41 protein-coding genes and 3 tRNA genes (2 of these 44 only partly in view) are annotated in these 57,671 nt (G+C 47.7%); 29 read left to right on the plus strand and 15 right to left on the minus strand.

Going from position 1 to position 57,671, the window contains the following annotated elements; translation table 11 throughout:
- On the plus strand, nt 1-1,270 hold the 3' portion of the coding sequence (brnQ, locus tag ACN0R8_RS00280) for a branched-chain amino acid transport system II carrier protein (protein ID WP_417593932.1). Its footprint begins 26 nt before the window's first position; 1,270 of the gene's 1,296 nt are visible here — the last part of the coding sequence; its start codon lies off the left edge, out of view; it ends in the stop codon at nt 1,268-1,270.
- A gap of 179 nt (nt 1,271-1,449) precedes the next feature.
- Nucleotides 1,450-2,670 carry a YbfB/YjiJ family MFS transporter gene (locus ACN0R8_RS00285; protein ID WP_417593934.1) on the plus strand — a complete coding sequence of 407 codons (1,221 nt, stop codon included), beginning with the start codon at nt 1,450-1,452 and terminating at the stop codon, nt 2,668-2,670.
- A gap of 48 nt (nt 2,671-2,718) precedes the next feature.
- On the opposite strand, the gene ACN0R8_RS00290 is transcribed toward ACN0R8_RS00285, so the two are convergent.
- Nucleotides 2,719-3,102, minus strand: coding sequence for a hypothetical protein (locus ACN0R8_RS00290; RefSeq protein WP_417593936.1), 384 nt, complete (start codon nt 3,100-3,102; stop codon nt 2,719-2,721).
- 71 nt (nt 3,103-3,173) lie between these two features.
- On the opposite strand from ACN0R8_RS00290, the gene ACN0R8_RS00295 reads away from it, so the two are divergent.
- The 3 genes from ACN0R8_RS00295 (at nt 3,174) to ACN0R8_RS00305 (ending at nt 7,351) form a co-directional block, all read left to right on the plus strand.
- Complete coding sequence (locus ACN0R8_RS00295; RefSeq protein WP_417593938.1) at nt 3,174-5,255, plus strand: 7TM diverse intracellular signaling domain-containing protein; 2,082 nt, start codon at nt 3,174-3,176, stop codon at nt 5,253-5,255.
- A 62-nt stretch (nt 5,256-5,317) separates the two neighbouring features.
- Nucleotides 5,318-6,058 (plus strand): response regulator transcription factor, encoded by a 741-nt coding sequence (locus ACN0R8_RS00300; protein WP_417593940.1) that lies wholly within the window; start codon nt 5,318-5,320, stop codon nt 6,056-6,058.
- Nucleotides 6,059-6,289: 231 nt separating this feature from the next.
- Nucleotides 6,290-7,351, plus strand: a complete 1,062-nt coding sequence (locus ACN0R8_RS00305) for an NAD(P)H-dependent flavin oxidoreductase (protein WP_417593942.1) — start codon at nt 6,290-6,292, stop codon at nt 7,349-7,351.
- 71 nt (nt 7,352-7,422) lie between these two features.
- On the opposite strand, the gene ACN0R8_RS00310 is transcribed toward ACN0R8_RS00305, so the two are convergent.
- Nucleotides 7,423-7,818 carry a thiol-disulfide oxidoreductase DCC family protein gene (locus tag ACN0R8_RS00310; protein ID WP_417593944.1) on the minus strand — a complete coding sequence of 132 codons (396 nt, stop codon included), beginning with the start codon at nt 7,816-7,818 and terminating at the stop codon, nt 7,423-7,425.
- Nucleotides 7,819-8,160: 342 nt separating this feature from the next.
- Between ACN0R8_RS00310 and ACN0R8_RS00315 the strand changes: the two genes are divergently transcribed.
- Complete coding sequence (locus tag ACN0R8_RS00315; protein ID WP_417593946.1) at nt 8,161-9,129, plus strand: DMT family transporter; 969 nt, start codon at nt 8,161-8,163, stop codon at nt 9,127-9,129.
- Between the two features lie 82 nt (nt 9,130-9,211).
- Here the strand turns inward: ACN0R8_RS00315 and ACN0R8_RS00320 are convergent, their stop codons facing one another.
- Nucleotides 9,212-9,697 carry an Lrp/AsnC family transcriptional regulator gene (locus tag ACN0R8_RS00320; protein ID WP_417593948.1) on the minus strand — a complete coding sequence of 162 codons (486 nt, stop codon included), beginning with the start codon at nt 9,695-9,697 and terminating at the stop codon, nt 9,212-9,214.
- A 284-nt stretch (nt 9,698-9,981) separates the two neighbouring features.
- Between ACN0R8_RS00320 and ACN0R8_RS00325 the strand changes: the two genes are divergently transcribed.
- From ACN0R8_RS00325 to ACN0R8_RS00340, 4 genes are all read left to right on the plus strand, one after another.
- Nucleotides 9,982-12,573 (plus strand): putative bifunctional diguanylate cyclase/phosphodiesterase, encoded by a 2,592-nt coding sequence (locus tag ACN0R8_RS00325; RefSeq protein WP_417593950.1) that lies wholly within the window; start codon nt 9,982-9,984, stop codon nt 12,571-12,573.
- A 91-nt stretch (nt 12,574-12,664) separates the two neighbouring features.
- Nucleotides 12,665-14,491 (plus strand): putative bifunctional diguanylate cyclase/phosphodiesterase, encoded by a 1,827-nt coding sequence (locus ACN0R8_RS00330; RefSeq protein ID WP_417593952.1) that lies wholly within the window; start codon nt 12,665-12,667, stop codon nt 14,489-14,491.
- 308 nt (nt 14,492-14,799) lie between these two features.
- On the plus strand, nt 14,800-15,300 hold the full coding sequence (locus ACN0R8_RS00335; protein WP_417593954.1) for a hypothetical protein: 501 nt from the start codon (nt 14,800-14,802) through the stop codon (nt 15,298-15,300).
- Between the two features lie 103 nt (nt 15,301-15,403).
- On the plus strand, nt 15,404-15,940 hold the full coding sequence (locus ACN0R8_RS00340; protein ID WP_417593956.1) for a YaeQ family protein: 537 nt from the start codon (nt 15,404-15,406) through the stop codon (nt 15,938-15,940).
- A gap of 100 nt (nt 15,941-16,040) precedes the next feature.
- Here ACN0R8_RS00340 and ACN0R8_RS00345 read toward each other — a convergent pair whose 3' ends face one another.
- Nucleotides 16,041-17,219: a pyridoxal phosphate-dependent aminotransferase gene (locus ACN0R8_RS00345; RefSeq protein WP_417593958.1), complete on the minus strand. Its 1,179-nt coding sequence runs from the start codon at nt 17,217-17,219 to the stop codon at nt 16,041-16,043.
- 273 nt (nt 17,220-17,492) lie between these two features.
- On the opposite strand from ACN0R8_RS00345, the gene uvrB reads away from it, so the two are divergent.
- The gene (gene uvrB / locus ACN0R8_RS00350) at nt 17,493-19,517 is read left to right on the plus strand and encodes an excinuclease ABC subunit UvrB (protein ID WP_417593960.1); all 2,025 of its coding nucleotides are present in this window, start codon (nt 17,493-17,495) and stop codon (nt 19,515-19,517) included.
- 87 nt (nt 19,518-19,604) lie between these two features.
- On the opposite strand, the gene smrA is transcribed toward uvrB, so the two are convergent.
- A complete protein-coding gene (gene smrA / locus ACN0R8_RS00355; RefSeq protein ID WP_417593962.1) occupies nt 19,605-20,213 on the minus strand; it encodes a DNA endonuclease SmrA in 609 nt (202 codons plus the stop codon).
- Between the two features lie 234 nt (nt 20,214-20,447).
- On the opposite strand from smrA, the gene ACN0R8_RS00360 reads away from it, so the two are divergent.
- Nucleotides 20,448-24,242: an ATP-binding protein gene (locus ACN0R8_RS00360; RefSeq protein WP_417593964.1), complete on the plus strand. Its 3,795-nt coding sequence runs from the start codon at nt 20,448-20,450 to the stop codon at nt 24,240-24,242.
- 27 nt (nt 24,243-24,269) lie between these two features.
- Here the strand turns inward: ACN0R8_RS00360 and ACN0R8_RS00365 are convergent, their stop codons facing one another.
- Nucleotides 24,270-24,515 (minus strand): hypothetical protein, encoded by a 246-nt coding sequence (locus tag ACN0R8_RS00365; protein ID WP_417593966.1) that lies wholly within the window; start codon nt 24,513-24,515, stop codon nt 24,270-24,272.
- Nucleotides 24,516-24,783: 268 nt separating this feature from the next.
- On the opposite strand from ACN0R8_RS00365, the gene ACN0R8_RS00370 reads away from it, so the two are divergent.
- On the plus strand, nt 24,784-26,349 hold the full coding sequence (locus ACN0R8_RS00370) for a methyl-accepting chemotaxis protein (protein WP_417593968.1): 1,566 nt from the start codon (nt 24,784-24,786) through the stop codon (nt 26,347-26,349).
- A gap of 163 nt (nt 26,350-26,512) precedes the next feature.
- Nucleotides 26,513-26,866 (plus strand): hypothetical protein, encoded by a 354-nt coding sequence (locus ACN0R8_RS00375; RefSeq protein ID WP_417593970.1) that lies wholly within the window; start codon nt 26,513-26,515, stop codon nt 26,864-26,866.
- Nucleotides 26,867-27,022: 156 nt separating this feature from the next.
- On the opposite strand, the gene ACN0R8_RS00380 is transcribed toward ACN0R8_RS00375, so the two are convergent.
- A complete protein-coding gene (locus ACN0R8_RS00380; RefSeq protein WP_417593972.1) occupies nt 27,023-27,520 on the minus strand; it encodes a YchJ family protein in 498 nt (165 codons plus the stop codon).
- Nucleotides 27,521-27,594: 74 nt separating this feature from the next.
- Here ACN0R8_RS00380 and msrA point away from each other — a divergent pair, with 74 nt between their 5' ends.
- From msrA to ACN0R8_RS00420, 8 genes are all read left to right on the plus strand, one after another.
- Nucleotides 27,595-28,251: a peptide-methionine (S)-S-oxide reductase MsrA gene (msrA, locus tag ACN0R8_RS00385; protein ID WP_417593974.1), complete on the plus strand. Its 657-nt coding sequence runs from the start codon at nt 27,595-27,597 to the stop codon at nt 28,249-28,251.
- A gap of 90 nt (nt 28,252-28,341) precedes the next feature.
- Complete coding sequence (locus ACN0R8_RS00390; RefSeq protein ID WP_417593976.1) at nt 28,342-29,895, plus strand: sigma-54-dependent transcriptional regulator; 1,554 nt, start codon at nt 28,342-28,344, stop codon at nt 29,893-29,895.
- A gap of 165 nt (nt 29,896-30,060) precedes the next feature.
- Nucleotides 30,061-30,705, plus strand: a complete 645-nt coding sequence (gene uvrY / locus ACN0R8_RS00395) for a UvrY/SirA/GacA family response regulator transcription factor (RefSeq protein WP_417593978.1) — start codon at nt 30,061-30,063, stop codon at nt 30,703-30,705.
- A gap of 4 nt (nt 30,706-30,709) precedes the next feature.
- Nucleotides 30,710-32,533: an excinuclease ABC subunit UvrC gene (gene uvrC, locus ACN0R8_RS00400; RefSeq protein WP_417593980.1), complete on the plus strand. Its 1,824-nt coding sequence runs from the start codon at nt 30,710-30,712 to the stop codon at nt 32,531-32,533.
- An 8-nt stretch (nt 32,534-32,541) separates the two neighbouring features.
- Nucleotides 32,542-33,090: a CDP-diacylglycerol--glycerol-3-phosphate 3-phosphatidyltransferase gene (gene pgsA / locus ACN0R8_RS00405; protein WP_417593982.1), complete on the plus strand. Its 549-nt coding sequence runs from the start codon at nt 32,542-32,544 to the stop codon at nt 33,088-33,090.
- 113 nt (nt 33,091-33,203) lie between these two features.
- Nucleotides 33,204-33,279, plus strand: a tRNA-Gly gene (locus ACN0R8_RS00410).
- Between the two features lie 13 nt (nt 33,280-33,292).
- Nucleotides 33,293-33,366, plus strand: a tRNA-Cys gene (locus tag ACN0R8_RS00415).
- A 32-nt stretch (nt 33,367-33,398) separates the two neighbouring features.
- A tRNA-Leu gene (locus ACN0R8_RS00420) sits at nt 33,399-33,485 on the plus strand.
- A gap of 362 nt (nt 33,486-33,847) precedes the next feature.
- Here the strand turns inward: ACN0R8_RS00420 and ACN0R8_RS00425 are convergent.
- From ACN0R8_RS00425 to ACN0R8_RS00460, 8 genes are all read right to left on the minus strand, one after another.
- A complete protein-coding gene (locus ACN0R8_RS00425) occupies nt 33,848-34,972 on the minus strand; it encodes a beta-ketoacyl-ACP synthase III (protein WP_417593984.1) in 1,125 nt (374 codons plus the stop codon).
- A gap of 276 nt (nt 34,973-35,248) precedes the next feature.
- Nucleotides 35,249-35,641 (minus strand): Na+/H+ antiporter subunit G, encoded by a 393-nt coding sequence (locus ACN0R8_RS00430; protein ID WP_417593986.1) that lies wholly within the window; start codon nt 35,639-35,641, stop codon nt 35,249-35,251.
- A 71-nt stretch (nt 35,642-35,712) separates the two neighbouring features.
- On the minus strand, nt 35,713-35,982 hold the full coding sequence (locus ACN0R8_RS00435; RefSeq protein ID WP_417593988.1) for a K+/H+ antiporter subunit F: 270 nt from the start codon (nt 35,980-35,982) through the stop codon (nt 35,713-35,715).
- Nucleotides 35,976-36,479, minus strand: coding sequence for a Na+/H+ antiporter subunit E (locus ACN0R8_RS00440; RefSeq protein WP_417593990.1), 504 nt, complete (start codon nt 36,477-36,479; stop codon nt 35,976-35,978). Before ACN0R8_RS00440 ends, ACN0R8_RS00435 begins: the two co-directional genes overlap by 7 nt.
- Nucleotides 36,479-38,005 carry a monovalent cation/H+ antiporter subunit D gene (locus ACN0R8_RS00445; RefSeq protein WP_417595165.1) on the minus strand — a complete coding sequence of 509 codons (1,527 nt, stop codon included), beginning with the start codon at nt 38,003-38,005 and terminating at the stop codon, nt 36,479-36,481. Before ACN0R8_RS00445 ends, ACN0R8_RS00440 begins: the two co-directional genes overlap by 1 nt.
- Entirely contained in the window at nt 38,005-38,370 is a 366-nt protein-coding gene (locus tag ACN0R8_RS00450) for a Na+/H+ antiporter subunit C (protein WP_078319849.1), read from the minus strand. Before ACN0R8_RS00450 ends, ACN0R8_RS00445 begins: the two co-directional genes overlap by 1 nt.
- 2 nt (nt 38,371-38,372) lie before the next feature.
- On the minus strand, nt 38,373-41,171 hold the full coding sequence (locus tag ACN0R8_RS00455) for a monovalent cation/H+ antiporter subunit A (protein WP_417595166.1): 2,799 nt from the start codon (nt 41,169-41,171) through the stop codon (nt 38,373-38,375).
- 256 nt (nt 41,172-41,427) lie between these two features.
- Nucleotides 41,428-43,338, minus strand: coding sequence for a PhoX family protein (locus ACN0R8_RS00460; protein WP_417593992.1), 1,911 nt, complete (start codon nt 43,336-43,338; stop codon nt 41,428-41,430).
- 301 nt (nt 43,339-43,639) lie between these two features.
- On the opposite strand from ACN0R8_RS00460, the gene ACN0R8_RS00465 reads away from it, so the two are divergent.
- The 7 genes from ACN0R8_RS00465 to ACN0R8_RS00495 all read left to right on the plus strand — a co-directional run.
- Complete coding sequence (locus tag ACN0R8_RS00465) at nt 43,640-47,587, plus strand: PAS domain S-box protein (protein ID WP_417593994.1); 3,948 nt, start codon at nt 43,640-43,642, stop codon at nt 47,585-47,587.
- Nucleotides 47,588-47,700: 113 nt separating this feature from the next.
- Nucleotides 47,701-51,360 carry an EAL domain-containing protein gene (locus ACN0R8_RS00470; protein ID WP_417593996.1) on the plus strand — a complete coding sequence of 1,220 codons (3,660 nt, stop codon included), beginning with the start codon at nt 47,701-47,703 and terminating at the stop codon, nt 51,358-51,360.
- A 632-nt stretch (nt 51,361-51,992) separates the two neighbouring features.
- Nucleotides 51,993-52,673, plus strand: coding sequence for a methyl-accepting chemotaxis protein (locus ACN0R8_RS00475; protein ID WP_417595168.1), 681 nt, complete (start codon nt 51,993-51,995; stop codon nt 52,671-52,673).
- A gap of 27 nt (nt 52,674-52,700) precedes the next feature.
- The gene (locus ACN0R8_RS00480) at nt 52,701-53,066 is read left to right on the plus strand and encodes a response regulator (RefSeq protein ID WP_078319855.1); all 366 of its coding nucleotides are present in this window, start codon (nt 52,701-52,703) and stop codon (nt 53,064-53,066) included.
- A 33-nt stretch (nt 53,067-53,099) separates the two neighbouring features.
- The gene (locus ACN0R8_RS00485; protein ID WP_417593998.1) at nt 53,100-55,451 is read left to right on the plus strand and encodes a chemotaxis protein CheW; all 2,352 of its coding nucleotides are present in this window, start codon (nt 53,100-53,102) and stop codon (nt 55,449-55,451) included.
- A 10-nt stretch (nt 55,452-55,461) separates the two neighbouring features.
- A complete protein-coding gene (locus ACN0R8_RS00490; RefSeq protein WP_417594000.1) occupies nt 55,462-55,974 on the plus strand; it encodes a chemotaxis protein CheW in 513 nt (170 codons plus the stop codon).
- 54 nt (nt 55,975-56,028) lie between these two features.
- A protein-coding gene (locus ACN0R8_RS00495; RefSeq protein WP_417594002.1) for a methyl-accepting chemotaxis protein crosses the window boundary here: on the plus strand, nt 56,029-57,671 show its 5' portion. The gene runs 1,090 nt beyond the window's last position; the window shows 1,643 of its 2,733 coding nt (coding positions 1-1,643); the start codon lies at nt 56,029-56,031; its stop codon lies beyond the right edge, outside the window.

The raw sequence follows: 57,671 nt of genomic DNA on the forward strand, positions 1-57,671 counted from the left end.
TGTGCTTGGTTTAGGTTTTATGACTTTCGCCTTCTTTTTGGGGGCGGGTAATATTATTTTCCCGACGATGGCGGGTATGTTAGCGGGGGAGCAGGCGGTATCTACTATGCTTGGTTTTCTGCTGACGGCGGTAGGGCTGCCTCTGCTGGGGTTATTTGCGGTGGCGAAAGCAGGTGGTGGTATTTCTGATATGACCCGAATGTTGCACCCGGCAATCGGTGTTTTTATCTCGGTGGCTATTTTTATCATTATTGGCCCTCTTATTGCCGCACCTCGTACGGGGCTGGTGGCGTTCGAGCTGGGTGTTAAACCTTTTGGTGAAAATCCGGTTATCAGTCAGTTTGCTTATTCACTGATGTTCTTTGCGCTGGCTACGGTTTTGGCGTTGTTCCCCGGTAAGCTGATGGACTCTGTGGGTAAAATTCTGACTCCGCTTCTGATTGTGTTACTTGTAGCTTTGTCGGTTGCGGTCTTGACGGCGTCGGGTGGACAGGTACTACCAACGGATGCGGCGTATCTGGAAGCGCCTTTTGCAAAAGGGATATTGGATGGTTACAGCACCATGGATGCGCTGGCCTCCATTATGTTCGGTATGTTGATTGTTGACCTATTGAATAAAAAAGGGGTTAGGGATCGTTCGCGCCAGTATCGCTACTTGGTGATTGCAGCTTTGATCGCTGCGGGAGGACTGGCTTTTGTTTATGTCTCTCTTTTCTTTTTAGGTGCAGGTTTTGGCGTGCCGGGTGCAACTTCCGGTGGCGTTATTTTGACTACTTTTGTTGAACAGCAGTTTGGTACTCTGGGGCTGGTTGTTCTTTCCGGCGTGATTACACTGGCTTGTATGACGACAGCAGTGGGCTTGCTAAGTGCCTGCTCAGATTACTTTTCTCAGCTGACACCTATCCCTTATGCTGGATACGTGATTATCAATGCTGTTTTCTGCATCATGATGGCAAACCTTGAGCTCGGTGTGCTGATCGAGTTGAGTATTCCGGTTCTGGTTTCTGTTTATCCAATTGCCGTGGCTTTGATGTTATTCAGTGTTTTCTCTGGCTTTATTGGCTACAAAAAGCCTGCTCTGGCCTTAACGCTGTCGGTATCATTGTTTTTTGGGGTTTTGGAAGGTCTGAAAGCCGCAGGTGTAAACCTGCCGGATATGAGTTTTATGCCACTTTATAAATTGGGTCTTGCCTGGGTGCTGCCAACGATTCTGGTATTAGCGTTCTTTATGCTGGTAGGACGTGTAAAGCCACAAACTGCAGCATCCTGATGCAGAGTACCTAAAGCACTTTACCCTGATATAAATAGAATCAGACGAAAGCCTACGGATTAATTTCCGTGGGCTTTTTTTGTGTTCTCACTTTGAGATTGAAGACATCAGTTTAATTCATTTCTATTGATGCGTTTATTCGCTTATTGTGATTTCTCTAATAATAAGAGGAATTTATGATGAGTCAGCAGCCAGGGTTAAAGATCAGGCGTCTACAGGTTTTATTAGCCGGGGTCTTCAGTCAGGTTATCTGTATTGGTATTGCCCGTTTTTCTTATACCCCTTTGCTACCGGTCATGCAGGAGCAGAGTTGGTTGGGAGATATTGAAGGAGGCTGGCTGGCGGCTGTGAACTATGCCGGATATATGGCCGGGGCTCTGCTGGCTGCTTCACTGAGTGATCTTAATGTGAAGGACAGGCTATATCGAATCGGTTTGGTTTTAGCTGTTGTTACTACACTGCTGATGGCGGTGACAGAAAATTTCTGGCTCTGGGCTTTGCTGCGCTTTCTCTCCGGTCTGAGTAGTGCTGGTTCGATGTTGATCGCGTCTGCATTGATTCTGAACTGGCTGATTCGCCATGGACATCGCTCTGAACTGGGTATCCATTTTGCCGGTGTTGGTATTGGTATTATGGTAGCGGCTCTCTTTGTTGAGCTGATGCTGCAGCTGGGGCAAAACTGGCAGCAGCAATGGTTGTGGTTTGGTAGTCTGGCAATTGTTCTTGCTTTTCCTGCATGGCGCTGGCTGCCCCGACCTGCTTCTGTCAATGTTTCAGGGAGCAGTACACCGATAAAAGATATGCCTCCTACCCGAAAGTTTATGTGGTTGATGCTAACGGCTTACTTCTGCGCAGGTTATGGTTATGTGATCAGCGCAACTTTCATTGTTACCATTGTTGAGCGTATTCCTGCCCTCAGTGGCATGGGGGCAATGACGTTTGCTGTGGTAGGACTGGCAGCGGCTCCTGCGGTAATGAACTGGGATCTGATTGCCCGACGGATTGGTTATCTTAACGCTTTGCTAATGGCGTACAGTCTGCAGATTGTCGGTATTATTTTGCCAACGTTCTTCCACTCCCTTGAAGTCGCTCTGTTTAGTGCGCTTCTGTTTGGTGGCACCTTTATTGGTTGTGTGAGTCTGGTTTTGACCATGGCCGGACGGCTTTATCCATCAAAGCCCGCCAAACTGATGGGTAAAATGACGATCTCATATGGGGCTGCTCAGATGATTGCACCTGCTCTGACCGGTATTCTGGCAGAAAAAACAGGGCATTATGATCTTGGGCTCTGGCTGGCGGGTGGTTTTGTAGCGGTGGGCACCGTGCTTATTTTCTGGCTGAAAATGACGGACCCTACCGCTCAGGCATTAGACGATGAGGGCAAGCTGCAAACGGCATAGGCCGTTTGCAGGTTTGTCTTTGGGTTGATAGTTCTTTGCTTGAAAAAATCAGGTAATTAAGGCTTTTAATATCATGCGTATTCTTGGGGCTGCATTTTCCGGGGCGTTTCTGCCTATGCTCTCGGCCAGCTCACGTTGCTCATCTGCTGATAGAGATTGGCGGCATTCCTGAAGCCATTGTATGCCAATATACCTTTCGTGAAGGCAGTCATAGGCAACCGCAAGATAGGGAAGGGCCTGAGGGTTTTTGTTGCTCATCCAAAGATCCAGGGCGCTTTCTTTCAGAAACCAGAACTGGCCGTCTCTTAGCAGTTGGTTTAAATAGCCTGCGATGATCATAGTTTTCTCGTTATATCTGATGTGGGTTCTTACATTCTGGTAAAGGCCTGTTAACTTGTCACGTAGCAGAAACTGACCGATTCTGACTGGCATTTTTATTCCATAGTGTCGCTTCGTTAAAGCTGCTAGCATTTCACTTCTTTATAATGCGCAGGATGTCTACTTTGCTTTCGTTATTAGTATCCGGGTTGCGGCTTATCGGTCTGTATTTTGTTTCCCTATCGGTATTTTTAATTATGCTGCTCGGGGTTACTTCAACTCAGGCTGATGCATCGGTTGCTGCTGGTGAAGTAGATGCAAAATTTGGTTGGCTTGATGATCCTTCAGGAGATTTATCGCTTCAGCAGGCTATTAACCGGTTTGAACACAATGGCTTTAAGCCTATTGGTGGCTCTTTAAGTCGGGGCTATACACTGTCTGATTCCTGGCTAAGCCTTACGTTGACAGCCTCTGAGCTGAGCGATTTTGACTATCTGTGGATGGAGCCATCGCAGCTGAATGAAGTCGATGTGTACTACCAGGCAGGGGTTAATGCTTCAGAGGCTCGAAGCTATCAGAAGTTATCTCTGGGGGATCATGGCGATGGGGCTGAAAAGCCCTATCTTCATTTCCGTATGCTATTCCCGTTAAAAAGCATTCGTTCGTATTTGCAGTACCCGGGCTTTCAGGCCCTGGGTGAATACCAGGTCTTTATCCGGGTCAGAACGAATAGTGCTCATACATTAAATGGTCGTTTGCTGACGGATTCGGCAATGGTCAGGAATAGTAATCTTTATCTTTTTTTCTATGCGGGATTCACTACGGTCACATTTATTTTGGCCGCATTCTCTATCTTTGTTGCTTACCGGTTGAGAGATCGGGTTTATTTTTGGTATGCCCTTTATCTGGTCACTATTATGGTGGTTTATCTGCCGATCAGTGGTGTCCTTTTTGTCGTCTTTGAGCATGCACCGCCGTACCTGTCTGACCTTTTTAGCGGCGCCGGAACAGGCCTCAGCTTTTTTTGCTTCAGTGTGTTGAGCCTGTATCTGCTGGCCAATGGCCGCCCTGTTCATCCATGGCTTAAGTTATACCTGCAGTTTACCGCCGCTGCAGGGCTTGTTCAGGCGCTACTGTCCCCTTTTGATGCTTATGTTTATGTTGCAGAGTTCGTTGCTCTGAATGCTGTAGCTTTTTCTTTCATTCTGCTGATAAGTTTTGGTGTGCGTGTAAGAAATGGTTCGACTGGTGATCGCTTTGTATTTCTGGCTCTTTTTCTCTCTGTGGTCGGTATTGTTATCAACTTCAGTCGATTGCTCGGCTGGATACCGGAAAATATTTTTACTATCCACGCGTTTCAGTTCTCTTCTTTACTGCACATGCTGTTACTTAACCAGGCTTTTGCTGAACGGGTTATGTCTGCCGAGAAGGACGCCGTGAAATCTGCCCAGTTATCTGAGTTACGCGCTAAGGATATGGCAGCAGGTATGAATCAGGAGCTGATAAAGGTACTGGATCAGGAGAAAATCCTTCGGCTTGAGCAGGAACGCTTTATCGATATGATCTCCCATGAGTACAGGACGCCTCTTTCAATTTTGAAAACCAATTTAGAAATTTTGGAGTTGAAAGAAAAACCTGACTGGACCGGTCGTCATAATCTGCATGTGATGCAGCAGGCTACAGAGCGGTTGCAGGAGGTTTTTGATAAGACGATTAAAGGTGCCAGCTGGAAGCAGGCATTGGAGCGCCTGCATGAGCATAAAGAACTGGTCTCTCTGATGGATCACTTTATGGATGAAGCTCATTTGATGTGGAGCGATATTCGTATCCAATATGATGCTCACGTTTCTCAAGTCTGGTACAAGAGTCTGGACACCTCTCTGATGAAAACGGTTGTGCTGAACCTGATTGATAATGCGCGGAAATATAGCTCAGACCCTTTTGCTATTCGTGTCATGCTGAGAGTATCACCGGATGAGAGTGCGCTGGTATTCAGTGTCAGAAATCCGGTGGCAGAGTCAGCAAGCCATCAGGATGTTGAGCTGACCAAGAAATACATCCGTGGTGCGAACAGTGCAGGGACCAGTGGTCTTGGACTAGGTCTGAATCTGGTAGAACAAATTGTGGCGGAACAAGGCGACCGGCTGGAGCTTGTTGAGACAGATAAGCTATTTGAAGCCCGGGTTTATCTGGAAGCGGAGATGGATCCGAATGAAAACTTGTCATCATTTGAAAATGGCAAAAAAAAGTCAGGCCCTGATAGCTAATGCTCAAAGGGTTGTGAATATTAACGTGTACAGCGCAGTCGTATTGTAAGGAGTGGGTGAGAGTGAAGGCTTTAAATGGATTATCTCAGCCGGTCTCTGTTGTTTTGGTTGAGGATGATCAGTCCCTGAGGGACAGTCTTGTGGAATATCTTGAGCTTAAAGGACTGACTGTTGAGGGTACAGGTACGGCGGCAGGGTTTTATAGTCTGTTGGAGCGGCGGAGCTTTCAGGTCGCGATTATTGATCTCGGTCTGCCGGACGCTTCAGGGGAAGCCTTGGTGGATTTTGCCCGTAGCAGCAGTGACATGTCTTTAATTGTTATTACAGCGAATGATGGTCTGAATTCAAGAGTAAGTTGTTACCGGGCGGGGGCGGACCTGTTTATGGGGAAGCCGGTTCAGGGGTGCGAGCTTGCCGCTGCAATTCTGAGTCTGGCTGAGCGCCAGGTCAGTCGTGTTACTTCTGAGTCAGGCGCGCCGACAGTCTCGGCGGGTTGGCAGTTGAACAGTAGGAGCTGGTCCTTGGTGACGCCTGCTTCGGAAGAGATTGATTGTACGGTGAAGGAGTATCGGCTGCTGTATATGCTGGCAGAAACACCTTCTGAACCGGTGCGGCGTCCCAAGCTGTTACAGACCCTGTACGGTCGCGATGATGAAAGTGCTCAGCGTGCACTGGATACGCTTGTGCGGCGGTTGCGGAAGAAAATTCAGCGTTATCATGATGATGAATCGATTCCGATCCGAACCGTTTACAGTGTAGGGTATCTCTTTGCAGACCAGATCGTGGTTAACGCAGTCCAGTAGCCGGTTACCCGGTGACTGAAGGCTGCATTCCAGAGCCTATACCGGTAGGGATGTCATCCGTTCCAAATGCCATTCTGCTTGTTTGACCGGTAGTCTTTGCGCCAGACTAGCAGGGTTTTAAGCTGTGAAAAATGTTCGGGCAGCTCAAATTACTGAATGCTGGGCCGATAGCAGTACCTGAAAAATTCTGGCTCACCCCTGGGATGGTAAATACTAATGGAGGAGTTGTTTATGCCGACGTCCGTTCTGCAGCCCTCGGCTGCTTTTTTACAGAAAATGCTTCGTTTTCCATTATGGCAAGCCCCTATGGCGGGATCTCAGGACAGTGTATTAGCGATTGCTGTGAGTGATGCTGGCGGTTTAGGGGCGATTCCATGCGCTATGCTCTCTCCAGAACAGGTTCGTAGTGCATTGGCTCTGGTGAAGGAGAAAACAAAGCGGCCTGTTAATGTGAATTTCTTTTGCCATAACCCACCTGAATCCAATGAGACAGAGCAGGCTGCCTGGCTGGAAGCACTGCAGCCTTATTACGCTGAAATGGGGCTTGATCCTTTAGCCGTACCAGCAGGCTCTGGCCGTCAGCCTTTTTCAGAGGCTTACCTTGAGGCGATCAGACCCTATCAACCCGAGGTGGTCAGTTTTCATTTTGGGTTACCGGATCAGGCGTTAATCGCAGAGATTAAAGCCTGGGGCGGATTGATTGCTTCCACCGCAACCACGGTTGAAGAGGGTATATGGCTTCAGGAGAGGGGGGCTGATTTTGTGATTGCTCAGGGTCTGGAGGCCGGGGGGCATCGGGGACACTTTCTTACAGCAGACCTTGAGTGTCAGTTACCGGTACGGTTTTTGGTGACGGAGTTGGTGTCGAAGGTTGACCTGCCGATGATTGCTGCCGGTGGGATCGCCACTGGGGATGATATCGCTGAGCTGCTGAGCCTTGGCGCTTCTGCGGTACAGTTAGGGACGGCCTTTTTATTGACACCGGAAGCCAAAACCACAGATTTACACCGTCAGGCGCTGAAAAGTGATCTGGTTGATAAGACTTCTGTTACCAACCTGTTTTCCGGAAGACCGGCCCGGGGTATGGTGAACCGTCTGATGGAAGAGCTGGGGCCAATCTCACCTCAGGCTCCGGCATTTCCCCTGGCTTCCCAGGCGATTGCACCCTTGCGGGCAGCGGCAGAGCAACAGGGGCGATGGGATTTCTCACCTCTATGGTGCGGAGAGTCTGCAGGTAAATGCCGTGAGCTTCCTGTGGCAGAGTTAATTCATTGGTTAACGGCTAAGTTATAATCCGATACCTAAGAACTGATCGCCAGCTTTGGGCTAATTAAAGCCGGCGATCAGGTTTCGAATAGGACGAGCTACCGAGTACATTGTGGGCAGTCTTTCTTCTGTAGTCTTGGGCGTATTTTAGCAAATGAGTGATATAGCCGGTCAAAAACGGGTTTAAGAAATGGCCAGCCGGTAGGTGCCATAAGCCAGCCAAGCCCGATCTCTTGATAAATGCGCCGGGAAGCATCCATGGCCGTCCACCAATTTCCTTCATTGTCCTGCAGGTGCAGCTCAGCCATTAGCTGTTTAGTCTGCTTACCCGTTGGGCCTGGGTCAAAACCATCCTGACTGATATCAACAAACGCCAGTGATAAGTCTTTACGCCGACAGCGAGCCTGTAACCAGCGAACCTCTTTTCTACATAGCGGGCAAGCGCCGTCATAGTAGAGTGTCAGTTTTTTATCCGTGAGCTTTTTTTTACTCATTGTTTCTACCTGCTCTGCCTGTTGGTGGAAAATGGACTGTATTCTGTTCCTGTTTTACGCAAATGCCTTTCGACCGGTTTTTTGCACTTCTTGGCTACAGAGTTTTGATCTGTTGAGGCTATAGAGTTTACGTGTCTAGGGTATGGAGTTTTACGTGTCCAGGGTGTGGAGTGGTTTGCCAGCTTTTACCTGCTGATGTGGTTTTTATCGTTAAGTAAAAGGTTTTTTTAGGTGTATTATTTTAATATTGGTTTTATTTGACATGATTTTAGTCATTATTGCTTATTATCTTTAGCGACAATAGATGATCAAAATAACAACATTAACGCTAGAGTAGTGATCATGTCTTCTGATGTATTAACAAACACTGACCGTCCAGGCGTTTCTGGCCGATCTGTGCTGGAGGTGGAATCCCTCAATATGCCTTCTGCCCAGAAAGTACTGGGTCTATTAGCCGCCCTGATGATGGTTTTTGTCTGGTCGGGCTATTTTCTCTCCCTGCGGGCCGGAGCTGTCACTCCGGTCAGTACCTACGAAATTGCGTTGCTGCGTTTTGGTTTACCGGGATTAATCCTGCTACCGGTTTTTATCCGTAATTTTAAAGCTATTTGTCAGGTGCCCAGGCTGTATCTGGTTGGAATGCTGGTGGGTGGCGGATTGCCCTTTTTCTGGCTGGGTGCCATGGGGATGCAGGTCGGGCAGGTGGCTGAAGGCAGTACTCTGATCCCTGGGGTAGCCCCGCTATTTGTGACGATGATGGCGGTTCTGGTTTTCAATCAGCCCCTATCCGGATGGCGTCTTGGTGGTTTGTTACTGATTTTTGCCGGTGTTGTGGCATTTATTGGTAATTCAGTAACTGGTGATACGCACGTTGGGGCGGTGGTTCTTTTTCTGGCAGCCAGCTTTTTATGGGCTTTGTTTGCACTGTCAATTCGTCAATGTGGGCTTTCACCCCTAGTGGCCGCATCTGTGGTAGCGGTGCCAACAGGGTTGTTGCTTCTGATTGTGGGGGCTGTGATGCAGCCTGAGCTGGGTTGGTTTGACCTGTCGCTGAACCAGCAGCTTGGCCAAATTTTGGCTCAGGGCCTAGGTGCAGGGTTGGCATCCGGTTTATTATTTGCCTTTGCCATCAGTCGTTTGGGGGCTGAAGTAACTTCGGCAATTGGGTCTCTAACACCGGTAGCTGCTTCGGCTATTGCCTATGTCTGGTTTGGGGAGCAGGTTACACTGGTAATTGTTGCGGGGATCGCGTTGATTAGTCTGGGTGTGATTCTGGCCAGTGGGCTTGTAAAAGGGCGTATGACTGAATAACTTAAATGCTGATAATACAGCTTCTGGCTCGAAGCTGTATTATGGGGTTCCATGCGTCCTTTTGCTTATGGAAGCCGGATATTCATCTGAGATGTTTTAACGGTAACTCGGTGCATGTTTTAACCTGACGGAGCACAAAGCTGGTCCGAATGCTGGCAACGCCTTCGATACGGTTCAGCTCATTGAGTAGAAAATGTTCGTAGTAGGCCATATCCGGCATCACGACCTTGAGCATAAAGTCGGCATCACTGCCGGTAATCAGGGCGCACTCCAGTACTTCATCATAGTTTAGAATCTTCCTTTCAAATGCCTCCAGTCGTTCCGGTAGCTGACTGGCCAGGCATATCTGTACATAGATGGTCATATCCAGCCCCAGAGCACTCTGGCTAAGCAGTGTGACCTGCCGACTGATGATGCCAGCATCTTCCAGTAGTTTGACTCTTCTGGCGCAGGGTGACGGTGATAAGCCTACCTGTTCTGCCAGCTCCAGATTGCTGATATTGGCATTTTTCTGCAGGACTTCAAGAATTCTACGGTCGATCCGGTCAAACTGTTTCGTTTTGTGCATGATTAATGATCTTATTATTGTTTGTGTGGCAGTGCGCGAGACCTGGAGATCTGCTGTCTAGTTAGTTTTTATTGTTATAGGAGGTGGATTCTATAGGCTTTTCACTTGGTTTTCTTTTTTTTCGCTGGATTCATCTGGTTTTTGGATTTTCTATAACTAATTTGGGTTTTCTATAACTAATAGTAGAGGGTCGTATAAAGGTTTGAGCTGTATCATCAGCGGATGTGATATCTCCTGTTTTAATGGGTGCCCTTCTTTCGGGTCCGTTGTTTGAGAGCACGTGAATGCCTTTACACCAAAAAATTATCCGCTTTGCCAGAACCCTGCGTGGTTATGTACTGATCTCTATTATGGCGGTGTCCATTGTAGTCTTTCTCAGTGTCACTTTGACGGCTACCCTGCTTTATGAAGATGTCATTCATCGTCAGTCTGCCCAGACATCTGAGAGTATTGCCCAGAGTACTTTCAATAGTATGTTTCAGGTGATGCGCCAGGGCTGGACTCGTCAAGAACTGGAGGTTTTTCTCTCAGAAACCAAGGCCGCTTATGCCAATACACCTTTTGATATTGAAATTTATCGGGGGAGTAAAGTAGAAGCATTATTTGGTGTCATTGATCAACCGAATCCTGATGCTGCGATTCAGCAGGTTTTTCAGGATGGCTTGCATCATCTGAGCCAGACCGATCATACAACTCGCCGCCTTTTTCCATTGAAAGCCCGCACTGAATGCCTGCAGTGTCACCGCAATGCAAAACCGGGTGATGTGCTGGGTGTTATTGATATTCAGCAGGATATGAGCCCGATACGTGATGGTATTCGCCAGGGCTATATCACTCTTTTTATTATCGCCGCCATGGTGATTATGTTTGCTGCTCTGGGGATCTCTGCCTCAATCTCGGTACGTATCAAGCAGTCGATGGAGCGCTTCAAACATCAGCTGAAAGATGTGAATTCGGTAAAAGATTTTCGGGCGCTGGATACGAAAAAAGTTGATTTCTTTTTTGATGAATTTAATCAGGCGTTTTTCCATGTTAGCTCTCTGATGGAAAAGCTGAAAGATGTGGCCGTTGACAAGGATATTCTGGAGTTCGAGATCCGGCTGCTCAGTAAGTTTATTATTACTTCTGAGGTCGTTCGCGACTGGCGTGATTTCATTAAAGACCTGCTGGTCGATATTAATACCATTATTGAAGCGCATACTTTGGTCACTATTTTTCAGGTAGATGATGAAGGCTATGAGCTTGAAGTGTTCTGGTATCAGGATGTTACCGAAGCAACCCGAACGGCCTTTGAAGTGTTTCTACGCACGAATATTGAAAGTGATGAACACTTCCATAAAGGGGCTGTGATTCTGAGTATTGCTCATCACGTCGCTCACCCTGAACCTGAAACTCTGGATCTAAAACCTATTACACCAGAGGATATTGAACTACAGACTAAATCTTTGCTGCTGGAAGCACCTAAGATTGGTGGTGTTGTAGGGATTGGTGTGCAATCAGATCTGGCTCGGGACCCAATTCGTCATATTGTTATTGATGGCATTCTGACAACTCTGCTGAATTTGGTGGGTTCGGTTAAAGCGATCTATAAATACACACAGGATCTGGAGTTCTACGCTACCCGTGACCCTTTGACCAGTTTGCATAACCAACGAATGTTTAAGGAGCTTCTTGGGTACGAAGTGGGTCGGGCCAGCCGTCATAAAGAGAGCTTTGCGCTTTTAATGCTTGATCTGGATAACTTTAAGACGGTGAATGACAGATTTGGGCATGCCTATGGTGATCAGTTTCTGCAGGCTTTTGCCAGAGTATTGGAGCATTCTGTACGTCCGGGCGATTTTCTGTCTCGCTACGGCGGTGATGAATTCACGATTATTCTGCCGGAAGCGAGTCAGGAACAGGCTTTCTCCGTTGCTCAGCGAATAAAGCATGCTATTGATCAGATGCATCTGAAATCCCCTGATGGTCAGCCGATGCGCGCAACCGGTTCCATGGGGATTGCGGTCTATCCGGATCATGCGAGCAACCCAAGAGATCTGTTTTTGCTTGCCGATAACATGATGTATAAGGCAAAACGTCTTGGCCGTAACAGTATCGCTGTACCGGATGACGATGAGGTTGCTGAGGTTTACAAAGAGGCCGGTGCCAAAAATATAATGGTACTGAATGCACTGGAGGAGGAACGCATTGTTCCTTATTTCCAGCCTATCGTGGACTCGGAAACAGGTGATGTCGAGATTCACGAATTACTTATGCGAATTGAAATGGATCATCGTATTGTTCCCGCCGGTGAGTTTATTGATATTGCAGAGGGAATTGGTGTAGTCCATAAAATGGACTATATGCTGATTGAGAAAGCTTTTGATCAGGTGCTTGAGCAGGGCTACACCGGAAAGCTATTTGTGAACCTGTCGCCAAAGTCATTGATTGTCAGTGAATTTATTGGGCGTATTCGCCAGTTAGCTCAGGATAAGAACATTGCTTCTGATCGAATTGTTTTCGAGCTAACTGAGCGGGAAACGGTCAGCAACCTGAATCTGCTGGAAAAGTTTGTACTGGATCTGAAACTGGAGGGTTTCAATTTTGCCATTGATGATTTCGGTTCTGGTTTCTCCTCGTTTCACTATATCAAGCACTTTCCAATCGATGTTATCAAGATTGAAGGTGAGTTTATTCGTAATATGCTTCATGACGACAAATATATGGCCTTTGTTAAAAGTATTGTGACGCTGGCTCAGAATCTGGGTATCAAAACGATTGCTGAGTTTATTGAGGATGAGGACATTATGGATAAGGTTCGTGAGCTGGGAATCGATTATGGACAAGGGTTCTATCTGGGGCGTCCTGCGGGACATTTTGTCTTCGGTCAGAATTGAAATATTGATGTGATTTCTATGGCCTCCTGCTAGCTGCAGGCTATAGTTCACACGGTGTTTTTCCTTTGTGGGGACGTAAATAGGTGATCGGATGACGGAATACAATGGATTAAGCCGGGATGAGCTGGAACTGGAGCTCAGAAAACATATGGAAGAGGCGAAGAAAATCCGGGTTCATCTGGAGAGTGAGATCCGTCGTCACAGAGATACTTCGGCTCAGCTTAACCTGATCAGTCGGGTTGTTGAGAAGGCTCATTTTTCGGTCATGATTACCGACGCCGAACAGCGCCTTGTGTATGTCAACGCCGCTTATACCCGGCTTACAGGTCTAAAAGCAGAAGATGTAATTGGCCATACACCTAAGGTTAACCAGTCTGGGCGCCATGCCAAAGAATTTTATCAGAAACTCTGGGATGAACTGTACCGTAAAGGGGTTTGGCGAGGTGAGGTCTGGGATCGGCGGCCTGATGGCAGTTTCTTCATGAAATACCTATCCATTGAAGCGCTCAGAGATGAAGTCGGAGCGGTTACTCACTACTTTGCTATTTTCAGTGACCTTTCTGAACAAAAGCGTACAGAAGAAGAGCTGGAGCGGCTGACACATTATGATCCTCTGACAGAGTTACCAAATCGCATACTTTTCCGTAATCGCCTTGGACACGAATTTAATATTTCAAACCGCCATCAGTCCCGTACAGGGCTTTTGGTATTAAACCTTGATCGTTTTCGTATGATCAATGATGCCTTTGGTTTTGCTCTGGGGGATGAGCTACTGGTGCAGGTGGCAGCACGACTTCGAAGTCGGGTACGTTCGACCGACCTGCTGGCACGACAGGAAGATCGTTCAGAGAGAGACTCGGATCTGATTTCTCGCATTGGAGGTGACGATTTCAGTTTTATTCTTAGTGAACTGAGAGCATCGGAAGATGCAAATGTTGTTGCACGGCGTTTACTCGCTGCATTCGAAGAGCCTTTTGATGCCTATGGCGAAGAGGTTTTTCTCTCCGGTAGTATAGGAATTGCGGTTTATCCTGATAATGCTAAAAGTGAAGACGGGTTAATGCAGTGTGCTGAGGCCGCATTGAATCTTGTTAAAGCGGAAGGTAAAGGTGGCTATCGATTTTTTTCTGATGAGTTAAACCGTAGTAGTGCTGAGCGGGTTCGTCTTGAAGCGCGTTTGCATCGGGCCGTTACAAACGAAGAATTTACTCTACATTATCAGCCTAAACTTGATCTCAAAACCGGTAAAGTCATGGGGGTGGAAGCTCTATTACGCTGGCCTCAGGAGGATGGTAGTACGGTATCTCCTGAAAGCTTTATTCCTCTGACAGAAGATACAGGGCTGATCAACCCTATTGGGCAGTGGATCATCATTCAGGCAATGCAGGATGCCTGTCGTATTAATCAGCAAACAGGGCTTCAGCTGCAGGTGGCCATTAATTTGTCTGTTCGTCAGTTTCTTAACCCCGGAGTCGTGGGTTTGGTAGCTGAGGCGCTTCGGCATACCGGTATTGATCCGGCATTAGTAGAGTTTGAAATTACGGAAAGCATGCTGATTGATAAAGTAGAGGATGCTCGGCAATCTATGCATAACCTGCGTAATCTGGGCGTTCAGTTAGCGATTGATGATTTTGGTACTGGTTTTTCATCGATGTCCTATCTGAAAGAGTTTCCGGTCAATACCATGAAGATTGATCGTTCGTTTATTATGTCTCTGGACCATGGCGCAGAGGGGCTGGCGATTGTGACGGCTCTGGTTTCTTTAGGTAAGGCGATGGGGTTAGGGGTTGTTGCAGAAGGTGTTGAAAATAAAACCCAGATGGATTTACTGTCAGAATCAGGCTGTGACTTTGGTCAGGGGTTTTATATAGATAGGCCTATGCCTATTGATAAGTTGATTGCCAGTATTGGGCAATAGTTTTACTCTGGATCTGATATGCTCAGATTCAGCGTTAGTTTGTTATTGATCTGTTACTCCTGCGTGCCCCCAACCTTTTTTTTGTCTTTTTATTGTATTACCAAAGCACCCCACCTTTACCGGTTACCCGGTTTTCTTGTTATGGACGGTATAATATTCATAAGAGCTGATAATTGTCTGAGATACCGCAAGGTATTGTAAATAAAGATAATGTATATTTTATTGGTTTCTTCTGTGTTATCTGAAATGTGCAGGAAATCCTTCTCCAGTAGGGAGTATCTCTGGTACATAACTAAGGAGTGTGTGTTATGAAGGAGTATATTGGTTTTGGTATTGTTGTTTTCTCACTGATTTTCGCCATAAGTGCTGCACTGATGGCTTGGCGTCTGAAGCGAAGGCTGGATGCGGCGAATTCAGTGCTTGTTCTGGAGAAGAGTCGTCGTGATGAGCGGCGCAAGACCTATCAGGACGTGATTGCTCAGCTTGAGCAGGCAATGTCTTCTGTTAGTAATGGCACGCCGGAGCTTGCGAACCTATTTAATGACCTTTCCCCTAAACTTCATCTTCACGCATCTGAGGAGGTTAACTCCAGCTTTGTGGAGGTGTGTCTTTTATTGGAGAACTGGACTGCGATGAAAGATGATGTCGATAAAACAGTGAGTAGCCTGCAGGAAAACCCTGATCAGGAGGTATTGGAACGGCGCCTTTCTGAGCAGAAAAAACAGGCTCTGGATGCTTATCAGCTATTCAAACATAAGTTTAATAGATTGGGGGCGATGATGCGCAAGGAAATGAGCCAAGCGCTATAAATAGAGTTCTCAGATTGCAGGTTTGTTGTTGTGGCTTGAGCTTTCTTGCTCATCACCGTATATTCCGCACCCATATTCTATTACCTGCTTCTAAGGATGCCTAATGGCTCTGAAATCAACAGTTTATAAAGCAGCAGTTAATCTTGCTGATATGGATCGGAATGTTTATCTCGATCAGTCACTGACTTTGGCGCAACATCCTTCTGAAACCGACGAGCGAATGATGTTGCGCATCCTTGCCTGGAGTCTGAATGCGACGGAAGGTCTTGAGTTTACCAAGGGCCTTTGTGTGGATGATGAACCTGAGGTTTGGAAGAAAAATTATTCTGATGAGATTGAACTTTGGATCGAACTGGGATGCCCGGACGAGAAGTGGTTACGCAAAGCGTCTGCGCGCTCAAAAGAAGTGATTCTTTATACCTATGGTGATAATGCCGCTCCCATCTGGTGGCAGCAGAATAAGAGTAAATTGGCGCGCTTTGAAAACCTGCAGGTGTGGAATATCCAGGATACAGCTATTGAGCAGTTGGCCGGGTTGATCGCCCGTACCATGCAAATTCAGGTGACGATTCAGGATGGCACTGCTTGGTTTTCCTGTGGCGAGCAGAGTGTCGAGGTGCGTCCTGAACGCTGGAACTAGGGCGAGAGGCTTTCTGGTATAAGCATAGAAAGTGCTAACAAAAAACCGGGTCCAGCCCGGTTTTTTGTTTTGTTATGCACCATCGGCAATGATCTTTTCGCTAGCTTAACTCTTTTGCCAGCCGTGCCATAGAATCTTCAAGATTGGCGTTGCTGGTTGCAAATGAGATACGCATACAGTCGCTGGTTCCAAAAGCAGACCCTGGAACCAGAGCAACACCGGCTTTTTCAAGCATCGCTTCAGCAAATTCAACATCATCGGCTGAGCCGTAAGCTTTGATTGCCCCTGAGAAATCCGCAAAAGCATAGAAGGTGCCATCACCGGCTAAGCAGTTAACACCATCAATAGCGTTTAGCTTCTCAACCACGAAATCGTGACGCTGCTTGAAGGAAACCAGCATCTCCGAGATACACTCCTGAGGCCCGTTCAGCGCGGCTTCGGCAGCGTACTGCGAGATGGAGGCCGGGTTTGACGTGGATTGGGACTGAATTTTCTTCATGGCACCGATCACTTTGGCCGGGCCTGCAGCATACCCAATACGCCAACCTGTCATGCTGTAGGCTTTGGATACACCATTCAGAACGAACGTACGATCATAGAGTTCTGGCGTTGCGTTCAGAATATTGCAGAAGTTCTGATCCCACAGGATATGCTCGTACATATCGTCTGTTGCAACCATGATTTGAGGATGCTTCTTCAGAACCTCACCCAGAGCTTTTAACTCATCAAGGGTGTAAGCCATACCGCTTGGGTTGGATGGACTATTAATCACAAACAGTTTGGTACGAGGCGTGATTGCGGCTTCTAACTGATCGGCAGTGATCTTGAAGCGCTTCTCTGCGGTGGTTTCCAGGATAACCGGTTTGCCTTCGGCCACAAGCACCATGTCTGGGTAAGATACCCAGTAGGGCGCAGGAATAATGACCTCATCACCGGGATTCAGAAGTGCCAGAGACAGATTGAAAAAGCTCTGTTTGCCACCTGATGAAACCAGAATCTGATTGGGCTCGTATTTGAGTCCGTTATCCCGTTCAAATTTCGCTATAATGGCTTTTTTCAGGCTTGGTGTACCGTCCACAGCGGTGTATTTTGTCAGGCCCTTATTGATGGCCTCAATCGCGGCATCTTTGATGTGTTGCGGGGTGTCGAAATCCGGCTCACCTGCGCCCAGGCCGATAATGTCATTGCCTGCTGCGCGAAGCTCTGCCGCACGGTTTGTGACCGCGAGAGTCGGTGAAGGTTTAATTGACTGTACGCGATCTGACAGTTGTACGTCCAAGCTGATATCCTCAATTTATTTTCAGTCAGAAAATAGGCGTTATGCAGATGAATCATACAGGAGATACCGGCCCTTCGTGAAGGAGGCAAGTTTAAAAAACATGCTAAAAAGTCCGGTATTTATCTACGTTTGCGTTGACAGCGGGTGGCTCTGAATCGCCTGTTTTAATGTTACTGATGGATCAGGTTATAGTGCTTTTAAATTTATAGAGTTGCTTATTTAGCGTAGTTTGCTGAATTGCATTGCTAAGATAAAAAATAAGTCTGGTAAAACATGGAATCACAGAAAAAGTTTAAACTACATTCCCGTTTTAAACCTGCGGGGGATCAGCCTGCCGCGATCGATGCGCTCTGTAAAGGCCTTGATAACGGCCTGATGCACCAAACCCTTTTGGGGGTAACGGGGTCGGGTAAAACATTTACCATGGCAAACATTATTGAGAAGACTCAGCGCCCGACCATTATTCTGGCTCATAACAAGACTCTCGCAGCTCAGCTGTATGGTGAGTTTAAAGACTTCTTTCCTGATAATGCGATTGAGTACTTTGTTTCTTACTATGACTACTATCAGCCTGAAGCTTATGTTCCTGCCTCTGATACTTTTATTGATAAAGATGCTTCTATTAACGAGCATATTGAACAGATGCGTTTGTCGGCAACCAAAGCACTACTGGAGCGTAAAGATTCTCTGATTGTGGCAACCGTATCCGCGATTTACGGTTTGGGAGATCCTAAGTCCTATCACAAGATGGTGCTGCATATTAATCGGGGGGAGCGTATTGATCAGCGCCAGATGTTGCGTCGGCTGGCTGAGCTGCAATATACCCGTAATGACCTTGATTTCCGCCGGGCTACTTACCGGGTTCGGGGTGATGTGATTGATATTTTTCCTGCAGAGTCCGATCAGGAAGCTGTTCGGGTTGAGTTGTTTGACGATGAAATCGATAACATCTCCATCTTTGACCCTCTGACGGGAGAGCAGCTGCGCAAGCTGCCACGAATTACGATCTATCCGAAAAGCCATTATGTGACGCCAAGAGAGAAGGTTGTTGAAGCTACCGAGCATATTAAAGATGAGCTGCGGGAGCGGGTCGAATGGTTTCGGGAGCATGATAAGTTGGTTGAAGCACAGCGGATTGAACAGCGTACCTTGTATGATATCGAGATGATGCTGGAGCTGGGCTACTGTAATGGTATTGAAAACTACTCCCGCTATTTATCCGGGCGTGACCCGGGTAACGCGCCACCCACCTTTTTTGATTATCTGCCGGATAATGCACTGCTGTTTATCGATGAGTCCCATGTCACCGTACCTCAGCTGGGGGCGATGTACCGTGGAGACCGCTCCCGGAAGGAAACTCTGGTGCAGTATGGATTCCGGTTGCCATCAGCACTGGATAACCGCCCGATGAAGTTCGAGGAGTGGGAGCAGATCTCGCCTCAAATGGTGTTTGTTTCTGCTACACCAGGTAACTATGAAGCCGAGCACCAGGGGCAGGTGATCGAGCAGGTTGTACGGCCGACAGGGTTGCTTGATCCTGAAATTGAGGTGCGCCCTGCGACGAGTCAGGTGGATGACCTGATGTCAGAAATCAGTCTCAGGGTTGCCGATGGCGACCGTGTGCTGGTGACAACGCTGACAAAGCGCATGTCGGAAGATTTGACGGACTACCTTTCTGAGCATGGTGTAAAGGTGCGCTATCTGCACTCGGATATTGATACGGTTGAGCGCGTTGAGATTATTCGGGATCTGCGTCTGGGTGAATTTGATGTCTTGGTAGGGATCAACCTGCTGAGGGAAGGTCTGGATATGCCAGAAGTGTCTCTGGTGGCGATTCTGGATGCCGACAAAGAGGGTTTTCTGCGCTCGGAACGCTCTCTGATCCAGACCATTGGTCGCGCCGCCCGTAACTCAAAGGGTAAGGCGATTCTGTATGGTGATCGCATTACCGGCTCTATGCAGAAAGCGATTGATGAGACTCAGCGCCGTCGTGAAAAACAGATGGAGGCTAACGAAGCGGCAGGTATCACCCCGACCACCGTCACAAAAAATGTGGCAGATATTATGGAAGGAGCCCGGATTCCCGGTAAAAAGATCAGTAATAAGTCCGGTAAGAAAGTTGCTGAAGCTGCGGGGGAGTATGCTGTTGATCCTGCGTTGATGTCGCCGGAACAGCTACTAAAGGCTATCAGTAAGCTGGAGGATAAAATGTACGAGGCTTCTAAAAATCTTGAATTTGAGCAGGCTGCTCAGATTCGGGATGAGATTCAAAAGCTCAATGGTCATTTACTGGGATAAGAGGCGGCGTCAGAGCTGTCATTACAAGCTGATCATTGATAATGACAGCTCTACCCAATAAGTCTATGGCTCTACCATTACCTGTTATCAACCGGCTTTAGGTTGACGCCCCTGTTTTATATGCCGGTCGCGGTTGATGGCTTTCTGCTTTTCACTCTTTTTCAGCAGTGCATAAACTGCAGTAGTCCCTCCGTGGCTTTTATGGGCACTACTGACCGCAATAACTTGAGGGAGCTCAGGGAGCCAGCGGGCGAGATAACTTTTAATGACACAAGGGAGTGAGTCAGCCGTTGTACCTTTACCAAAACTGATGAGAGCCACCCGAATATCACTTTTATAGCAATCCTCAATAAAATCAAAGACCTCCCTGCGGCAGGACTCCACAGGCTTTTTGTGCAGATTTAATGCAGCATCGACTGGGTAACGTCCTTGCTTGAGGCGTTTGTAGACACCTTGTTGCACACCATCTTTTTTATATATAACGGGATCGAAAGGTCCCAGCAGATCAACAAACTGGTCGGTTAAAAAATTTCTGTCTGCCTCTGTTTGTTCCTGAGCGGCATTGCGGCGGGCTTTGAGACTTTGAAAATCGCTTTTATGGGTGGTTTTCAGATCCGCTTTCAGGTCCTGTTTTAATGGAACGACGTCACGCATTTCCCTTAAAAAATAGTCCAGATCATCATCCTGGTAAGCCATAGGTCTCCCCTCATCTTTCCTGTTGTCATTGGATGGTAGCCTCAGTGCTTACAAATAAGGCTTTAATAAGACAAATTAAAGGCGATTTCTCATTTCCTGAGCGATAATATAAGGTTTTGGGCTTTAATTAAGTGGTTTGTCTCTGTTTTTGGTCGAGATAGTTTTGATCCGGTTTCTCGGTGCTGATGGTTAAGCTGCATTTTGTTGAGTGGTAGATGAGCGTAGATGTTGTTAATGGATAATAGAACTCAGTGGATCTCCGTGATTATGGCGGGCCTGATCCTGCTTACCTGCTTTCTTGGCTTCTATCAGTTGCAGAAGAATCAGCATGCCAGTCGTAAGGATCAGCTTGAGGAAAAACTATATAGCAGTGAGCGGATTTTTTCTCACTGGTTTCAGCAGCAAAAGAACAGAGTCAATGCCTGGTCCCGCCACCAGGTTGTTCTGGAGTCTGCAGACCTGTTGTCACGGATTGGTACATCACGACCTGAGCTGCTGGCAGGTCCTGTGTCAGAGAAGTTGCGCCAGATTTTCTCACCTTTAATGGCTTCATCCAGGATTGATAGTTACTTGTTAATCGACAGCCGCGGTTTGGTGCTGGCGGCTTCTGATGACCGCTTGACCGGATTACCGTCACCTATTGGAGAGTATCTCTCTTTTCTTACTCCATTATGGCAGGGGAATAATCAGTGGCTTCTTCCTTACGTGAATCCGTCAATGTCACTGGATCAGTCCGGAGTTTTCAGACAAGAGCAACCTATGTTGCTGATTGCCGCCCCTGTTAAACATGATCTAAAAGTCAAAATGGCCCTGATTTTTACAGTCAATATGCGCCGGGAGCTGCACCACTTAATGCAGGATACCTTGGTTTCGCCGGACTTCTTTTTACAGGTGTCAGCCCGGAATCGGTCTTTGGTCGATATTGGTCAGAAGCAGTTTGCTGATAATGCATCTGAGTCAGAACCATTTATGGTGCGAAAAGATCATGACCTGCTTCCGGTCTCATTTACGGTTGGGAAGGTGTTTCCGGTTTCTCCTGTGTTCAGTACCCAGCAGAACTTACTGCTGGGGATAGGCAGTCTTGCTTTATTGGTTGTAGTGTTTCTGCTTGTGAGGCTGTCGAGGGAGGCTCCGGTTGCTGATAAACCGGACCCGCTTTTCCAGATATTTTATGAGCAGGGTCGGGAAGGGCTGCTCCAGCTTTCTGACACAGGAGTTGTAACCAGCTTTAATCGACAAGCCGCACTTCTTTTAGCTGGGGGGCAGGAGGTCACGCCTGAGTCAATGTCCATTCTGTTGGCAGAATGTGCATTGGGGCTTAATGATGAATCAGGTCATCCGATGGGGGACCTGAAAATGCTTTTGACCAGAGAAGCCGGCACTAGGTATTACGCCTGGTGGTCAGCTAATGGTGCGCGCTGCTTGCTGGAGGTATCGAGGGAGTGTTTATCTTCAGGTGCAGAGTCTGTGGTCAGTATTCGGGATGTAACCCGATCGCGACAGGAATATCTGCGACTTAAGCGTCAAAGTGAAGCCCTGGATGACGCCGCAGAACTGGTGCTCTGGGCCGGCCGGGAAGGCGGGGTTGTTAGTGCCAATCAAACTGCCGTGGCATTACTGGGGTATTCACAGAAAGAGTTTCAGGGACTTTCGGTTGGAGATATTGACTCAAGTCTTAATGAAGAAAGCTGGCGGCTGATCTGGGCCCGTATCAGACGAGGGGAATCTATTGAGCAGGAAAGCAATGTACTTCGCCGGAACGGTATACCTTTCCCTGTAGAGGTTTTGGTGCGCTACTACTCTGATGGGTTTGAAGAGTATGCATGTCTTTCTTTCCGGGATATATCCAAACGCAAACGCCTTGAGGTTGATCTCTATCGTAAGCGGATGCGCTTAACAGAAAAACTTTCGGTGACTTCACAGGAGCTGGAGGTCAGAGAAGCAGAAAACGAGGCGTTGATTGAAGCATTACCGGATCTGTTAGTCGTTTTTAATTCCCGTTTTGAAGTTTTAAGCTATCAGCAACCGCAAGGTGAGATACTGCCTCTGGAGCTGAGCGCTGGTGTTTTGCTTTGCCAGCTGTTTCCTCCATTAGATCCAAAGGTTCTGCAGCACCATCTTACAGATCAGGCATACTCGGGTTTAGCCCGTTATTTTACAGAGATCACACTGGAAAATCAGTGGCAGGTACAAACACTGGAGCTGCGCTTTGCCCGAACCGGCACCAATAAAATTCTACTGTTGGTGAGAGATATTACTGAGCGGAAGCGTGCAGAGTATTTTCGCCAGTTTAACAATCGGCTGCTAATGAGCATTTCTCAGATGCAGACACATTTCATCTGTAATAGTAATAAACTTCCCGATATTCCCGGGCAACTTTATTCCCTGGTTAACTTAGTGCAGTCGGAAGCTGGCTTTTACTGGCTGGCGGAATCGTTGCAGCAGAAGCTAGGCTGTCCTGCCTCAGGCCACCGCTTCAGACGGCCAGAGGCTTTTCTCAATCATGACGATGATATTTCGTTAATTTATGAGCGTATTGCACAGGTTGTGGCCCATTGGCGGGCCTCGATTGAAACACCGGAGCCTGTCTTGACGCCCTTGCAAGATATTTTTGCAAATTCAGCACGGGATATCCGTAATGAAGGGCTGTTGTTATTGCCGGTGTTATCTGGTGATTATCCGGTAATCTGCTTCAGTCTGGTGCTTGATGACTATCGTCACTGGATGTCAGAGCTTCGCTTATTTGACCCCTGGCTCGCCACGGTAGCGGCTCTACTATCTGCTTATGAATCTGAAACTGAGCGTCAATTGGCCGAGAGAAATGTTCAGCTTGAAAAAGAGCGTGCGGAACATGCCAGTCAGGCTAAAACCCAATTTCTCTCACGAATGAGTCATGAGTTCAGAACGCCGCTAAATGCGATTTTGGGTTTTGGGCATCTGCTTCAATTGGAAGAGGGATTGGATGATGAACATCTTGAGCATCTTGCTCAGATTGTCAATTCCGGGGAAGCGATGCTTAACCTGGTGGATGATGTGCTGGATTTAGCTCAGCTGGAGCGCCAGGAATTTTCGGTTGATATAACCCGGGTTTGCCTTAACCAGATTGCGACGGATTGTGTGTCTGATGTGATTGATGAAATTGAGCAGGCGGACCTTAGGTTTGAAGCAGATTTACCCGGGCAGGATTATTTTGTACGAGCGGATGAGCGGCGGCTGCGACAAGTGATTACTTCGCTTTTAAAAAATGCGATCTGTTATACGGACTCTGGCGGTCTTATCAGACTCAGGCATCAATGCTGTGGTCAGTATTGTGAACTCTCTATTCAGGATACCGGCAAAGGCATTTCCCAGGATTTTATTGATAGAATTTTTATGCCGTTTGAAGCTGCAGAGGGATACATTAATGCCCAGGGAATGGGGAATGGTTTAGCGCTGGCGCGATACGCCCTGGAGGCTATGGGGGGGACGATCCATGTGGATTCAGAAGTTGGGGTTGGCAGTATTTTTACTCTGAGAATGCCCTGTGAGGTTCCCGAAGAGCATTGTGCTCAAGTGGACCAACAGGGTAACTCTCTTAAGCCGCCCGCTGATGCCTCCGTAATAGGCAATTTTTTGCCAGCTCCAGCTGCAGAGCCTGAAGTCTGTGCCCCTGGAAGAGTATTCAGAGTGCTCTATGTCGAAGATGACGAAGCGAATCGCAAGGTCCTTGAACGACTGATTCTGCATTTCGATCCAGATATTGAATTTTTCGGTCAGGAGACCGCAGAGGAAGGGGTCGCTGCATTTTTACAGGAACGTCCAGACCTGGTGTTTGTTGACATGAATCTTGGGGCGGTTTCTGGGGTGAAAGTGCTGAACATGATCCGTAGCCACTCCGAAGGCTCGGAGCTACCGGTGATTGCGGTTAGCGGTGACGTCGCCTCTGAAACAATTGAGAGTGCTTTGGATCAGGGCTTTGATGATTATCTTTGCAAACCTATCTCAATAGAAACATTGAGTTCTGTCATCATGCGTTACCGGAGTGGCTGATAATCGCCTTTAAACGTTTAGTCTTTACTAGTGTTTATTTACATCGTCAAATTCAGCCAGAATACGTGCCTGGCGGTATGTCTGCATCTCGGACTCAAGTTTCCTGACCTTATCTTGTAATGCCAAAAAGCCGGCCTGAACCCGTGCAACATCTTCAAGCAGGTAAGGTATCTGATCTGAAAGCCATTCTGCATCTTCGGGGTGTCGGTCTTGCTGCCAGCGATCAAGGGCTGCTCTCAGTTCTGGTGATGTCTTTGATTGGTAGCGACTCATATGCGTCCTGATTCGGTTTTCGATGTAGACGGTAAGCATAACCTTTATTTAGGGGGCTCGCTAACGGGCTCTTTGCTTGTCTGTTTTGTGTAATTGACATTTACAGGCTGGCAGGTTTTTATTGATCAATGCAACAGGATGTTGCTTCTGATGGCCATTTTTGACCAGAGTCAGTGTTATGGGCTAGGTAGCGCGTAGAATACGCCGCCTCCACAAGTAGGTTCGATCCAGCCCTTAAAAACATAATAAAAACACATGGAGGTGACACGTGAAGCAGAATCTGCCGATTACTGGACAGGAAACCAAGTTCGTCGATGACGTGCCTTTGGTCTCGACGACAAATATTAAAGGTCAGATTACCTATGTCAATGATGCATTTATTGAGGTATCCGGCTTCAGTGAAGATGAATTATTAGGCCAGCCTCATAATATCGTTCGTCACCCGGATATGCCCCCTGCAGTTTTTGAGCAAATGTGGCAAACCATTCGTCAGGCAAAACCCTGGATGGGGGTTGTAAAGAATCGCTGCAAAAATGGTGATCATTATTATGTCAATGCGTTTGTATCGGCTATTGTCCGGGATGGAGGTATTGTCGGTTTTCAGTCTGTCCGCCTTAAACCCAAACAAACTCAGATCGATAGAGCGGAGCGTATTTATACACGCCTGAATGCCAGTAAATCCCGAGTCAGATTTATTGATATTCCCCTGTTGGCATCATTGCCGGTACTCTTGGTTTTAACCTGTTCACTCCCTTTTATTCTGCAACTGACTTTTGACTTGTCAGGCTTTTCCCTGATGGCAGTCGCTGGATTGGGCAGTAGTTGCCTTGCTTTTCTTGGTTGGAGAATTCTTGCACCACTCAGATTCGCCTGTCAGCGCTTGGTTGGTAATGATTACAGTCCACTTCTGGCGCAGATGTATTCAGATAGTTCCTCTGAGGCTGGTTTTTTGCGCTTGATGGCTAAATTACGCATTGCCAATGAATCAGCCATTCGTACTAGGATTCGCTATTCGGCAGCAATGTTAGATAAACTGGGGCAAGGTACGCAGGAGATTTCAGATATGGCGGCTCACGCCGTGCAGCAGCAAAATGATGAGGTACGTCATATTTCCAACGTTGTTGCTGAGTTGTCTGAAGCGATTACAACGGTAGCGACCCGCTCTGCAGATGCTTCTGATGCCACTGATCAAGCTCTTGAGCAGGCAAAAGAGGGGCAGGAAGTTGTTCGGGGTGCTTTGGCTTCCATTCATCGCCTGGCAGATCAGGTCCAGCTGGCGGCTTCCCAGGTTGATCATCTTTACAGCGCCAGTGAAGAGATCTCCAGCGCTGTTTCTATGATCAATGATATTGCAGCACAGACCAGTCTTTTGGCCCTGAATGCTGCCATTGAAGCTGCCCGGGCGGATGAGTATGGTCGGGGTTTTGCTGTTGTTGCCGATGAAGTCCGCTCTTTGGCTTCCCGAACTCAGCATTCTACATCCGAAATACAGGGCATGCTGACCCGGCTGATGGATGAAACACGTCAGGTTCACCTCGTTATGCATGAAAGCTGCCAGCAGGCTAATCAGAGTGTTGATCAGGCTGAAGCAGCCAGTGGTACTTTATTAAACATTACAGATACTATGCAGCGGATTAGTCAGAAAGGGCAGAGCATCGCCAGTGCAGCGCGTCAGCAAAGTGTTGCTGCAGGAGAGATCAATAAAAGCCTGCAGGAAGTGACGGTCAGTGCTGAAGAAACTCAAATTGCCGCGGAGAAAACCCGTGCAGCTTCAGGTAAGCTGAGTCAGCATGTTGCCACGATCATGGAAAGCATTGCGGGTGGAAAAACTTGATTTTAGCGGCTGCTATTCTTTTTTTTGTGATGCCACCCAGTAGGATAGCGGTAATCTTTAGTGGGTCTGTTACTATTTTATTGCGTGCTACTTTATCTGCCCGTGTAGCTTTATAGCCTGAGCTGGCAGCGACAATAATAAAAACGACTTAGGGAGCAGAGATATGTGGATAGTTATTCTGGTCACGTTGCTTATCGGGGCATTGGGGGAGGTTTGTTTAGGGAGGTCTTCAAGACAGTATTGGAAAGAGCATTTGAGGGAGCAGAGTAAAGTTTTTCTGAAGATTTCAACCTGGCTTACCATGACCAGTATTATCGGATTAATTGTTGTGCAGTTTTATTATCAGGGGATTCTGCTGGGTTTGAGTAGCTTTCTTCAGCTGGTTGCCGGGGCTTTTTTGATGCAGAAGGCACTGGAAAAGACTGCGATAAGTGTTGGCTTACGGCTGAATCTTGCCTTGATTGCAGGTCCTGTATGTCTGACATTACTGATGCTGGTGATTGACGTGTATCCGTAACGCTGGCGCAGACAGGATCGTTTATGTTGAGGCTGCTCTGAGGCAGCCTCTCGTTGCCAGACTACAACGCTTGATTCTCTTGTGGGAGTAAAGGCGTAAAATTGTGGGAGCAAAGGCGTAAAAAGGCGTAATTAAGAAGCCTTGGGACGTCTGTTTTTAACTCAGGCAGCATTTCTTATATTTTTTACCGCTGCCGCATGGGCACGGGTCGTTACGGCCAATATTTTTTTCTGTCACGGGTGTAAAGTCTTTGCCATGGACAAAGAACCATTGTCCCTCTTCACGAATAAACTTCGAGTCTTCAGAGTGGTTGATAATACCCTCTTTCTCACGGTAACGGGCGGTGAAGCGTACCCGTCCTTCATCTCCGGACGTTTCCGTTCCGTGAACCTTCAGGCCTAACCACTCTGAGTTCTCTGCCCAGGCTTTCAGCCCTTCAAAATCATACTCAGGACGAATATCTTTCTGGGTCGTTTGCTTAATGTAAGCTAGATCCGCCTGTACATAAGCTGAATAACGAGAGCGCATTAATTGCTCAGGCGTATCCGGTAGTTGCTTTCCGGTGATAAACTTTTCGCAGCAGTTTCCAAAATCTTGCCCGGACTGGCAATAGCAAGGCTGATCGGATGTCGTTCCGTTTTTCGTCATGTTCATAGCATTTGCCCTATTGGGGGTTATATTAATCAATACGTTATAGATTTCTGCCCTATAATACCGGAGTCGATTTTATGTTGAGTAGTGAAAAATACCAGATTCGTTTGAATAGCCTTAAAGAACAGCTGATTGAGCCATCACAGGCCTTACCTGGCCGTGATTCTTACCCTTTTGACATTGACCTGCCGCATGAGGTGCTTGCTGGCTCCCTGGCTGAACTTGAGCATTATCCTCATAAGGTTATTCTCGGTTTGGGTTGTTTTTGGGGGGCGGAAAGGCTTTTTTGGCAGCGGCCGGGTGTACTTATGACCGCAGTAGGTTACGCGGGCGGTTATACCCCTTTTCCATCTTATGAAGAGGTGTGCAGTGGTTTGACTGGCCATGCAGAGGTTGTTGTTATTGCTTATGACCCTGAACAATTAAGTCTTGAACAACTGTTACAGCTCTTTTGGGAAAATCATGACCCGACTCAAGGGATGCAACAGGGAAATGATCAGGGAACTCAATACAGGTCGGCTATCTATTGTCAGAACGAGCAGGATTACCATCAGGCTCTTCATAGTATGCAGCAATTTCAGAGTCAGCTGGCTCAGGCGGGCCATGGCGATATTACGACAGATCTACGTCTGGAAACCGTGTTCTATTTTGCAGAGCCATATCACCAACAGTATCTGGATAAGAATCCTGGTGGCTATTGCGGATTGAAAGGTACGGGGGTTACCTGTATCTGAAATTAAGTAAAACACTGATTCAGCGTGTGTTCCGATGTGAGACTGTATAGAATGATTTACACAATTGTTGCCAGTATAAGGGTATAAAGTATGCGCTTAGAGATCGTCTGTCAGAACCGTGTTGGTATTATGCGGGATATCCTTGAGGTGTTTGTCGAATTCCGTATCAACGTTGTTCGCGCAGAAGCCGGGGATGATAAAGGCAGCGCGATCTATCTTTATATGCCCAGCATGCTCAATATGCAGCTGCAAAGTGTTCGGGCACGCCTGGAAAAAATTTCTGGTGTGCAGAAAATTCGCCGCATCAGCCTGATACCCAGCGAGCGACGACATTACGAACTGGATATATTGCTGCAGTCTCTGGATTTGCCGGTTTTGTCTGTTGATATTGATGGACGTGTTGTGGCTGCAAACGCTGCATCGGGGCGTATTCTGAGCCTGAGAGTGGATGAGGTTTCCGGCATTTCACTGAGTAAGCGCGTCAAGAATCTGGAACTTGATACATTATTGCCGAAGTTAGAGTCGCGACTTAACGGTGTCCGGGTTGAGATAAAGGGGCATGCGTATCTGGCTGATATCAGCCCTATTTATATGGAAGAGCAACTATCTGGCCGTGAGCCAGCAGGCGCTGTTATAACCCTTCATCCTGTTGAGTCTTTAGGCGCTCAGATTTACTCGTTGCAGAAGCATGAAGAGTTCGGGTTTGAGGCGCTGCAAATTGAAGCCTCTAATATGCAGGCGATGATTCGTGAAGCTAAGCGTATGGCACCCTTGGACGCGCCCTTATTAATTCAGGGTGAAACGGGTACTGGAAAGGAGATGTTGGCCCGAGCGTGCCATATGAGCAGCCCCCGTGGACGCTCGCCTTTTATGGTACTGAACTGTGCAAGCTTGCCGGATAACCTGGCAGAAACAGAGCTGTTTGGCTACGGCCCTAATGCTTTTGAAGGTGCCCGTAAAGAGGGTAAGCTTGGTTTGTTGGATTTGGCTTCCGGCGGCAGTATTTTTCTTGATGAAGTCGGTGAAATGAGTCCGCATCTTCAGGTTAAGCTGCTGCGTTTCCTGCAGGATGGCAGTTTCAGACGCATTGGTACTGAAGATGAGATTCAGGTTGATGTACGTGTGATCTGCTCTTCTCAGAAAGATCTGGCTGAGCTTTGTGATCTGAGCCTGTTTCGGGAAGATCTGTTTCATCGCCTGAATGTCCTGACACTGTTTATTCCTCCGTTACGAAGCTGTAAAGAAGGAATTGTGGCACTGGCCAGGCATTTTATTGACCGTGCCTGTACTCAGATTGGGACGGCTTTACGTGAGCTGAGTCCTGAAGCGGAAACTGTTCTCAGTCAGTATCATTGGCCGGGTAATGTACGCCAGTTGGAGAATGTGCTTTATCAGGCTGTTTCAATCTGTGAAGACACGATTATTCAGATTGACCATATCAAACTTCCAAGCCTTCATAGCTCTGATGCCCAACCTTTGGATCTTAGTGGCCACTGGGGTGATATTACAGCCCGTGTTGAGCAGCAAATTCTGGCCAGTCTTTATCCTGACTATCCCAGTAGTCGTTTGTTAGCAAAGCGACTGGGGGTTTCGCATACCACGATAGCCAATAAATTAAGGCACTACAGAATTGGTCTGTCATGATGGTTTTAATACTGAATGCCTTCAAAAAAACCGAGGGCTCTTTTGAAGTTTAATTAATTATTTTCAACGCATATCCGATGAAAATATTGTTCGGCCAATGTTTGCCGTTATTATGTTAGTCATCGTTAACGTACTGATTTTTTTATTGTTATTGCTGAGGTGGCCATGGTTAAACTGCTGATTGTTGATGATCACCATCTTGTTCGTGCGGCGGTTTCCAAAATGCTGGCTGATGAAGAGTGGATCGAAATAGCCGGAGAGGCGGGTAGTGGCGAAGATGCCGTGACAATGGCCCGGGACTTACTGCCGGATGTGGTTCTTATGGACATTAAGATGCAAGGTATCGGAGGGTTGGAAGCTACCCGAAAGATTGTGCGAATGCTTCCAGACTGTAAAGTTATTGCCCTGTCTGCCTTGGTTGAAGAAACATTTGCAACCCGCGCATTGGAGGTTGGTGCTTCCGGGTATCTATCAAAAGGTGCTGATCCTGTTGAAATGATCAATGCGATACGCCAGGTGCACCATGGCCAGCGATACCTGAGCTCTGAAATTGCCCAGAAAGTTGCTCTGGGGAGAATGACCCCTGGTAATGAGAATCCATTCGATAACCTGTCCGACCGTGAGCTACAGATCGCCTTAATGGTGGTTAACTGTCAGAAAGTTTGTGATATTTCAGATAAGCTTTTTTTAAGCCCTAAAACAGTTAACACATACCGTTATCGTATTTTTGATAAATTACAGGTCTCCAGTGATGTAGAGCTGACGCATCTTGCTATTCGCCATAAGATGATTGATACGGAATCTCTTTGATAAAATGCCTGAGTTTGATGCAAAAGCGTTTCTTAAAACCTTGTCCAGCCATCCGGGCGTTTATCGTATGTATGACAGTGCTGACGCACTGCTATATGTTGGTAAAGCTAAAAACCTGAAGAACAGAGTCAGTAGTTATTTCCGTTCAACAGGCTTGAGTTTAAAAACTAAAGCACTGGTTGAGCAGATTGCCCGCATTGAGTTCACTGTTACCAGTAGTGAGACTGAAGCTTTGCTACTGGAGCAAACTCAGATTAAGCGGCACCGCCCCCCTTTTAATATTCTTATGAGGGATGATAAATCCTATCCCTATATCTTCCTGAGTGCCGGTGATTATCCTCAAATCGAGTACAGCCGTGGCAAAAAGCGTAAGTCTGGTCAGTACTTCGGACCTTATCCAAATGCGAACGCCGTTAAAGAAACCCTCAATCTTCTTCAGAAAGTTTTTCGGTTGCGCCAGTGCGATGACAATTTTTTTAGTCATCGGAGCCGGCCATGCCTTCAGCATCAGATTGAGCGCTGTAGTGCGCCCTGTGTGGACCTGGTTAGCAAGCAGGTTTATCAGGATGACGTTGAGCGGGCGGTGCTCTTTCTGAAAGGGCGTAGCGTAGAGCTTTTGGCTGAGCTTCAGGAAAAAATGGATCAGGCGGCGGAGAAACTTGATTTTGAGCTGGCGGCCCGTTTTAGGGATCAGCTTATCCAGCTCAGAAAGGTTCAGGAACAGCAGTATGTTTACGGAGAGCAGGGTGATGCAGATCTTTTCGCTCTGGTTTCCCGTCCTGGCGGTTTTGCTATTTCAGTGTTGTTTGTCCGTGCTGGGCGTGTACTGGGCTCCCGGCATTATTTCCCATCCGATATTTTATCGGACAATGAGGCTGGTACACTTCAGAGTTTTATTAATCAATTTTATTTGGGAAGTGGTACCCGTGAGGTTCCTGCCGAGGTTATTACCAATTTGACACTGATAGAACCTGAAACCCTTGCGGAGGCTCTGAAAGAGCTTTACGGCAAGAAAGTAGCGTTGAACTCACAGGTTCGGTCACATCGTTCACGTTGGTTGCAGATGGCGGTTACTAATGCAGAGCAGTCGTTGATCAGCCATCTGGCGCGCAAAGGCACAATGGACAGCCGGTTTAAGGCGCTTCGGGAAGCCCTGGGACTGGAAGAGCGTCCGGAGCGGTTGGAATGTTTTGATATTAGCCATAGCTCAGGTGAGGCAACCGTTGCATCCTGTGTTGTATTAGGCCCGGATGGCCCCATAAAAAGCGAATATCGGAAATTCAATATAGAAGGGATTACAGCAGGCGATGATTATGCCGCCATGAGACAGGCGCTTATTCGACGCTATAAACGTTTGGCGTCAGGAGAGGGAAAAAAGCCTGATATTTTGGTGCTTGATGGCGGTAAAGGTCAGCTAAAACAGGCAAGAGCTGTATTTAATGAGCTCGCTATAACCGATGTTATTTTGTTGGCAGTCTCAAAGGGTACAACCCGTAAGCAAGGGTTTGAGACACTTTACCTTGAAACTAATGATCAGATTATCGATCTGGATTCAGATTCCAAAGCACTGCACGTGATTGAGCAGGTAAGGGATGAGGCGCACCGATTCGCCATTGTGAGTCATCGTCAAAGACGGGATAATACCCGCCGTACGTCTCGATTTGAGTCGATTCCAGGGATTGGACCGAAAAGGCGACAAGCAATTTTACGACATTTTGGCGGCCAGAAAGAAGCGCTGGATGCGAGTATTCAGGAGCTTGCTAAGGTTCCGGGCATTAGCGCAGCGTTGGCCGAGCAGATCTATTTTCACTTACACCCCGAACAGTAGTAGGCCCGATGAAGTTACCCAATATTTTAACTGCATTACGCATCGCTTTTATTCCTTTAATTGTTGCGGTGTTCTATCTGCCCCTGGAGAACAATCTCTATATAGCTGCCGGCATTTTCGCATTGGCGGCCTGGACTGACTGGCTGGATGGTTTTTTGGCAAGACGTCTCAACCAATCTACACCCTTCGGTGCTTTTCTTGATCCCGTTGCTGATAAACTTATGGTGTCTGTCTCGCTAGGTCTTTTGATTGATGCTCATGCCAGCATCTGGATGACAATCCCTGCTTTGATTATTATTGGCCGTGAAATTGTGATCTCGGCATTGAGAGAGTGGATGGCAGAGTTAGGGAAACGTGCCAGCATTGCTGTTTCCATGATAGGGAAGGCCAAGACGTCTCTTCAGATGCTGTCGATTTTTGTTTTGTTAAGCCAGCCCCCAGGTAGTGATATTGCAATGGTTGGTATGATTTTATTATACGGGGCTGTTGTACTCACCATCTGGTCGATGATGCAGTATCTCAAAGCTGCATGGCCTGACCTGAAGTCCGGTATGTAGCAGTTTGCGGCACTGCGTTGAGCTAAATCTCGGATAATTGTAATAAAAACAAAAAGTTGTGAAAAAAATAGTTGACGCTTAGGAAAGACAGTATATAATACGTCCCAAGTTCAGCGGGAATAGCTCAGTTGGTAGAGCACAACCTTGCCAAGGTTGGGGTCGCGAGTTCGAATCTCGTTTCCCGCTCCACTTTTTTTGAGATGGCCGAGTGGCAGAGTGGTCATGCAGCGGACTGCAACTCCGTGTACGCCGGTTCGATTCCGACCTCGGCCTCCATCTCAAGCTGTTAAGTTTTACAGCGCCAGTTAGCCCGGATGGCGAAATTGGTAGACGCAAGGGACTTAAAATCCCTCGGTGGTAACACCGTGCCGGTTCGATTCCGGCTCCGGGCACCATTCGACTGTATCCAGCCATCCATAGCAGTCTTACTCTTCAAAGATACCTTATAAAATCAGCGCATCAGGCGCTTTTTTTTCTATATATCTCTTTCTATTCTTTCTCCGGTTGTTTCAAACCTTTAAACATACATATTAAAAAGCGCCGTTTCAGGTGATAGGCTTATAGCGTTGCCATAAAAGCTATATTTCTGCTATGGCAGAGTTTAGTGTAGGTATGGTATGGGCAGGCTAATGATGCAGCAGTTAGTAAAGCGAATATCAGAGGCGACAGTATATTTCTAATGCTACGCCTCCAATAAATTCGACAGGATTGGAGAAAAGAGACCAGGGTCTCTTTTGCAAATGAGCTCTGAATATTATCAGATTTTCTCAATCACCAGACTGCCAATAGAGTAGCCGGCACCAAAGGAACAGATCACGCCTTTATCGCCTTTTGCCAGGTCTTTATGGCTTTTGTTAAATGCGATCAGCGAGCCTGCTGATGCCGTGTTGGCGTATTCATCAAGCACAATAGGAGCCTCATCCGCAGATGGTTCCCTGCCTAATAGTTTTTTGCCGATTAGGGTGTTCATATTAATATTGGCCTGATGCAGCCACCAGCGACGAATATCACTGTTGGTGTTGCCTGTTGCAGCCACGTGGTCGGTGATGTGTTGAGCTGCCATTGGGCAAACTTCTTTAAAGACTTTCCGGCCGTTCTGGTGGAATAACTTATCAGCAGAGTAGGGATCTGTATCAGTAACCCTTGATAGATAGCCGAAGTTAGAGCGGATATTGTTGGAGTAGCTGGTTTGCGCTTTCACCCCCAGTATACGGTAAGCGTGTTCGGAGTTGCAGCTGCTTTCCTGTTCCAGGATAGTAGCGGTTGCCACATCTCCAAAGATAAAGTGACTGTCGCGGTCCATGTAATTAACTTGGGGAGATGTGAGTTCCGGGTTGATCACCAAAACAGCCCTGGCCGTTCCGGCGGCAACCATCTCATAGGCCCGATGTAAGGCAAAGGTAGCGGCAGAGCAGGCAACCAGCATATCGAAGCCAAACCCTTCAATACCCAGAGCATGCTGGACCTCAATCGCAATGGCCGGATAAGAGCGCTGAGTGTAGGCGCAGGATACGATAACGGCGTCGATCTGATCTGGTGTTTTGTTTGCTTCTTGCAGTGCTATTTTTGCGGCATTAATCGCCATCTCAGCCTGATGAGAAAGCGCATCATCTTCCCGTTCTTCTAACACCGGGCGCATTCGCTCAGGATCAAGAATACCCTCTTTGACAAAAGCATAACGAGACTTTATGCCTGATGCTTTCTCAATAAACTCAGCGCTGGAAAAGGGTTTTTCCACCCGTTCACCGGCGTCGATTTCCGCAGCGTATTGTTTGTTATACAACGCAGCGTATGCGTTGTAGCTTGTCACCAGCTCTTCGTTGCTGATACTGTTTTCAGGGTTCCAAAGACCCGCACCGCTGATCACAACGTTATTTTGCATGTTGGTTATCACCTTAATCTGCCAGCCCAGCAGCTTATATTGACTATGAGTATGGCTGCTGTTATTTGATGGGAGTTGCCCGATTCTTAATGGCACGTGCTAGTATTTTGCCGTCATTGATCCGGTGCAAGACGTCTTATTTCAAACGTATGTATTAATTTATTTTGCCTTAAACGGTCGAATAGGTCTATGTTTGCGTTTAAAACAGCTAAAAAAATAGCCCCGCAATATTTCTTGCGGAGCTATCTGTTGCATAGCGCTTAGGTTTTGGCGTGTTTAGGGTAGTTTGCCATCTTTGGTTTCATGTTGGTCGTCCGGTGATGCTTGTCGACTGGCTGGCTCAATTAAACTCTGTCCCTGAGTCCGTTTCCAGGGTGTCAGGTCGTGGTGCATAGCCGTTTTAGCGATCATGTTGGCCGAAACCGGTGCTGTGATGAGTAGAAATAATGTAATCAGCCATTCATGGACCGATATAGCGCCTTGAGTGATACTGGATACAACCGATGATGCCAGCAGGAGGCCTGCCATTCCCAGAGTTGTTGCCTTTGTCGGTCCATGCAGCCGTGTGTACAGATCAGGAAGCCGCACCAGTCCTATGGAGCCGATCAGCAGAAAAACTCCACCAATTATCAGGACCAGAGCGATCAGCCCTTCAAGCCAGGTTGCCATATTTTCACCTATTGTGCTGTTTCAGGCCGCACTAAAGAGCGCCTGATGTTACTCATAATATTGTGTGATGTTTATTCAATCAGATCGCCACGGAGCAGGTACTTACACAGTGCAGAGGTACTGACAAAGCCCAACATGGCGATCAGAAGTGCGGCCTCAAAGTAGAGCCCTGTTCCCATATGGATGCCATACAGAATGATCAGCGCGATGCTGTTGATATACATGGTATCCAGAGCCAGGATGCGGTCCTGCAGGTTCGGGCCCTGAATCAGTCGCCACAGATTAAGGAACAGGGCGATACAGATCAGGACAGCGACGATAATAACGGCCCACTTTAGCATCCCAGAATCTCCTTCAGTGGTATCTCGTAACGTTGTTTTACCTGTGTAATCAGCTCATCGGCATTATCCAGATGCAGAGCGTGCACGTAGAGCCATTTGCGGTCTTCAGATATTTCAGCACTCACGGTGCCGGGAGTCAGAGAGATAGTGCTGGCAAGCAACGTAACACCAAGATCTGAGGTGATATCTAAAGGTATAGCAGCAAAGCCCGGTTGCAGTTTCTTCAAAGGCCCAAGAACCATTAGCGCAACTTCAATATTGGCAGTAATAATATCTTTCATCACCATAAAGAAGTAACGGACAGTTAACCAGGGACGCTTTATCGTTGGGTGCCCGTGTTTCAGAATAGAAACCAATTTAGGGATTGACCAACCAAAAAAAAGTGCCAGAAGAATATGGCCAAAAGCCATTGTATTATTCAGTAGTAGCCAGACTACGAACAAAAGCAGGCTATGAAAAGGCATGGGCAGAAAACGGGACTCTTTGACCGTAAACATCAGTGGTTGTCTCCTGGAAGAGCCGTACTATTCGGTAATAGAGCATCGACTGATTGTGTTAGGTCGTGCAATTGATGGGCTGCATCGGCCGTGAATTCGGTCGCCGGGCCACCAAAAATTACCAGTAGAGGTGATGCCGCCAAAAGCAGGGCGATACCAGCAATTTCAAGCGGGTGAACTTGTTCCTCGCTAGAGGACGCCGATGTCACTCGCCAGAATAAGGTCGTTCCAGCGCGGGATATTGCAACCAGAACCATAAGGCTGCTGATCAGAATCAGTGGCCAGATCCAAATGATTTCTGCTGTAGATTCAGCCGCGCGCATAATCAGAACCTTACCAACAAAGCCTGACAGTGGCGGTAAACCTATAATCGCTAACGCCGCGATAACAAAAGCAAAGCCGAGTAACCTTGGCTGTGCCATAGCCCGTGATTTCACAAAGCGATCCTCAGCCTTGCCACGCTGGCGTGAAATAAGATCAGCGATCAGAAAAAGAGCACCGGTGACCAGTGTGCTGTGCACTATGTAATAGAGGGCGGCAGATGTTGCATGTTCCGTTTGCAGCGCCGCAGCTATCAGCAGGGTTCCGGCCGAAATAATCACAAGATTTGCTGTCATTACCCGCAGAGTTGGGCTAGCAAAAACGCCCAGTGTGCCGATTGCAAGAGTACCCATTGCCATTGGCCATAGCCAGGGCAGGGCAATATTAGCCAGCAAATTGGCCTCTTCACCAAATACGACGGTATGGACGCGGAATATACTATAGACGCCAACCTTGGTCATAATGGCAAAAAGAGTTGCAACAGGTGCCGATGCCGATGCATAGGTACGGGGAAGCCAGAAATGCAGTGGCAGCAAGGCAGCTTTCAGACCAAAGACCAGAAGTAATAGCAAACCTCCTGCCTTGGCTAAAATTGCTTCGGATTCATCCAGTGCCCGTACCTGAACCGCCATGTCAGCTATATTCAAAGTACCTAGCGTGCCGTATAGGATACCCAAGCCAAAAAGGAACAAACTGGAGCCTATCAGGTTGAGGATTACATAATGAACCGCAGCCTGAGTTTTCTGTTTACCACCACCATGAACCAGTAGGGCATATGAGGCAATCAGTAATACTTCAAAGAAGACAAACAGATTAAAAATATCGCCTGTCAGAAAGGCGCCATTGATCCCCATTACCTGAAACATAAACAGTGAGTGGAAATACTGACCACTCTTGTCATGCCCCGCACATGAATAGAGTAGAGCTCCAGCGCAGAGTAATGTTGTTAATAGTACCAGCATACTGGATAGGCGGTCGGCCACCAGAACAATACCAAAAGGCGGTTGCCAGTCGCCCAGTACGTACATTTGAGTGCCTTCGCTGGCGGCAGTTACTAACAACATGGCTGCAAAGATGACCTGGAACGCTACGGAGACTAGGGCAAGACTTCGCTGACGGTTCAGGACATCTCTAAAAGGCGGCAGCAGCAACATTGCACCGGTAAAGAGCGGAATCAGAATCGGTAAAATAGCCAGATGCTGCATCATTGACCCCCTGAGCGGCGGGCAAGACGCGGCTTCGGTGCTTCGGGCAGGCGACCATCAACATGGTCATTGCCAAGGTCAGCCCGTGCACGCATGGCAAGAATCACAACAAAAGCGGTCATAGCAAAGCCAATAACAATAGCGGTCAGAACCAGCGCCTGGGGCAGCGGGTCACTATGTTGCGCTGATTGCCCAAGGACGGCTGCTGAGTTTAATTTCAGGCGTCCGCTGGCAAACAGAAACAGGTTGACGCCATAGGAAAGTAATGTAAGGCCCACAACCACCGGGAATGTGCGCCCTCGTAGAGCTAAGAAAATACCGCAGGCTGTCAGCAGGCCTACGCAGAAAGCATATAGTCCTTCCATTATCAGTCGTGCTCCTTCAATACGGGCCGTTCGCTGGTCGTTAGTTTGCCGAGATTAGCCAGGATCAGCATGGTGGCCCCGACAACGGTCAGGAATACTCCAAGGTCGAAGAGCATGGCGCTGGCCAGCTCGAACTCGCCAACCAAAGGCAGGTGGAAATGATCAAACCAGGAGGTCAGGAATGGGCGGCCAAATGCCCAGCTACCAAGCCCTGTCAGAGCTGCAATGGTAATGCCGCTGCCTATCATCAGCTGATAATCAAGTTTCATGCGGGCTTTAATCCAGTCCACACCGTGGGCAATATATTGCTGAATAATGGCAACAGAAGTAATCAGGCCCGCAATAAAGCCACCGCCCGGCATATTGTGCCCCCGGAGGAAGATATAGGCAGATACCAGTAATGCAAGTGGCAGCAAACTCTGGGATACAACGGAGAGCATTAGAGGGTGACTGTCCTGAGACCATGGGCGGCCATCACCATCGCTGGCGGGCATATAGAGGCGCATACGGGCGATCAACTTGAAAATACCCAGTGCAGCAATGCCCAGTACGGTAATTTCACCCAATGTGTCAAAGCCCCGGAAATCTACAAGTATCACGTTTACGACGTTAGTACCGCCGCCACCGGTCTTGCTGTTTTCCAAAAAGAAAGTGGAAATACTGTCCAGCGGTCGGGTCATTAATGCGTAACTGATAGTACCGATTACGCCACCTATGATCGCGGCTATCCCCAAGTCCCGGGCAACACGTTTAGGTGACGATTCTTTTGGTGTAGTTTGCGGTAGGAAAAAGAGTGCAAGCATCAGCAAAATAACGGTGACAACCTCTACTGCCAGCTGAGTCAGGGCCAGATCCGGTGCTGAGAACTTGGCAAACATCAGTGATACGATCAGGCCGACCACAGAAAGGGCTACCAAGGCGACCATACGCTGGCGATTCCATATCACCGTTGCCAGAGCCCCTATCGCCAGCAGCACAGCCCCTGTAATTGAGATTGCATCCACCGGAATCTGAGGCCTGTGGCCGGCAGTGGCATTCAGATCCAGAAGAGGTTCTGCCATCATCACCATCGCCAAACTAAGCATCATATAGCTGTAGCGTTGCAGGGAACCATTTTCGGCCAGTTCCATCACACGGGAGATTTGCTTGTGAATCAATTGAATGACGGCCTCAAAAACCAGCTTGGGGTCGTTTTCCGGGAACTGAGCCTGAAACTGAAACAGCTCTTTCCGGTTGATATACACCAAGGTGCCACCGACCAGTGCCACAACGCTCATCAACAGAGGAAAGTTGAAACCATGCCAGATTGACAGGCTATATTCAGGTACCTGTCCCTGTAGTGTTGCAGCCGATGCAGCATAGAGTAAGTCGCCAATCATATAGGTGGGCATAATACCGACCAGCAGGCACAGGGCCACCAGAATTTCCACAGGAACTCTCATGTAGCGGGGGGGCTCATGAGGTGTTTTAGGCAGATTAACAGGTTCGCCGTTGAAGAATACATCATGGATAAAGCGCAGGGAGTATGCCACAGAAAATACGGTTCCCAGCGTCGCAAATACTGGCACCATCCATGAAAGAGAGCCCAGAGAATCCTGATGAAGGGTTTCTGCAAAGAACATCTCCTTTGACAGAAAACCGTTCAGTAGCGGAACACCTGCCATTGCTGCGGCTGCAACCATCGCCAGAGTCGCCGTATAAGGCATATATTTCCACAAGCCATTCAGCTGCCTCATATCCCGGGAACCGGATTCATGGTCGATGATCCCGGCTGCCATAAAGAGCGATGCCTTAAAGGTAGCGTGGTTGATAATATGAAACAGAGCTGCAACGGCAGCCATGTCTGTGCCCATGCCTAGCAGCAGGGTGATCAAGCCTAAATGACTGACCGTGGAGTAAGCCAGAAGGCCTTTGAGGTCATGTTTGAACAGGGCAACATAGGCGCCCAGAAGCAGGGTCGCCAGTCCAGTCATACTAACAATCAGGAACCAGAGCTCAGTACCGGATAACACAGGGTACATTCGGGCCATCAGGAATATACCGGCTTTTACCATGGTAGCTGAGTGCAGATAAGCACTGACCGGTGTTGGTGCCGCCATGGCATGGGGTAGCCAGAAATGGAAAGGGAACTGGGCTGATTTAGTGAATGCGCCCAGAAGAACCAGTACCAGGATAACCGGGTAAACTGCATGTTCACGAATCAGGTCACCACTGGCCAGCACGTCATGCAGGCTGTAGCTACCGACAACGTTGCCGATCAGCAATACACCAGCCAGCAGCGCTAACCCCCCTGCACCCGTGATGGTCAGGGCCATTCGTGCGCCTTTTCGGGCCTCAGTTTTGTGTCCCCAGAAGCTGATCAGCAGAAAAGAACTGATACTGGTAAGCTCCCAGAACATCCAGAGCTGAATCAGGTTGTCGGACATCACTACGCCAAGCATAGCGAACATAAAGAGAATCAGATAAGCATAAAACTTACCCATGGAATCATTTTCGGAAAGATAGTAGCGCGCATAAAGCACAACCAGTAAACCAATACCCAAAATCAGTAAGGTAAAAAGCAGTGCAAGTCCGTCCAGGCGGAACGCAAGCTCTAATCCTAACTGAGGTATCCAGCCAAAGCTTTGGCGGACGGTTTCACCATCAAACACCTGAGGTGCAAGTTGTAAAACCAGAACCAAAGCAAGGGCGGGAAATCCCGCAGTAAGAAAAGCACACGCGCTGCGGCTGAACCTCGATGCAAATAGGGGTACCAGGGTTCCCAATAAGGGTAGCAGTGGTATCCAGATCAGGTCGTTCAACAAGGGTAGCTCCTGTTTTGTCCATCTTGCTTTTCAATCAGAATCTGATTGATCGATCGTTATTTTTACCGGTTTTGGGGTGGTTCTGACCGTAATATATTGATTACGTTCATGATTATTATTAGGTATGTTTTTTTATTTTAACTGGTTTTTCTCTGGCTGCACGGTAAAGCGAGTCAGAAATATAAAAGAAGGATACTAAAAAGGGCAGCCAAAAGCTGCCCTTAATAGGTATTGAATTTAGTGAAGTTTTGACTTAAGTGCCAATAATTCCACCATCTTCCCGTTGAATCATAATCACGGAAGATCTCGGTGTGCTTTGACCGCCACCGGGGAAGTGAGATGGTTGCAAGTCTTCACCGGGGTGTTGAACACCAATAAAGACGGTGCGATAGTCCGGTGTGAAAGCTAATCCGGTTATTTCACAGGCCACTGGGCCAGTCAGAAAGCGCCGTATCTCACCGCTGGCCGGATCAGCGCATAGCATTTGGTTATTACCCATACCGGCAAAGTCACCGCTATTGGAGTATTTACCATCGGTCTGAATCCAGAGGCGGCCTGCAGCATCAAAACCAAGGCCGTCAGGACTGTTAAACATATTGTCGCTGTTGATATTAGCAGAGCCGCCATAAGCGGAGTCACCATGAACTTCAGGGTTCCCCGCCATAACAAACAGATCCCACTTAAAACCTGCAGCGGTATGATCATTGTTATCCGGCTGCCAGCGAATAATCTGACCGTAATGATTTTTGGCTCGAGGATTAGGGCCTCCTACTGGCTGGCCTTCTTTGCCTCGGTTTTTATTGTTAGTCAGTGTACAAAAAACCTGCTGGCCGGATGGGTGAACGGCAACCCATTCAGGGCGATCCATTGTTGTTGCACCAACCTGAGTTGCTGCTCTTCGTGCAAAGATGAGCACTTCTGCCTGATCGGCAAAGCCGTTTTCAGGTGTCAGGCCATTCTGGCCAAAAGTCAGTGCAACCCACTCGCCCTCTCCGGCCACCCTTCCTGGCTCAGCCTCAAATTTGGCTACATAGAGTGTGCCTTCCTCTAGCAGGTCGCGGTTGGCGGCCTGGTTGTCCGGGTTGTAGCGATTTTTCGAAACAAACTTATATAGGTGTTCGCCCCGCTGGTCGTCCCCCAGATAAACCACAACATGGCCATCTGCGCTGACGGTCAGTGCCGCATTTTCGTGTTTAAAACGCCCCAGTGCAGTTCTCTTTTTTGGCGTGCTGTCGGGATTTTTAGGGTCTATTTCAACAATCCAGCCGTGACGATGCGGTTCTTGAGGGTTGAGTGATAAATCAAAACGACTGTCGTGCTTATGCCACTGGTAGCCTGCATCTTTGGCTCCGATACCATAGCGCTTGGCATCATCACCCAGATCCACAGCAGAATCACTGCCGAAATAACCATTGAAGTTTTCTTCACAGGTGAGGTAAGTGCCCCAAGGTGTCTGGCCGTTCGCACAGTTATTGAATGTACCCAGTACTTTTGTGCCTGAAGGATCTGCAGAGGTCGCTAATAAAGGGTTTCCGGCTGCGGGTCCGGTTAATGCCATCGGTGTATTAGCGTGGATTCGACGGTTAAAGCGACTGTCTTTTACAGGCTTCCAGCTACCATTAACTTTACGAATTTCAAAGATAGACACACCATGTGCAGCCTGAGCTTTACGGACATCACCGTGACTTACCTTTTTGCCCTGATGGGGGAGCAGGTATTCATAGTTGGTGTACTCGTTATTAATGGCCATGATGGCGCGATCTTCGGCCAACGGGAAAAAACTCATGCCATCATTGTTGTCACCAAACTGGTGTTCCTGGTCATAGGCGTTGTTTTTGCCACCATCGATGAACTCGTTGGCGTTTGAAAACAGAGGGTCACCCCAGGATATGAGTCGCTCCCAGCGATAACCTTCAGGAACGGTGATGGTGTCAGCGGTAGAGGCTGGAACCGGCTTAAAACCAATTTCAGGGCTCATTGGGTTACTGTTGGCCGAACCGCTCATGCTTAGCGGCGTGCAGCCAGCGGCGAGTGTACTCAGGCCTAAAAGTGCTGCTCCTCCCATAAACTGACGACGGCTCAACCCTTCTTCAATAATTTGAGTTAGCTCCGGCGTCTGTGTTACCGGGTGGTTCAGATCATCCTGCTGTTCAAAGTTGCTCATATCTCAGATCCATGTATAGGTTCAGGTTTTATTTCTGATGTGCACTCAGATGTTGATATGGGGCATTAATGTAAGGTCTGAATGTAACAATCCTGTGACACGTGGATGATTTTACTGGTGATGCCTGATGGCGTTGAAACTGAGGATAGGGCGGGGGGTATCTGTATCCTAAATAAGTGTTTTGGAAGGTTTGTTAATCTCGTGTTCTCGCTGTTCTGGCCTATATTAACTCTAGGTATCCTATTTTTATCGGTTTGTAAGATTGATATCGCCCTAAGTACTGATACTGGGAATAAAAATATTGCTGAAATTTGCTATCAACATTCTATGGTCAAAATTTGTTGTGCTTGCGGTAGTGTGTTTACTGCTTGGTATGACCGCTTTCAGCAGTTTTAACCATCTTCAGTCTCTTTATTTTGAACGTTTAGAGCAGACTATGGGAAGCCAGCTGGGCACTCTTCACCAGAGCTTATCTGCTTGGGGGCGATCCAAGAGAAGCTATGTTTATTCTTGGGCAAAGCAGCCAGAGCTGAGACGCCATATAAAAGTGTTAACAGGTGATGCCGGCTCGTCGCTAAAGAAGTTAAGTGGCTTTGCTCTCGGGGACTATCTGAGGCCTGTGATCTCAGACCCGGAAATCAAGCACTTCTACCTGATTGGACCTGGCAACCGGATTATTGCCAGCGATAACCCGGATCAGCTGGGGGTGACGGCACCTCTGGTGGCGTTTCCTTATCTCCTGAGACAGGCCTGGGGTGGGATGTCGGTTATTACGCGCCCACTGCGACTCGCTGAGCAAGGTGCCGGTGCCATCTATGTTGCGGCTGCTGTCAGAAATGCTACCAGCTCGCCGATGGCGCTATTAGTCTTTGAAATTGATCCTGTGGTCAGTTTCTATCAGATTTTCAGAAAATCAGCATTCTCAGGAACGGGTGAAGCGTATGCTTTTGATCGTGATGGTCTGCTGCTGACTCCAGGTCGTAATTTTGATACTGAAAGTCTGCGGCCAACGGATCGCGGGCAGGCAACGTTACTGGGGGTGAATAATAATCCTCTTCCCGGTTATGAAACGACACCGCTTGCAGACAGAGTCGGCCTAGTGAGTGATGAGGTTTACATTCGCAATGCTATTACCGGTTACGATGGCCAGCTAAAAGTCGGAGCCTGGATTTGGGATAAGCAGTTTCAGATGGGGCTGGCACTGGAGCAGTCCTCGGGTGAGGGGCTTGAGCTATTGCGCAGGATGCAGTGGATCTTTTTGACCTTTGTCGGGCTGGTGATTCTGATCATTCTTAGCTTCTTTTTTATTCTCGCCTATTGGTCAGCGGCGCGTACCCGGGAGGAGGAGGAAGCTCGGGAGGCATTGGTCAGTGAGCTGGTATCTCTGCATGAGCGTAATACTCTTGATATTGCTGACCGTGAAGCGAAGCACAGGGCGATCATTGATACAGCCTGGGATGCGATTTTTACCGTGGATAATCGTGGTGTGATTTTATCCGCCAATCCTGCGACTGCACGTATCTTTGGCTGTCGTCAGGACAAGCTGATAGGGCACCTTATAGAGGATTGGGTTTGGTTGGATAGCAGGGAGCATCTGCGTGCTGACTATATGGCTAAAGCCTGTGGTCAGGCTATCGAAGCAACAGGTGTGCATGATGATCGTCGAACATTCCCTGTAACCGTTTCAATTGCTGAAACTGAAACCAGTCAGAGTTCTTTTTTTACCGTTATTGTGCGTGATGTCAGTGCGCAGAAAATGTCTGAGCGCTCCCTTTTTGAGGCGCGTCAGCGGCTGGAAATGAGTCAGTCCTTCGCTTATATCGGGACGTGGGAGTGGGATGTTCACTCTGATAAGGTCATGGCTACTGAGATGGCCCTGAAGCTTAATGGTCTTGAGGTCAGTCGTTGCGCCGTAGGGTTAGGTGTTTTTTTTAGCCGTATCAACGGGAGTGACCGCCCACTGCTTCACCGTACGCTTTACAGTTCTGTTAGGGCTCAGGAGCCATTTTCAATTGAATGCCGGGTTGATTATGACGATGGAACCAGTGAATGGTTACTGATCCAAGGGACACCTCTTCAGGAACAAGGCGCTATAAGCCGTTTGATTGGCCATGTTCAGAGAATTACCGAGCGTAAAGAAAATGAAAAGGCACTGCTGGCGGCCAGAAATATGCTTCGACTTGTGCTGGACACTATTCCAATTGGTGTTTATTGGAAGAAAGCGGATTTGACAATTGCAGGTGTCAACAAGAAGTTCTGCCAGGATTTGGAGCTTAAGGAAAAAGATATTATCGGTAAAACTGACGAAGAGGTTTATTGCAATCGTCGTCAGGCCGCATTAATTGAGCGATTGGATCGTACGGTGGTTGAGACTGGGGTACCGATGCTTCGTCGTAGTGGTCGTTATCATATGAATAACGGCAAGCTCTGTTATGTCGAGATCAGTCGTTTACCCATTCAGGATCAGGAGCATAATACACTCGGGGTGCTCGGGGTTTACACGGATGTTACAGAGCGGCTGGAGACTCAGAAAAGCCTGCAGCGGCATCATAAACTTCTGGCCTCTATTTACAGTTCACAGTTGCGCTATTTTGCGGGAGATAATTGCTGGGCAGTGTTTTCTCATCTTCTGGGGGAGGTATTGGAACTGGCGGAAAGTGAGTATGGCTTTATTGGTCAGGTTTTGTATAAGCCGGACGGTCAGCCTTATCTCAGAACCTATGCTATTACCAGGCTCTCACAGGATGAGATAACTAAAAAATGGCAACAAAAGCACCATGGTGATGGGGTAGAGTTTCATAACTTAGGTACATTATTGGGTCGTGGTTTAAAAACAGCAAAGCTTGAAATCAGTAATACCCCGTTATCAGAGGCTTGGGTTAAGGATATAACCGGTGGTGACGTCGGTGTCAGGAATTTTATGGCTGCTCCTCTGCTGAAAGGCAATGATCTGGTGGGTATGATAGGTTTTGCGAATCACTTAAAAAGGTATGATCAGGAACTGGTTCGCTTCCTGCAACCAATACTGACGACCTGTGCGAATCTGATCGCTGCGATTGACAGTGATATGAAAATTATTGCGACTCAACAGCAGTTACTCAAGGCAAAAGAATCTGCCGAAAAAGCCAATCGTGCTAAAACAGACTTCCTTTCCAGGGTTAGCCATGAGCTTAGAACGCCAATGAATGCCATTCTTGGCTTTACCGGGCTATTAACTGAGTCGGCCGAAACAGAAGAGCAGCATAGTTTTCTCCGGGAGATTGATATTGCAGGCCATCACCTGATGAGCCTGATTAATGAGGTGCTTGACCTGGGGCGTATTGAGTCAGGACGTATTGAACTTCAATCAGATTACATCTCATTGGATAGCCTGCTGGAGGAGTGTTGCTCTGTAACCGGACAGCTTGCTCAGCAAAAAGGTATTCAGTTCAGAATGCACCCTGATAGCAGGCGCTCTTTGCAGGTTGTGGCGGATGCTGGTCGATTGCGTCAAATTCTGCTGAACCTGCTTTCGAATGCTATTAAATATAATAAGCCCGAAGGTAGTGTAGTTCTCAACGTACAACTGCCCAAACCAGGACAGGTTGATATCCATGTTCAGGATACAGGGGTTGGTCTTTCTGAACATGAGCTTCATCATTTGTTTGAGTCTTTTAACCGGCTGCATGCGGAAAAAACCGATATCGAAGGAACCGGAATGGGGTTGGTGATTACTCGTCAGTTGACGGAGTTGATGCGTGGCTCATTGACCGTATCAAGCACTAAAGGTGTAGGGAGCTGCTTTACATTGAGTCTTCCGGGAAGCTCCTCAGTCCAAGAGAGTGAAGGTGAGGAGCTGGCAGCCCCTCTCCTGCCGGCCAGGGTTTTAATTTTAGGGGATGAGCGTCGTGCTGACAGCTATTGCCCAGGATTGGAGACGGCGTTAATTAGTGCGGACCCGGTATTTGTAAACTCAGGCGTTGCTTTTCTTGAATTAGCACTACAGCATAATTTCCAACTGATGATCTGTGACTCACAGGTGAGCGATTTCTCGTTGGAGGAGTTGCTATGCTATCTGTCCGATAGCGATGTACTATCCAAAACACCGGTATTGATCATCTTTCCGGCCAATTCCAGCTTCTCATTTGAGGAGCTGTCACTGCCTGAAAATCATCTGTTGCACCTTTACTGCTATACAAAAGGTGAGCTTTTGACTGAAAAGGTTCAGGAATTGTTTAATTTTACCGACAGAAGTCAAAAATCTTACTAACAAGGCCTGCTTGCGGGTTTAAAAGTATCACTTACTTTTTGATTTTGTTAGGATTTTGGCTCGGACATGATAGTCAGCCTCATTTTTGGCTCGAACAATAAGGCTTCAAATTTGTGAACAGTCGCGCTTATCTGCTTAACTGGTTTGTCGCTGCCCTGGCTATCTTGGCGGTCGTGGGGAGCGCTTGGTATATTGAAGTTTCATATTTGGAGCAAATACGTCAGAAGCGTGTGCTCGAGTCCCAGGCGCGAGTTTCAGAAACCAGTGCTGGTATTGAGAGTATTATCCGCTCCAATCTTGCCAGTATGCAAGGGCTTGCCGCCTACCTGTCGATAAACCCTGATATTAGTCAGCGTGATTTTTCTGAAACAGCAAATCTGTTTCTCAGCAATAATCCTATGGTGAATACGGTTTATCGTGTATCCAGTGATTATCAGTATACCCACCGTTATCCAGATGCAACTGATACTGATTTTACGGATCGCTTTATTCCTTCTGATACACGGGGTTTTGAGGCTGCTCGTCAGGCGGTGGAAACCGGAGAGATCTTTGTTTCAGGCCCGGTTATGCAAACTGATGGCGTCGCGCATCTCCATATATGGCTGCCACTCCAGAGCTCCGGTCGTCAATACCGGACGGCACTGTTACTCTTTCCTTTATCCCTTGAACAAATCTATGAGGCCTCAGGCCTTTATAAGCTGGGCCATGAAATGGAAGTTTCTGTCCGGGAGGTACGTCATAGCAAGCCTCAGGCTGCTTTCTATGGCCCTACTACACTTTTTAATGCAGCGGATATTACGGACAGCATAACCTTACCGGGCACTCAGTGGCAGATTGCAGCTAGTATTCAGTCTGAGTCTTTTGTCGAGCAGTCATCCCGGCTTTGGATTCAGCTCGCAGCAGGGCTGATGATCAGTATTATTATCCTGATTCTCTGGTTGCGCCTTAAAGAGCTGCGTGCTGTGGGACTTATTGAGAACCAGCAGTTAATGCTGGACCAGGCCCAGCGTGTTGGCCGGATTGGTAACTGGTCATGGAATATCGCCAAAGGCGATGTTTTCTGGTCGGATGAAGCATACCGCTTGTTTGGCCTGGAGAAGGGGGATCGAGCCCTTGAAAATGATGGTTATCTGCAGTTTGTCCACATGGAGGATCGGCCTGCCGTTGAAGCAGCGATTCAGGATGCAATGGGCAGAGGTGGGCGCTATCAAACCGATTTCAGGTTGATGCGGGCAGACTTTGATCAGCGCTGGGTACATTCTGAAGGTTTTGTTGAACTGAGTGCAGACCGTAAACCGGTTCGGGTTTTTGGTACCTTTCAGGATGTGACCTCCAGCCGGAGAATTGAACGAGAGCTGAAACAGCGGGAAACTCAGCTTTCGGCCATCACAGATGCTGCTCAAAGCCTGATTATGATATCCCGGGCCGCTGACGGTATGGTGTTATTTTGTAACCCCTCCTCAAAAAGAATGTTGGGTATAGAACCCTCTGAGCTGGTTGGTCAGTCAATTGTGGTGTTTTATCCTTCCCCCTCCGACCGGGAACTTCTGCTGAGCTGTGTGGAGCGTGACCATAAACTGAGCAATTACACCCTTAAATTGCGACGGGCTGACAACGGCAGGATCAGTACGTTTCTGATCGGGCTGCAGAAAATTATGTTCAATGGAAGTGAGTGTTTTGTCGTTGACATGGTTGACATCTCCTCCATGCTCGAAGCTCAGATTGCCCTGGCAAATAGTGAGGAAAAATTCAGGCTTTTTGCAGAGAACGTGCCGGGTATTTTTTGGCTGTGCCACCCTGACGGTCATGAGGTCGAATTTCTTAGCCCAGGCTATGAGAGGGTGATCGGAATGAAGGCTGAGCTGGTACTGTCTGGTGTTGAACCTCTTTTTGGCAGTGTGGTACCGGAAGACAGGCCGATGGTGGAGGGGATTTTCTCGGTAGCCAGGCAGCCTTTGCAGCTTGAATTTCGCATTCAGCATCCGACCGGTAACGTACGTTGGATTCGCAGTCTTTCTTTTGCGACTTATGATAATGAAGGTCGGGTTAAGAATCTTGCTGGTTTTGGTGAAGATATAACGGAAACTTATCTGAGTAATCAGAGAATTAAGCTGGCGGCTTCAGTTTTTGAGAGCACAGCAGAAGCGATTGTGGTGACAGATGCGAATAACTGCATTGTGTCCGTCAATGATGCTTTTAGCCGGATTACAGGCTATAGCTCTGATGATGTATTGGGTGAAAACCCTGCGATTCTCAGCTCTGGTAAGCAACCGGATAACTTCTATCAGACGATGTGGGAAAGCCTTCAAGCAACCGGAGGCTGGCAGGGAGAGGTCTGGAATCGTAAGAAAAACGGTGAGCTTTATGTTGAATGGCTATCAATAACAGCCCTGAAAAATCAATATCATGAAGTTGAGAACTATGTAGCGGTTTTCTCTGATATTACCGACCGTAAAGAAAAAGAAGAATTGATCCGGTATCAGGCTAACTATGATGCACTGACAGGACTGCCTAATCGGGTTCTCTTTCATGACCGTTTGATGCAATCGATAACCTCTGCACGTCGTTACCCAAAGGACCGGGGAGCGTTGATGTTTATCGATTTAGATCATTTTAAAGAAGTGAATGATACGCTGGGTCATGAAGCCGGAGATAGTTTGCTGAAGAAAGTTTCGGAACGCTTGCGCCAATATACCCGCGAGTCTGATACTGTGGCTCGCCTGGGCGGGGATGAGTTTACGGTTATGCTGCCATCAATAGGTAGTGTAGAAGATGTGAGAAGAGTCGCCGGGAAAATTATTGAGGCCCTGTCGAGGACATTTGACCTTGATGGTAAATCTGCTCATATCTCAGCAAGTATAGGGGTTACTATCTTTCCTGACGATGGTGATGAGCTGACCCGAGTGCTTCAGAATGCCGATCAGGCGATGTATGCCGCCAAATCAGCGGGCCGTCACACCTATCGTTTTTTTACACCCCAGATGCAGCAGGAAACAGAGCGTCGTCAGTCTCTGCAGCATGACCTTCGTTCTGCTCTGGATCATCATGAGTTTGAGTTGCACTATCAGCCCGTAGTGAACCAGGATAGACAGGTTGTTAAGGTCGAGGCTTTAGTACGCTGGAACCATCCTGTTCAGGGGCGCGTGTCGCCGGATCAATTTATATCGCTTGCAGAAGAGAGTGGCTTGATTATCCCGCTGGGTGGCTGGGTTTTCGCTCAGGCAGTCTCGGAGATATCAAGCCTACGCAAACGCTTCCCGGAACTGGGGGTTGCGATTAACTTGTCGTCCAAGCAAATTGCTACAGATGAGCACCATGTTGAGCATTTTGTTGATATTCTACAGCAATATGACCTGGCTGCTAAATGGGTAACGCTGGAAATAACAGAGTCGCTTTTTCTTGATCCTGCCGGTGATTCTGTCGAGAAGCTAAATAAGTTGCGTGCGCAGGGGTTTGAAATTGCAATTGATGATTTTGGCACAGGGTATTCCTCTTTAAGCTACTTGAAGCAGCTGCCTTTGACGACAATTAAGATCGATAAAAGCTTTGTCTCAGATCTTGATAAAGATAGTGGTGACAAAGTTCTTGTGGATGCGATTCTTTCTATCGCACAGAGCATGCGCTTAAGTGTGATCGCTGAGGGTGTGGAAACCGAAGCTCAATCCCGTTATCTGGTGGACGGTGGTGCTCAAATGCAGCAGGGCTGGCTGCATGGTAAGCCTATGGCCTACCATGCCCTCAGTCAGTGGCTTGAAGCTAATATCGGGCAATAGTTTTTTTTGATATATAATTACATCGTGTACTCGGTTATTCCCTTTTTTATTTTTTATGATGGTTAATGCACCGTACGTTATTAAGGTGTGCTTTGTTTTAATTACAGGAGTATTGAATGAGTTCTCGTGAACCATCTCCGCCTGCCATATCTGTATCTGCCAGCTCGCTCATTGTGGGTGCAGTTGTGTCTGTGTGTGTCTGGGGGGCTGGATGTTTTTTTACGGTTAACCCTCATGTGGCTTTTTTAATGGCGCTTTGTTCTGGTTTTTGCCTCATATGGCTGATGAATCGTTACCATACAGCTGAAAACGATGCTGTATCCCCCGATCTCTCATATCAGACGGCGGACACCTTTAACGCTCTTTCTTCAGAGCTGTCTTCTGAGTTTAAAGCGTCCAGAGAGGAGGTTCAGCAGGTAAAAAATCTGCTGGATACGGCTATTGGTCAGCTTGTTGATAATTTCACACAGGTCCATCAGAAAACCCAGGAACAGCAGGCACTGACCCATCGAATTACACAATATATGGCTGCCGGAGAAAATGTTGATTCTATTTTTTCCGGGTTTATTCATGATACGACAGAGACTTTTGAAGTTTTTATGGATAATGCTGTTCAGGCGAGTAAATTTGCCATGGGTCTTGTTGAAATTATGGATGATATGGCCAGCAATATTGGTGGGATTGTTAAACTTCTTGATGAAATTGACGATATTGCTGATCAGACCAATCTTTTGGCGCTCAATGCTGCTATCGAAGCTGCCCGAGCTGGAGATGCAGGCCGGGGATTTGCAGTGGTGGCGGATGAAGTTCGTTCACTCTCTAAAAAAACAACCCATTTCAGTGATCAGATTCGAGGTTTGATGACGGATCTGCACAGTTCCTTTTCTAATGCGGACACTTCTATCCAGAAAATCTCTTCTGTTGATATGGGGTTTGCCAGTGAGTCAAAACGACGTATTGAGCAGGTTTTGGGTCAGCTTGAACGAATTAATCATGAATCGTCGGGGGCGCTGGCATTACAAAGTGAGCTGGCTGCTGAGGTAGAGGAAAATATTAACCAAGCAACGACAGGTCTTCAGTTTCAGGATATGACCAGTCAGCTTCTGGGTCATACAGATACGAGGCTGGATGCGATCCATGGATTCATGAATGATGTAGCGCATCTGACACAGGAAGATAACGCTTACTCATCGGAAGAAATTTTACGACATATTCGCGAGAAACTTCAGGCAACTCGCTCTAAGATTGATAGTATGAAACATAACCCTGTTTCCCATGGCAGTATGGACTCGGGTGATATTGAACTCTTTTAATAAAATAATCAGGTGTTGGAGAAACTTATGGCCAAGAAAATTCTGACGGTGGACGATGCAGCCTCAATTCGTCAGATGGTGGCTTTCACGCTCAAGGGTGCCGGGTATGACGTGGTGGAAGCGATTGATGGACAAGATGGACTGAACAAAGCTAAGTCGGGTCAGTTTGACCTGGTACTGACGGATCAGAATATGCCTAAAATGGATGGCCTGACTCTTATTAAATCGCTCAGAGCCTTGCCACAGTACAGTCGGACTCCGATACTGATGCTGACAACTGAGTCTGGTGATGACATGAAGGCAAAAGGGCGTGCAGCCCGAGCCACAGGTTGGCTAGTAAAACCCTTTGATCCGGCTAAATTACTGGAAGTTGTCAAGAAAGTGCTGGGTTGAGTAATCCAAAGCAACAGAAACGGATAATGTATAATGTCGTTTGATTTGAGCCAGTTCAATCAGTTGTTTTTTGAAGAAACTGCTGAGCATCTCGCCACAATGGAGAGCCTGATGCTGAATATGGATGTTCAGTCGCCGGATATGGATGATCTGAATGCTGTATTCCGTGCCGCTCACTCTATTAAAGGTAATAGTGGCACGTTTGGCTTTAATGATATGACGGCAGTAACGCATGAGCTTGAAACGTTACTGGATCTGGTGCGCAAAGGTGAGACTGAATTAACGGATGAGATGGTCGATGTTACCCTTCAGGCCGGTGACGTTCTGACGGGTATGCTTCAATCTCACCAAAATGGTGAGGAGCCTGACCAGGAGCCGGCCCAGTCCGTTATCATAGCGTTGAATCAGCAGCTTGCTATCGTTAAAGGTGGCGAGGTGCAGCCTGCAACACTTGATCCGAATACCTTCTCTGACCATCTTCCTGTTGTGCAGCCCAGCGAGTCGTTATTAACCCAGTCTTTCATTGTTCGCTTTCCCGCGCCTGATCAGGAGCTGGACCTGCTTTTTGATTCCCTTAAAGAACTGGGTGAGCTGACGGTTATTGATGCACCCTCTGAACACTCGGATGATTGGCTGTTTTCACTGCAGACCGATGCGAAAAAAGAGGATCTTAAAGACCTGATTACCTTCATGGTTGCCGAAGATTCCTTGTCTATTGAAGAAGAAATATCTTCAGATGATGGTAGTTTTGGCTTCTTCGAGTCTGTTGGGGAGGGTGCCAGCGAAGATGAGCTGGGTTATGGTTTCTTTGATGATTTTGATGACATTGCTGATAAAACCAGCACAGGCCCTGTGAGCGGGGGTGATACTGAGGGTGACCCGGGTTATGGTTTTTTTGAGGAAGATGATCCCGGTTATGGTTTCTTCGAAGATGAGCCGCTTTCCGCCGAGGCTCCTGCTTTGGTTGGGTCTCAGGATATCGCCGTCGATAACAAAACTGACCCAGAGACCCATGAGGATCGAGGCGCTGAGTTTGATGGTTATGGCTTCTTTGAGCCTCTTAATAGTGACGCTACTGTCAAAAGCGCAGAACCTTCACCTCAAACTTTGCCCTCAAAGGTTTCTGCTACGCCTGAACCCCAGGCAAAGATTAAGTCGTCAAAAGTCGCAGCCGTTAAGAACAGTGGGGCGGACTCTTCGGTTCGGGTCAGTGTTGAGAAGGTCGACCAGCTGATTAACCAGGTCGGTGAATTGGTGATTACTCAGGCTATGTTGGCTCAGATGGCATCTGAGGTTGATCCTATCCTGCATGAGAAGATGGCCAATGGCCTTGCTCAGCTGGAAAGAAATACCCGGGATCTTCAGGATTCTGTTATGTCGATCCGCATGATGCCGATTAGTATCGTTTTCAGTCGCTTCCCTCGTGTTGTGCGTGATTTGGCCGGTAAGCTGAATAAGAAAGTTAAGCTGGAAATGATGGGGGAGCATACCGAGCTTGATCGGAGCATGATTGAAAAGCTAGCTGACCCATTAACCCATCTGATCAGAAACAGCCTGGATCATGGTATTGAATCACCTGAAGAGCGTTCCGCAGCAGGCAAAGATCAGACCGGTACTATTTTACTCCGGGCTTCACATCAGGGGGGGAATATCGTTGTTGAGGTTCAGGATGATGGTGCAGGTTTAAATCGCGAGCGTATTCTTTCTAAAGCTCAGGAGAAAGGTATTGCAACATCAGAGAGTATGCCTGACTCCGATGTATGGTCACTAATCTTTGCTCCCGGATTTTCAACCGCGTCAGAAGTCACTGATGTATCGGGGCGTGGTGTTGGGATGGATGTGGTTAAAAGGAATATCACGTCTTTAGGGGGACGACTCGAAATTGAGTCAATGGAGGGTATCGGTAGCCGAATCAGTATTCGTTTGCCTTTGACGCTCGCTATTCTCGATGGTCTTCAGGTTGCCCTGGGTGATGAAATTTATATTGTGCCTTTGACCAGTATTATCGGATCAATGCAGCCGGACCCCAGTGATATCAAAACCGTATCAGGCGAAGGTGCAGTGATCTGTATCCGGGATGAATACCTGCCGATTATACGGCTGAGTGACCTGTTGAATATGCCCGCTGCATTTGACGAGTATGAGCAGGGGATTATGGTCATTTTGGAGTCAAATGGTGGGCAGGTTGGCTTGTTTGTTGATGATCTTGTTGGTCAGTCCCAGGTGGTTATTAAGAGCCTGGAAGCGAACTACCGCAAGGTTGAGGGCGTGTCTGGGGCAACAATTTTAGGAACAGGGCGTGTCGCCTTGATTCTCGATGTCGAAGAGTTAATCAGCATGCATAAAACACGTACCAGGGCAGTGCCCGGCAGTGTGCTGGTCTAAGGGGTTAAGCATGGCAGAACAGATAACCGAAAATCAGGATCATAGTGAGTACGGACGTTTACTTGGACAGGAATATTTGACCTTTTCCCTTGGTAAAGAGTATTACGCCGTTGATATTCTGAAAGTTCAGGAAATTCGTGGTTATGGCGCAGTAACAAAAATTGCGAATGCCCCTTCTTTTATAAAAGGCGTTATTAATCTTCGGGGTGTAATTGTCCCTATTATTGATCTGCGCATTAAGTTTAATCTGGGTAAAGCCCATTATGATGAATTCACTATTGTTATTGTTTTAAACCTGACTGACAGGGTTGTTGGTATGGTGGTTGATGGTGTATCTGATGTTGTGAGTCTTGCTGGTGATGATATCAAGAATCCACCGGACTTTTCTGCCAACTTTGATTCGGAATATATCCTGGGCCTGGCCACTGTTGATGAGCAGATGCTAATTATCACAGATATTGAGAAATTAATGTCCAGTGAGGAGATGGCTCTGGTTGATAAAACCAAGGCGATTGCCGAATAACAATTACTTAACGCTAGTTAGATTTAAGATGCAGGTTCAGTTGGAGAGCGGGCAATGAGTACAAAAACATCAATCCGGTCAAAGCTACTTAGTGTTGCTTTTGCTGCGGGTGCTCTGATCGTAGCAGGAGGGTTAGTAGCCTTTCTGGGCGAAGGAAAAAATGCACTCTATTGGGCGCTTTGCCTCCACGGAGGGGCTTTGCTGGTTCTCTTTGCCGGTGCTCGCTCTGTATTAACTCAGCTGGAGCAACCATTGCATCAGTTAATGGCTATTAGTCGGCATTTTTCTGACGGTAAACCGGCTCATCCGGGACCTATAGCGGATAATGAGATTGGTGTTGTTGTCCGTGCGCTCTTAGAAGCACAGGCTGAGGTTGAGTCGAAGCGTCAGAAAGAGTTGCGCCAGTTTGATCAGATAGCCCGCATCAAGCGCGGTCTGGATGTTGTCGATACTAATGTCATGATCGCGGATGCTGATCTGAATATTATTTATGTGAATGCATCGATCCAGCGGATGCTACGTGACCGTGAGACAGACCTGCAGAAGACATTACCTCACTTCGATGCCGGAACTTTGGTCGGTAGAAACATTGATATTTTTCATCGTAATCCTGGGTATCAACGCAAGCTTCTGGGTGGTTTAGGCGGTGCTCACAAGGCGCGCATTCATGTTGGTGATACGACCTTCAGCCTGTTGGTTCATCCGATCTCCAATAATGGCGAACGTAATGGCTACATTGTTGAGTGGCAGGATCTGACAGACTCCCTCGCGCAGGAGCAAAAAGAGCAGGCGCTACAGGAGCGGCAAGCTGAGCTGATGAGTGAGAATCAGCGTATTCGCCGAGGTCTGGATGTGGTGAATACAAATGTCATGATATCTGACGCTGATCTCAATATTGTTTATATGAATGAGTCGATTCTTGAGATGCTTGCCCGAAATGAGACTGAGATCCAGAAGGATCTGCCTCACTTTGATGCGCGTAATCTGCTGGGTCAGAATATTGACCTGTTCCATAAAAACCCTGATATGCAGCGCCGTATGTTAGGTGGTCTTACTGATACGCATAGCGCGATGCTGAATATAGGTGACAGCACCTTCAATCTCCAGGTGACTCCGATTGGAAAACCGGATCAGCGGCAGGGCTTTGTTGTTGAGTGGCGTGACATGACCGATATTCTGCGCCGTGAAGCTGAGACAGAAGAGGGCAATCGTAAGCAGCGTGAGCTGGCTGATATTAATAGCCGTATCCGTAATGCACTGGATAATGTGTCCAGTAACGTGATGATGGCGGATACTGATCTGAACATTATTTATATCAATGATGCGCTGCGGGGTATGTTCCGTGGGTCTGAGGCGCTGATTCAGCAGGAGCTACCTGAGTTTTCGGTTGATAATCTGTTAGGTCAGAATATTGACGTTTTCCACAAAGACCCTGCGCATCAGCGGCATATGTTGGCGGCATTGCAAGATACGCACTATGCCAAGATCTCTATTGCAGGTCGCCACCTGGCATTTATTGCTAACCCGATTTTCAACGAAGAGGGCGAGCGCTTAGGAACTGTTGTTGAATGGTCTGATACGACGAATGAGACTCTGGCTCAGGCAGAAATTGCTGATATTGTAGAGGGTGCATCCCGCGGCGACTTTAATCGCCGTATCAATACCCAAGGTAAGGAAGGTTTCTTCCTTGAGCTTGC

The sequence above is a fragment of the Oceanospirillum sp. genome, from assembly GCF_048265165.1.
Taxonomy (GTDB): Bacteria; Pseudomonadota; Gammaproteobacteria; order Pseudomonadales; family Halomonadaceae; genus Oceanospirillum.

Excerpts from the sequence above, each read along its gene's own strand:
- ACN0R8_RS00365 (WP_417593966.1), bottom strand. The coding sequence starts at position 24,515 with ATGAGTCGCTACCAATCAAAGACATCACCAGAACTGAGAGCAGCCCTT.
- ACN0R8_RS00475 (WP_417595168.1), top strand. The coding sequence starts at position 51,993 with ATGGGTCTTGTTGAAATTATGGATGATATGGCCAGCAATATTGGTGGG.
- ACN0R8_RS00335 (WP_417593954.1), top strand. The coding sequence starts at position 14,800 with ATGAAGGAGTATATTGGTTTTGGTATTGTTGTTTTCTCACTGATTTTC.
- ACN0R8_RS00390 (WP_417593976.1), top strand. The coding sequence starts at position 28,342 with ATGCGCTTAGAGATCGTCTGTCAGAACCGTGTTGGTATTATGCGGGAT.
- ACN0R8_RS00375 (WP_417593970.1), top strand. The coding sequence starts at position 26,513 with ATGTGGATAGTTATTCTGGTCACGTTGCTTATCGGGGCATTGGGGGAG.
- uvrY (WP_417593978.1), top strand. The coding sequence starts at position 30,061 with ATGGTTAAACTGCTGATTGTTGATGATCACCATCTTGTTCGTGCGGCG.
- ACN0R8_RS00290 (WP_417593936.1), bottom strand. The coding sequence starts at position 3,102 with ATGCCAGTCAGAATCGGTCAGTTTCTGCTACGTGACAAGTTAACAGGC.
- ACN0R8_RS00305 (WP_417593942.1), top strand. The coding sequence starts at position 6,290 with ATGCCGACGTCCGTTCTGCAGCCCTCGGCTGCTTTTTTACAGAAAATG.
- ACN0R8_RS00425 (WP_417593984.1), bottom strand. The coding sequence starts at position 34,972 with ATGCAAAATAACGTTGTGATCAGCGGTGCGGGTCTTTGGAACCCTGAA.
- ACN0R8_RS00435 (WP_417593988.1), bottom strand. The coding sequence starts at position 35,982 with ATGCTAAAGTGGGCCGTTATTATCGTCGCTGTCCTGATCTGTATCGCC.
- ACN0R8_RS00440 (WP_417593990.1), bottom strand. The coding sequence starts at position 36,479 with ATGTTTACGGTCAAAGAGTCCCGTTTTCTGCCCATGCCTTTTCATAGC.
- ACN0R8_RS00340 (WP_417593956.1), top strand. The coding sequence starts at position 15,404 with ATGGCTCTGAAATCAACAGTTTATAAAGCAGCAGTTAATCTTGCTGAT.
- msrA (WP_417593974.1), top strand. The coding sequence starts at position 27,595 with ATGTTGAGTAGTGAAAAATACCAGATTCGTTTGAATAGCCTTAAAGAA.
- ACN0R8_RS00310 (WP_417593944.1), bottom strand. The coding sequence starts at position 7,818 with ATGAGTAAAAAAAAGCTCACGGATAAAAAACTGACACTCTACTATGAC.
- ACN0R8_RS00325 (WP_417593950.1), top strand. The coding sequence starts at position 9,982 with ATGCCTTTACACCAAAAAATTATCCGCTTTGCCAGAACCCTGCGTGGT.
- uvrB (WP_417593960.1), top strand. The coding sequence starts at position 17,493 with ATGGAATCACAGAAAAAGTTTAAACTACATTCCCGTTTTAAACCTGCG.
- ACN0R8_RS00360 (WP_417593964.1), top strand. The coding sequence starts at position 20,448 with ATGGATAATAGAACTCAGTGGATCTCCGTGATTATGGCGGGCCTGATC.
- ACN0R8_RS00285 (WP_417593934.1), top strand. The coding sequence starts at position 1,450 with ATGAGTCAGCAGCCAGGGTTAAAGATCAGGCGTCTACAGGTTTTATTA.
- ACN0R8_RS00380 (WP_417593972.1), bottom strand. The coding sequence starts at position 27,520 with ATGAACATGACGAAAAACGGAACGACATCCGATCAGCCTTGCTATTGC.
- ACN0R8_RS00445 (WP_417595165.1), bottom strand. The coding sequence starts at position 38,005 with ATGCAGCATCTGGCTATTTTACCGATTCTGATTCCGCTCTTTACCGGT.
- ACN0R8_RS00330 (WP_417593952.1), top strand. The coding sequence starts at position 12,665 with ATGACGGAATACAATGGATTAAGCCGGGATGAGCTGGAACTGGAGCTC.
- smrA (WP_417593962.1), bottom strand. The coding sequence starts at position 20,213 with ATGGCTTACCAGGATGATGATCTGGACTATTTTTTAAGGGAAATGCGT.
- ACN0R8_RS00490 (WP_417594000.1), top strand. The coding sequence starts at position 55,462 with ATGGCAGAACAGATAACCGAAAATCAGGATCATAGTGAGTACGGACGT.
- ACN0R8_RS00480 (WP_078319855.1), top strand. The coding sequence starts at position 52,701 with ATGGCCAAGAAAATTCTGACGGTGGACGATGCAGCCTCAATTCGTCAG.
- ACN0R8_RS00430 (WP_417593986.1), bottom strand. The coding sequence starts at position 35,641 with ATGGCAACCTGGCTTGAAGGGCTGATCGCTCTGGTCCTGATAATTGGT.
- pgsA (WP_417593982.1), top strand. The coding sequence starts at position 32,542 with ATGAAGTTACCCAATATTTTAACTGCATTACGCATCGCTTTTATTCCT.
- ACN0R8_RS00315 (WP_417593946.1), top strand. The coding sequence starts at position 8,161 with ATGTCTTCTGATGTATTAACAAACACTGACCGTCCAGGCGTTTCTGGC.
- ACN0R8_RS00320 (WP_417593948.1), bottom strand. The coding sequence starts at position 9,697 with ATGCACAAAACGAAACAGTTTGACCGGATCGACCGTAGAATTCTTGAA.
- ACN0R8_RS00485 (WP_417593998.1), top strand. The coding sequence starts at position 53,100 with ATGTCGTTTGATTTGAGCCAGTTCAATCAGTTGTTTTTTGAAGAAACT.
- ACN0R8_RS00450 (WP_078319849.1), bottom strand. The coding sequence starts at position 38,370 with ATGGAAGGACTATATGCTTTCTGCGTAGGCCTGCTGACAGCCTGCGGT.
- uvrC (WP_417593980.1), top strand. The coding sequence starts at position 30,710 with ATGCCTGAGTTTGATGCAAAAGCGTTTCTTAAAACCTTGTCCAGCCAT.
- ACN0R8_RS00460 (WP_417593992.1), bottom strand. The coding sequence starts at position 43,338 with ATGAGCAACTTTGAACAGCAGGATGATCTGAACCACCCGGTAACACAG.